Below are 57671 nucleotides of genomic sequence, written 5' to 3'. Positions count from 1 at the left end.
CCGACCTTTTGGGTGGCGTTATTGCTATTTCCGCGCAAGCACCAGACAATCTTGCTGACCGTATCAAGTACCTTCAAAATGCACTTGGATCAGTCATGTCTCCCATGGATTGTAATTTGCTTCACCGGTCTCTGAAGACGCTTGAAATCAGGAGCACCAGACAGGCAGAAACAGCCTTAAAGATCGCTCAAAACTTGGAAAGTCGGGCGAAAGAGTTAGGAATAGAAAGAGTTATCTATCCCGGCTTAAAAAGCCATCCACAACATGAACTTGCCGCAAGCCAAATGATTAATTTTGGTTGCGTGGTATCCATTGACGTTGAGGGCGATCTGAGAAGAGTGGAACGCATACTCAAGAGCACCAACTATTTTCATTTTGCAGTAAGTCTTGGAAGTGTGGAAAGCCTAATTCAGCATCCGTTTTCATTAACTCATGCCGTTGTGCCTGAAGATCACAAATCTGATCTCGGTATTGGACCTAACCTCATTCGAATTTCCGTGGGACTCGAGGATCCTGCCGATCTGGAAAATGATCTGATACAAGCCCTTGGTAAACAGCTCTAAATATCAAAAGCGCAGCTTATAAGCTGCGCTTTTTCAATTGAGATACTGGCCTTACGCGTATTCAATAAACCGATTGCGCCCTCATACTTGGATTTGAATAAACTATTCTAATCATTTGTAATTTCTGTCGGACGGACACGGTCTTTAAGCACCTGCTCCTTAATTGTAGCCATCCGATGGCCATATTGTAAATAATAGGAATTAATATTGTTGACAATTTTCCGGAAGTGACGTTCAATCACGCATGCTCTTCTCCATCAAACGAGAGAAGAGTTACTTAAACAAGGGGAATATCAATGTTTAACAGACGCGCAGTTATCAAAACTGCGGCGCTGGGCGCTGTTTCATTTTTTGCGCTCATGTCCGCCAATGCTTCTCAAGCCGCAGACAAAGAACTCAAAATTGGGTTTGTAGGCGTAACCAGTGGGCCAGCTGCAGCATGGGGAACGTCAAACGTGCGATCAATGCAAGTCCGTGCCGACTGGCTTAATGAACTTGGCGGCGTGAAGATCGGCGACGATACATACAAGATCAAGATTGTAACCTTTGACGATCAAAAAGATCCCAAACGCGCAATCGCGGGTATGGAAAAAATGGCACAGGAAGGCGTGCATTATGTCGTTGGCCCCAATGTCGATGACGGTGCAGCGGCTGTCCGGCCCGTCGCAGAATCCAAAGGCATCATCTATTTTCCTTATTCATTTCCCAAAGAGCTTTACACACCTCCAGCCTCCAATGCCGTTCTTGGCATGATTGCAAATTATCAGTCCGGCCCGGCAATCTATAAATATCTCAAAGAAAACAAAGGTGTGAAGCGGGTCGCATTCGTAGCAGCCAATGAGTCCGATCCATTAAGCCAACGCGACAGCGGCATTGAAGCAGCGAAAGCACTCGATCTTGAAGTCATTTCAACAAGCGATGCTTATCAGAACGACACGCGAGATTTCACGCCGGTACTGACACCCATTGTAATGCAGAAGCCTGACCTTCTTGTTCTTTCCGGTGTCGCTCCAGGTAACGCGCCCCTTCTGATCCGTGCGGCACGGGAACTGGGCTACGAGGGCTTTATTTCCACTGAAACTGCACAGGATGCCAAAGTTCTTAAAGAAGGTGCTGGCGAGTTAGCAAATGGATTCATCTCCGTCGGAGGTGCATCGACCCCAGAAATCGCCTCAGACACGATGAAAGAATTCGTTGACCGTTATACAAAAGCTTATGGCGAGTATAATGATGAATCCAATACAAAAGTCTATGCGCTCGACTACATCGTGGAAACGATGAAGGCAAATCCTGCGGCTGTCGATAACGTCGAAGAATTTAAAAAGACTATGGACACTTTTTCTGCGCCAAACCCTTTTGTTAAAGGTGACGATGCGAAGCTAACCTATGTCGGCACAGCGTCATTTGGTCAGAAGCGCCAAATCGGTATTCCTATGGTTGTCACCGAATACAAAGACGGCAAGTTCGAAACCCTATTCGTGGCTCAAGTCGATTAACAAATCGTCGTGACTGAATAGCCTGACGCAGCATCTCTAAATATGCGTCAGGCCTCCCAAACGTAAAAACAAAAGAGGAGGCTTCGGTATTGCCGGTCTCCACTGGGGGAGTCTGTCTTCATGGAACAGATTATAGCCAATGGGCTGTATCTCGGTGCTCAATACGCACTCATCGCGTTGGGTTTGACGCTTATCTTTGCACTAATGAACGTTCTTAACTTTGCGCACGGCCAAATGTATGTGCTCGGCGGTTTCGTCACGTACACTATTTATGGTCAGCTTGGTTTGCCGTTTGTAGTAGCTTTGCTGGCTTCGGCGGTCACTTTGATGATTGTAGGCGCTTTAATTGAAAAATTTTTGTTCAGACCCGTTATCAAGCGAAGTCTACGTGATGAAAGCACGATGTTGTTGGCGGCGGCAGTCGCATTCTTCCTCGATGCAATCATCTTGCTGCTGTTTGGAGAGAAACAGCGCGGCGTGCCAAAGATCGTTAACGGTGTCTATGTTTCTGATTGGCTTATCATGCCTTATGATCGCATGCTGATCGGTGCACTTGCGGTAATATTCATCGTTTCCTTTGTTCTTTTCATGCAATTCACGAAACCCGGTCGCGCCATGCGCGCGCTCGCCCAAGACCGTGTGGCGGCACAATTAATGGGCGTGAATGTCGACCGATATTCCATGATCGGCTTCGCAATGGGGGCTATGCTGGCAGGCCTGGTCGGCGGTCTGTTGGTCGCCATTACCGGTGTTAATTCAGGCATTGGTGGAGCAATCTCCATCAAAGCGTTCATGATGGTGATGATAGGCGGAGCTGGCGTCGTCAGCGGAGCTATTGCGGGCGGCTTTATACTCGGCATGCTTGAGTCTGTAGGCCTCACAGTGCTCCGCCCATATGGTGACATCACGTACTTGGTCATCTTCGCTGGCTTGATGATCTTCCTCAGCCTTCGCCCGAACGGGCTGATGGGCAAACCGTGGGGCTGATGGGGACCAACATGACAAAGACAACAAAAATACTTGGCGTGATTGCATTCCTTGCACTTGTATTGGTCGCCATTCCGTTGCTAATCGAAGTAACCGGCCGCAACGATCTTTATTACACGCTGACTTCAGTCGCCTTGCTTTCAATTGTCAGCGGTGGTGTCTGGCTTACCTTCTACATTGGCCGAATTAATATCGGCCAGGGTGCGTACGCTTTGATGGGTGGCTACGTATCCGCCATTTTGATGGTCAAATACGGGGTATCGTTCTGGCTCACTTTACCACTTGCAGGCCTGTTTTGTGCCTTCGCCAGTATCCTTATCGGCATTCCAATACTGCGACTTCGTGGCGTTTACTTTGCCATGGTTACTCTTGTTCTGACGGAAGTTGCACGATTACTGGCGATGGCTTTACCCATTACAAATGGTGCAAAAGGCATTGTCAGCATCCCTATGCCTGGCGGCATATCCATCTTCGGACTGACAATTTTGCCTGATTTTGCGACATTGCAAAATCCGCGTGCCGCTTTCTACTTCGTCTCAGTTGTATTGATGGTCGTGTGTTTTGCCGCGCTTTATCGACTGATACATTCGCGCATTGGCGGCCTGTGCCAGTCACTACAACAAAATGAAGAACTTGCGTCTTCTATTGGAGTAAACATTACGTATCTCAGAGTGCTGGCCTATGCGATTTCCTCTTTCCTAGGGGGACTGGGTGGCGCGATGTTCGTGGCGATTTCGCAGTCAATCTATCCATCCAGCTTTACAGTTACAGACTCTGTAAACTTCATGCTCAACTGTTTCCTTGGTGGCCTTGGTTATGTATTCGGTCCAATTATTGGAACTTTTGTTCTCTATTTCGGATGGGATTTCTTGTTCCAAACCGGAAAGTTCCAGCTCCTTATCTTTTCGAGCGTTTTGATCATTCTAATGCTGTTCCTGCCCAACGGGCTGCTCAGCCTTCGACTGACAGGCAAGAAAGGAACTAAATCATGAACGCAATTCTCGAAGTAAAGGGACTGACCAAACGTTTTGGTGGGCTCGTTGCCGTGAATGATGTTTCCTTCGCAGTCAAAGAAAAGGAAATCCTCTCGGTAATCGGACCCAATGGAGCAGGAAAATCCACGCTTTTTAAATTAATCGCATCCTTCCTCACACCAACAAGCGGTGAAGTTGTGTTTGATGGACAGCGGATATCGGGACTTGCTCCACATATTGTTGCTCGAAAAGGTGTCGTACGTACCTTTCAGGAAACCACAATCTTCAAAGGAATGACGGTACGCGACAATGTTATTGTCGCCCACCACCTGCGCGCAAAAGCTAGCCTTCTGGGTTGCTATATCGGCACAAGCATCGCCCGTCAGGATCAGGAAGAATTCGGTCGTTCAGCCGATGAGATACTCGATTTCCTCGGCTTGGGTCATCAACGCAACGAAGTTGCGCAAAACCTGCCGCACGGTCATTTGCGAGCACTCGGCATCGCGATTGGACTTGCAACCGAACCTAAAATTCTACTGCTGGATGAACCTTTCGCGGGCATGAACCACGATGAAACGGTGAAGGCCGTAGAAATGGTACGTGCTGTAAGAGATCGTGGAGTGACTGTGCTACTCGTCGAACATGATATGCCGGCTGTCATGAATATTTCCGACAGAATTGTCGTAATAAACTTCGGCCAGAAAATTGCTGAAGGCACACCTAAAGAAATTCAGGAGAACGAGAAAGTCATCGAAGCCTATCTCGGCGCAGAAGATGAAACGATTGGATACTGATCATGACAGAGCTTCTGAAAATCACTGATGCCGAACTCTATTATGATCATGTCTATGCCCTCAAAGGTGTATCACTTACGGTCAATGAAGGGGAAACTGTTGCATTGATCGGAGCAAATGGCGCGGGAAAATCCTCGATTTTGAGGGCGATTACCGGGTTGAACAAGCTTCGTAAGGGCGAAATCCATTTCGAAGGTCAACGGCTTGACGGCACGCGTTCCGATGCAATTGTCGAAATGGGCATCGCTATGGTTCCGGAAGGACGCCGCGTTTTCCCCTATATGAGTGTTAGGGACAACTTGTTGATGGGTGCGTTTACCCGTTCGAGTAAGGCGGAGATTTCGAATACGCTTGAAATGGTATTGGGGCGCTTTCCCCGTTTGAAAGAACGATACTCACAGGCGGCAGGGACAATGAGCGGTGGTGAACAACAGATGCTCGTCATCGGGCGCGCACTCATGGCTAAGCCCAAGCTCCTGCTTCTTGATGAACCATCGCTGGGGGTAGCACCAAAGCTCGTGCAGGATATCGCCCGTTCTATCGTTGCGATCAACCGTGACGAGAAAGTAAGTGTCCTGCTTGTCGAGCAAAACTCACGCATGGCACTTCGAATATCACAACGAGCCTATGCTCTCACGACAGGAAAAATCGTTCTCTCGGGTAATTCAGAAGAGCTCATTTCCGACGAACGCGTCAAAAAACTCTATCTGGGCGGTGAAATCTAAATAACCAACCAGATCAGCAGCCGTGTCGTGGGGGCAAGACATGGCTGCTGAACTTTAATTTCAGGCGCAATGATAGCTAGTATGGCGGACCCGAAATTTGCTTCACTGCAAAGCAATCAACTGAGCGAATTTCGGGTCTAAAGCCATACCAGCAAATTATTGGATCTAGTGTGGTTTACGGATTTAAAGTTCCTCGAGGTGAATGCAGCGCGAATGATACGAACTTTAAATCCACCACACTAGGCAATTGGACAGCCGAAGAAGCGACAGTGACTCACGCTGTTAACTTGAAGGGCGAAAAACATTCAGAACGAAGCGCGCTTCAGGTCACCAATAACGATAAAAAACATGGTTTGAGGAAATGGACATACTTGTCATCAACCCCAATACAACATCGTCAATGACGAAGAAAATTGGCGAGGCTGCACGAAGCGTTGCCCTGCCCTCCACGACAATTACTGCGGTTAACCCCAAAGACGGGCCACCCAGCATAGAAGGTTATTTTGATGAGGTTTTCGCCATTCCCGGTATGATCGGTGAGATGCAAAAACATTCAAAGGCTGATGCATGCATTATAGCGTGCTTCGATGATACCGGTCTTGATGCGGCGCGTTGTGCGGGTACTATGCCAGTCGTTGGCATTGGCGAGGCAGCCTTTCATATGGCGAGCTTGATCTCGGGAAAATTTAGTGTGGTAACAACCCTCTCCCGCTCTGTGCCAGCAATAGAACACAATCTGGTGCGATATGGTCTGGCAACGCGCTGCTCACGCGTCCGAGCAAGTGACGTTGCAGTACTCGAACTTGAAATACCGGGCTCTGATGCGCGCAAACGTATTTCTGAAGAAATAGCGCGTGCGATCCGCGAAGATCATGCGGAGGCTATTGTTCTTGGTTGTGCCGGCATGGCAGATCTTGCAGCGTCTCTTTCAAGCGAACACGAATTGCCGGTAATTGACGGAGTAACAGCGGCCGTCAAACTTTGCGAAGGCCTTGTAAGTTTGGGACTAAAGACATCCAAGCGCGGTGGTTATTTGCCGCCTAGGAGCAAAACGTTTCAAGGAATTTTTGAAAAATATTCACCCGATAGATAAACCTATGGGTCTTCAATCGAACTTAGCCAAAGTTTAAGCTCTATTTTACAAACCAAGTTCCGGCATTTGTTGACACGCGATAAACGGGATTAGATATGTAAGTAAGCAAGATCTGAAATTACTCTGATCGCGGTCACTCCTGACACCGCACAGTTTATATCCGGTAGCAAATGAACTTTCTTAATAATCAGCCTGCGGACAATATTGAGACCCAAAATAATAACGGAGCCACACGATGGTACCCGGTTTATCAGGGACTGCGCGATGCTGTTGTCAGCCACCAACTGCTGCCTGGAACCAAACTACCTGAGGATGAACTTGCAACAATTTATTCGGTGAGCCGATCTGTCGTCCGGTCGGCCTTGCAAGCCCTCGCCCATGATCGCCTTGTCAGATTGGAGCCCAATCGCGGCGCATTTGTTGCCGAACCCTCTCGTGAAGAAGCACGAGAAGTGTTTGAAGCGCGGACACTGATTGAGCCCGAAGTCGCAGCTATCGCAGCAAAGGTTTCGAAGGCGGAAGATATCGCGAAGCTTCGCAAACACCTGCAGGATGAACATGAAGCTCTTCATGCGGGTCGGGACAGTGATGCCATCAAACTGTCTGCCCGATTTCATCTTGATCTGGCCAGAATTGCTGGACATTCGATTTTAGCAGCTTTTGTTGCAGAGTTATTGCCCCGCTCATCGCTCATTATAGCCTTATACTGGCAACGCAGGGAAACAACATGCGAAAGCCACGCTCACAATGCGCTGATTGACTCAATAGAAAAACGCAGACCAAACGAAGCATCATTTCTAATGAAAGCCCACATTTTAGATCTTTTAGACGGTCTAAATCTTAACAGAACCGAAAAAGACCATAAACGGCTATCAGATATACTTAAATAAAAAAAATATTACCAAAATTCGAAAGAAAGAACTTAAATATATTTTAAAAAATGACAGCTCCTCGCGCATAAATTACACCGCGAGGAGCTATAAATTCAAACTTAATAATGAACCGACAAAGAATCGATAGGCGTTGTCTTTGGCGGCGCAAACTTTGTCAGATTGATACCTTCTACTGCCGAGCGATATTCTTCGATGCTTGGTGTACGGCCCAGGATGGCAGACAGAACCACCAACGGTGTGGATGCCAGCAAGGATTCCCCCTTCTTCTCTGCGGTATCTTCAACAACGCGGCCCTGGAAAAGACGGGTGGAGGTTGCAAGAACCGTATCGCCTTTTCCAGCTTTTTCCTGATTGCCCATGCAAAGATTGCAGCCCGGACGCTCCAGATAGAGAATATTCTCATATTCGGTGCGGTTGGCAGTCTTTGGCTTCGCATCATCGAATTCAAAGCCAGAATATTTCTGAAGAATTTCCCAGTCGCCTTCGGCTTTCAGCTCATCAATGATGTTGTAGGTTGGTGCTGCGACAACAAGTGGAGCGTTAAATTCAATCTTGCCTTGTTTCTTTTCAAGGTTCTTGAGCATCTGGGCTACGATTTTAATATCGCCCTTGTGAACCATACAAGAACCAACAAAACCTAAATCAACTTTCTTGTTGCCACCGTAATAGGAAACCGGGCGGATGGTGTCATGGGTATAACGACGCGAGACGTCGGCATTGTTGACGTCCGGATCCGCAATCATAGGCTCGTTGATTTCATCAAGATCAACAACAACTTCAGCAAAATACTTTGCATTATCGTCTGGTTTCAGCGCAGGCTTTTCGCCCGAACGGATTTCGAAAATACGTGCATCTGCCTTGTTGATCAGACCTTGTAATGTTTCAGCGGCATTATCCATGCCCTTGTCGATCATAATCTGAATACGTGATTTTGCTATTTCAAGCGATTCAATCAGTGTTTCATCTTCAGAAATACAAATCGAAGCTTTGGCCTTCATTTCCGCTGTCCAATCGGTGAAGGTAAATGCCTGATCCGCCAGCAATGTGCCGATATGGACTTCGATGACGCGACCCTGGAAGACGTTGTCACCATGCTGCTTGAGCATCTGCGCCTGTGTTGCATGTACAACGTCGCGGAAGTCCATATAAGGCTGCATCGTGCCTTTGAATGTTACTTTAACTGATTGCGGGATCGGCATGGTTGCTTCACCAGTTGCAAGTGCCAGTGCAACGGTGCCGGAGTCCGCACCAAAAGCCACGCCTTTGGACATGCGTGTATGGCTGTCTCCGCCAATGATAATATCCCAGTCATCGACAGTAATATCGTTCAGCACTTTATGAATAACGTCTGTCATTGAATGATAAACGCCGTTCGGATCACGTGCTGTAATCACGCCAAAATTATTCATGAAGCGCATTAGCTTCGGAATATTGACCTGAGCCTTTTTGTCCCACACTGATGCAGTATGGCAGCCAGACTGATAGGCGCCATCAACCAGCGGCGAAATGACAGTTGCAGCCATCGCTTCCAGTTCCTGCGCAGTCATCAGGCCGGTTGTGTCCTGCGAACCGACGATGTTCACTTTTACACGAACGTCTGAACCGGCATGAAGAATTTTGCCCGGAGTGACACCAACAGCGTTGCGATTGAAAATCTTCTCAACTGCGGTAAGGCCCTGATTTTCTATCGTAATTTCTTTGTTTGGTGCAAACACTGGTGTTGGTTCGATGCCCAGCGTCTGTGCAGCAAATGTCTGGAGCTTCTTTCCAAAGACGATAGCATAAGAGCTTCCGGCCTTCATGAACTCCATCTTCTGCAGTGTGAAGGAAGATGCGACATCAACCAACTCACTGCCGTTTTCATCACGAAGTTTTTTATTTTTAGTGTCGATATTTAAAATAGTGCCTGTTTCAACGGAGAACTTTTGTTCAAGAATCGGGTTTCCATCATTGTTGAGGATCGGCTTGCCATCTTCACCAGTCTTCTTAACCCAATTTTTCAGGTTGATGCCGATGCCGCCCGTCACGTCAACAGTCGTCGCAAAAATTGGCGAGATGCCGTTGGTGCCAGCGACAATCGGTGCGAAATTGACAAAGGGCACGTAAGGGCTGGATTGCTTTCCTGTCCACAATGCTACGTTATTGACGCCTGACATACGCGACGAGCCAACACCCATTGTACCCTTTTCAGCGATCATCATAACGCGTTTGTCAGGATGCTGCTTTTGCAACGCCACAATTTGCTGCTGCGCTTCCGGCGAAATCATGCACTGACCATGTAACTGACGGTCGGAGCGGGAATGCGCCTGATTTCCCGGCGACAGAAGGTCGGTTGAAATATCGCCTTCAGCGGCAATGAAAGTTACAACCTTGATTTCGTCATCGATGTCAGGGAGCTTGGTGAAGAACTCTGCCCTCGCATAGCTCTCAAGAATGTCTTTGGCGACCGGATTTTCTTTTGTATAGGCGTCACGCAGACGGAACATATCCGCGTCGTAGAGGAAAACCTGTGTTTTCAGAACATCGCCGGCTTTGGTCGCAATTGAAGCATCATCACCCAATGCGATATCCAAAAGCACTTCAACCGATGGCCCGCCCTTCATATGTGAAAGTAACTCGAGAGCGAAATCAGGCGTTATTTCCGGAACGACGGTTTCACCGAGAATAATTTTCTTCAGATATGCAGCTTTGACGCCTGCTGCACTGGTTGTACCCGGCAACGTGTTATAAATGAAAAAGTTCAACGCTTCTGCACGATGTTCATTCGCGCTGTCATCAATGAGGGCAGTGATTTCCGCTGTCAAGGCGCCATCATCAATCGGCTTCGGAGCGAGCCCTTGTGTTTCTCTGCTTTTAATTTCAGCGAGGTAATCCAGATACAGGGTCATCGTAATCCCAACGTCATTATGTTGCACGGCTTTGAAGGACAGCGCCGCCAAACGAGAATTTCAATCTGGCGGTTTATTATGGGTTTCGCGTACGCCAATCAAGGCCAGCTGACAAGATGCCGCATTTCAGCAAATAGTCGTAAACTTGCTAAAACGGGAATTTACAAGGAACATCGTATTCCACTTGTTCAAGTTACGCAGGCATAGGCCGCCCACTGAATAACTTCAAATTTTATCTGCCAAAGACTCATAAAAATGAAGCTATTTACGGGCAAAGCCGTTCAACCACGAATTCAGAAGTGAAGCGTTCAAAGTAACTATTCTACCATACACTGCACAGCGCTATTTCAGACGACCTTGGCAGCAACAAGCGCAAATCCCCTTTAGGACCTTTGTGATAAATTTCTCCGGCACCTCAGGTTACCGCGATAATTGACTTTATTTTTAAGACGCCAAAGGAAATGTACAATTCCGGCGAGCCCATCAATATCCGTGAAGCTACCCTGTCGACCCAAACGAACCGTTAAGCAAATTAAGTTGGCGTAGTTTTTGGATAAGATTTTATATTTTCCGCAGCGTATTTCACTGACTGGCTGGATATCTTACCCTGCTACGATTGATACCGTTCGACTATTCTTCATTTCATCGAGCGGCACCAACAACATTTATTACTCCATATTGCCATTCAAGCCGCGTCACAGTACTCAGCTATCTTAGAAAGAACACTATTTAATCCAATGTATACGGGATCGAAATGAGGCGCAAAGGGTGATTATTCACTTTAACGACGTAACTGTTCAATATGCTGAACATACAGCGCTTTATCCACTCACGATATCTATCTCCGAAAAGAGGATAGGTATTGTCGGCTTGAACGGATCAGGAAAATCAACCTTTGCACGGCTTATAGCGGGCCTTGAAACAGTATCCTCTGGAAAAATTACTAAAGAAAATGTGCGCCTTAACGGGCGCGTGAGCTATATTTTTCAAAATCCGGCCAACCAGATCATAATGCCTACCGTACAGGAAGACATTGAATTCGGTCTTAAAAACCTTGTGGCAGATAAGAAAATGCGTGCAGAAGTGTCTAAAAATATGCTTTTGCAATTAGACGCCGAGCATCTGGCATCTCGTCGTGTGCACGAACTTTCTGGTGGCGAGTTACAACTTGCGGCCTTAGCATCAGTGCTGGTCACCAAACCAGAACTTATTATATTTGATGAACCAACAAACCAGCTTGATTTTAGAAATCGTAGAACTGTTGATCGGACCATTCACGGACTACCGCAGCAAACAATTGTCATCACCCATGATTTACAGCTGGTTGAAAAATATGACCGCGTTCTTGTTTTTCATGAGGGAAGACTCGTCGAAGACAACTGCCCTTCAATTGCCATTGCCAGATATTTGGAAATAGCAAATTGATTCGCTCTCTTTATATAGATGGTGAGGGCTTACTTTATAAAACACCCATCAAACTGAAATTATTATTATTATTTTCGATAGGAATTATTTTATATGTTACAAATAATTTTCCGTTACTGATATCGATATGCATCTTTTGTGGAATTATCTATTTTTCAATTCGGCAATCGCTTGTACCGGCACTAAAGCGATTACTTCCGATCTTTATAACTATTTTGATAGTTTCCTTATTTAGCTTTTTTCTCAGAGACAAAGAAGAAGCAGTTTTTCAATTGCTGAGGCTGACAAGTTTAATGCTTTTTGCGGCAGCGATAACTGCAACCACGAAGATAGGCGAATTCATTCAAGCAATTACAGATTTTTCCAAACCACTTGAACGGATCGGCATTGCCAACGCTGAGGATATTGGTCTTGCAATTGGATTGATTTTGCGCTTTGTACCCGAAATCTTGACACGCTACGAAGCAATACGAGACGCACACAAAGTGCGCGGATTGAAACTACGCCTCTTAACGATACTGCCGTCACTTATTATACTCACACTGCAGCAAGCTGATCAGATTGCGCAAGCGATCGACGCAAGAAATTTGCGGTCACGCTGAGAAGTCATCGAAACGAAAAGTGAAATCATGCACACCAAAGATATCGTTTTTGTTTCGCTGTTTGCCGCAATCATCGTAGTTTTAGGCCTTATCCCTCCGATCACCCTCGGTTTTATTCCGGTGCCAATCACCGCTCAATCATTCGGCGTCATGCTCGCCGGCATGGTTCTTGGTGCTAAGCGGGGCGCGATTGCAGTCTTGTTGGTAATCACTCTTGTGACTATAGGGATGCCGGTTCTTTCAGGTGGACGGGGCGGACTAGCCGTCTATACAGGCCCAACTGTCGGCTTTTTTATCGGCTGGGTTCCTGCTGTGTTGACCACGGGCTTTATAGCACAAACCTTTATCAAACGGTCCCAAACTAATATTATACAGTTGGCAGGCTTTGCAATTGCGTCAATAGTCGGGTGCGTTATCGTGCTATACGCGGTGGGTATCATCGGGGTTATGTTGATAACGGGACTTTCATTCTATACAGCTCTGATAGGAGCTATGGCATTTATACCGGGAGACATTATCAAAGCGGTATTAGCTGCCATTGTTGCTCGTTCCGTTTTGATAAATTATCCTGTTTTACCTCAACAGCGATAAATCAATTATTTTCTGCGCATCATCAAAAGCCATTCAATTATACAATGTTTCGCTGATAGCTGATACTGATGTGGTCACCATTGGTGGATAACTGGCACATGTCTCGATCACATCCAGACTTATTAATGAACAGCGCCGTCATCTTAGGCGGTGCGCATGGTTCACTTGCTTTAGCACGAAGCTTGGCAAAACTAGATGTAAAAGTATTTTATATCACCAACGACAATCCCTTAACTCAATGGTCACGCCACATAAAAAAGACCATTTTTTGGTCCGGACCACAAACAGCTAATGCGGCGGAAGAAATCCTTCAAATCGCTAAATCATTTGATCTGAACGGTGCGTTACTGATCCCCGCAGGTGATCAAGATGTAAAATTTGTTTCTCAAAACACCAAAATTCTTTCATCGACATTTGCGCTTATAACGCCGGAATGGGAACAATTAAGGTGGCTCTGTGACAAGCCTAACCTATATAAACGCGCAGCAGAATTACAAATCGCCCATCCAACAACTTACAAGATCACCGCTTTAGGCGATATTCACGAACAGAGCTTTCGTTTTCCGGTTGTACTGAAACCCAATATGGGCGGAGGCAACAGTGCCCTAGCTAAAGCTAAGGTGATAAGGGTTGATGACAAACCCTCCCTCGTTAAAGTTTATGTTTCTGCGAGCCGTGAACTGGGAGCAGAGAATATAGTTATTCAACGCTTAATCCCTGGTGATGGAGATACACAGCTATCCTATGCGGCTTTCTGGCATAAAGGTGCGCCAATCGGGGAGTTCACCGCTCAGCGAAGTAGGCAGTATCCCGTTGACTTCGGATTCACGAGTACGTTCGTAGAGACCATCAATTCACCAGAAGCCATAGACGCAGCTCGCAAAATTCTGAGTTCCGTTCATTATAGCGGGTTGGTCGAAGTGGAATTTAAACGAGACCTCACCGATGGTAGCCTCAATATTCTGGATGTGAATCCCCGTCCCTGGTCATGGTTCGCTTTGAGCAGTGTCACTAGCTCAAACCTTACCACAATGCTGTGGGACGCCGTGAATAATCGCGCGCCACAACCTGAAGTGCTGATGCAGCGTAACGCAGCTTGGATATATTTATCTCGAGACATAATAGCTGCCACTATACTAATAAGCAGAAGAAAGCTAAAGCTCAGAACCTATCTAGCGTCATTGCTCAAAGTTAAAGCATGGGCAGCGTTTTCATGGAGCGATCTAAAGCCCGGCTTCGCTGATCTTCCTATAACCGTCTATCGGGTATTAAAACGACGTATTTTCAATTAATGAAATAGAGTTTTCAGAAGGATCGGTCCAATGTGGCCTTTACACGCCGCTAAAAACGCCCTGAAATATAGTCTAATCAAGGGTGGACTGGAACTGACGTCTAATCCTCTTATGCACCGTCTTTTTCCTGAGGCAGGTGGGCGGGGCTTGATATTTACTCTTCATCACGTTCGACCTCAACAAGACAAAATATTTGATCCCAACGATATACTTTCCATCACACCAGATTTTCTCGAAGTTTCTATTCGCGTAGCCTTAGAACAAGGCCTCACTCCAGTTCACCTACATGACCTGCCAGACTTACTTAACAATACTACAGACAAGAGAAATTTCGTCGCCTTCACACTTGACGATGGATATAAAAACAACGCAGAATTTGCGGTACCCATATTTCGTAAGTTCAATATCCCTTACACTATTTTTATAAGCCCAGGCTTTGTCGACCGCAGCCGGACAATCTGGTGGGAAACAGCAGCCGCACTGACACGTGAAGCGAGCTCTTTTCGTTTTGACTTTGGCGCTGGAACAGAAACAGTACAATGCCAAACTTATACTGAAAAATTTACGGCCTTTCAGCGGTTAGCTAATCTCGTTCAATCCATTAACGAAGATGTTGCTGTCCAAAGGATCGACAACGCCGCACGGGCAAATCAAATTTCCCCGATAAATATCGTAGACGAACTTATAATGAGCACCTCAGATATCCAGTCACTGGCGTCCGATCCATTTGCTCACTTTGGCGCGCATACCGTAAACCATATTAATCTAAAGCGGGCCACTTCCATCCGTTTAAAACAAGAAGTAGAGGATTCAATAAGTCTCCTAAACCAAATAACGGGCCAGACGCCGCGCTCATTTTCTTATCCTTATGGCTGGAAGACCGCAGTTAGTGAACGTGAATCAAATGCTATTGCCGATGTTGGCATTCGTGTAGCTGTCACAACACAACCGGGCATCCTGACCTCAGAAAGCCTGACGCAACTTACAACATTACCGCGCGTTTCACTAAACGGTCGCTTCCAGAAGCGCCGTTATGTAAAGGCACTGATTTCTGGAATACCATTCAAATTAATAAAATAGAGTTGATCACTCTTATAAAACTAAAATACAATATATTTTTTGAAAAAATAATACTCTTACAAATAATATATTAATATTACTCATAATTATTTATAAGAAACACAACAATTTTATAAAAGCCAACCATTTTATCTGTTTCATCACAGTTTTTGATGGTACGATACTTTCTAAGACTTGGAGTGATGCATTAAGGGGTAAGTTCCACACGGCAGTGCCACGATGACTGAGGCAATTCCGCGGCCAATACGAAATAGTAAACAGAGCCTAAGAGGGCTCTCGAAGCGTTGCGGCATCAATCAGAAGACAGTTACGAAGTGGCGTAAACGCAATTCCGTTGTCGATCTTCCTGCAGGACCAAGGGAACGGCGTTCAACGGTACTGTCGGTTGAAGAAGAGGCAGTTATTTTTGCCTTTCGCAAACACACACTTCTGCGACTTGATGATTTCTCTATGCTTTGCAGCCAATCATTCCGCACCTGACACGTTCATCGCTGCATCGTTGTCTCCAGCGCGATGGCGACATCTGGCTGATGAATAGGGCAAATGGAACGGCGTTTTCCGCCGATCTCGACACTGGGTTGAGACCGGCGTGTTCGAAGCAATGGTTCAAGTTCTGGCTGATCTGGCCGAGCAGGATCAAAACGCCGTCATGATCGACAGCACGATTGTCCGAGCGCATCATTGTACGGTCGGCATAAAACGGGACTCAGGAGATCAAGTCGTTTGGTCGATCATGCGGCGGCTTCACCACCAGGCCCCATGCTTGCTGCAATGCAAAGGGCGGCCGATCAGCTTCGTGCTGACGCCTAAGACGCATCCTGAAAAGTGTGAAACGGTTTTCGGAACAAGATGCGCGTAAAAACAAAGAGATAGAGCATTTCGAATGTTTCAATGAAAACTGGAAATGCTCTAGGCAAAGTCATGATACCCAAGGCTTTGCGCCCTTATTCGGGATGATCTCCGATCGGATTGAAGCTTTCCTCGCCGACAAGGATTACAATGCCGACGCCACTCGCGACGAATTTGCCAGCACTGACGTCGAGGCCGCCATCCCCTCAAAAAGAAACAGCCACGAGCCAATCACACACGACGAAGCCATGAAATCCTGTCTTGGCTTCGTCGTCATAGCCGCAGTCAAACTATGGGTACATTTTGTCCACGAGCGCTAAATTACTCTGCTTTATTACTCCTTACGGATAATTAAGAAGCTTCGCTACTTCAGTAGAGCATCAGTCACGTCGACATTGTCGAGTGCAGACAATTTATCCAGCGGTGCCAATTTCAGCTCATTCACGGCAAAGAGCCGTGGCAAATCGAACTTTATAAAGTTCAACCCGTCGTACGTGCGGATATAAAATTCGCTCTTGTTCAGGTCTGCGAGAACCGTCCATGACGTATATTCTGTCTCGTACTCCTGCCCGGGCTTCGACGGCACCGATTCAAAATCCAATCCACCCGATTGCGGACGATCAATCGTAATACCACGCGGACGGTCAAAATTATTCATTATATGACCGAGCGATTTAATCGCGTTTTCAGGCTCAGGTTTTTCCGCATAAGTGGCGTAGTAAGCGGCGCGCACGAAACGGCCTACCGATGTGTTGGACGCAGGCAATCCAGCGGTAGCAATACCAGGATCTGGCTGAGAAACCTTGAGATCACCAAACTGGCCAGTCGATTGATCAAGATTTGACAAAAACGTGTAGTTATTCAGGTTGGTCAAATGCCACGTAAATTCAGGACCATTGGTCATCACACCAACAGGATTGTCGTAGACATTTTGCTTTTCGCTTGAGAATTCAATCACAATCGATTTCCCACCACTGTCATGGACGACAAAGTGGAATGGCGTCTTAGCGCCATGCAAAGGCGCAAGCGATGTCAGAATAACCGTATTTTCGCTTAAGCTGGCCTTTACTTTTTCAGCGCTGTCAAACTGTCCGAGAACCCATGATCCGAGGTCAATTGCAGCAAGCATTGCCTTGGTCTTAGCAGCATTATCGGCAGGTCCAGAAGCACCAGCATAAGCCAGAACGCTAAACGTCAGCCCCTTTTCATTGATGCCTTCGACGATCTTCAGATCCTCAATCGTTTCATTTGGGACAACAATTGCAAAGATTGCATATTTCGATTCATAGTTGAGCGGATCATGCCCATCAACGGCAGACGTAAACTGATGACCACGAGGAATAGACGCGGCCAAGTATGGCAGCTCTAACGACAGCTCCATCGTACGACCTGCATAGGATCCTGCTTTTGCGTCTTTGAACAATAGCGCAGTACAGGCAAGCCATAAATCATGTGAAGTCTGAAAAGTAGGCAAGTCGGTAAAAAACGGCAAAACATTTGACAACAAAGACACTTTTCATCCCCTTTGAAATATCAGACCTTTTCGAGGCAGCAGCCCAAGCCCTTAAGAGCTACCAGCTGTGTATATTGCATTCAAGTGATAAGAGCCGCGTATTGAAGGAATATGGTTCTGACTGCCACTTAATAATAAATATCACAGCACCATCATTAAATATGCGCGTGCTATCACGCGAAAGAAGATCATACGGCTTGCAGTCGAGGCTGGCTTCCCGTAACTCTTTTGTGGGGTAGGAATCTGTCTCATATTGCACGCATATCTTACGGAGACCTATTGCGTTGTCTGGGCCATCATTCTCTTTGTTAGGGGCATATTTCCCATCGTGGATGCTTTGTCTTCTCGTCGCGATCGTTATCACAATATTGCTGCGCGTGGTGTTTATTCGTCTTGGCGTAGACGACATCCTGCCATTTCGCTTGACAGCTTATACTGCAATCGTCATCGCGATCGCCTGCGGCCTCGCGCTTTTTGTGTATGGGCGATAACATGACAAGCAACGCTTACAACAAAAGAGAATTCAGTATCGTTGGTGTCGTTCTGACGGGTATATTGATTATTGTCGCCGTCGTGATGGGGTGGCTTTATCTTCGAGAAGCACACAATAATCCATTGTCGGATGACGCCGTCATCGGCGCAAATATTGTCAATATTGCTGCGACGGTACCGGGCAGAATTATCGCTATTGATGTGCAGGAAAATCAGGCGGTCAAAAAGGGAGATAAGCTCTTTTCTATTGATCCCGTGCCGCTTCAGCTGCTTGTCGATCAAACAACGGCAGATCTCGCAATTGCCGAGGCAACACTTGATACGCAACGGCGAGCCGTAAAGGCGGAATCGCAAAACGCACTGATCGCTGATCAGCAGGTTGCGCGTGCGCGCACCAATCTCGATCTCGCAGAAGCCACGCTCAAGCGTCTCGAAGCATTAAGCCCAAAGGGCTACGTAACGAAACAACAAGTTGATGATGCCCGTACCCTGCGCAACGATGCGCAGATCAGTCTCAGCCAGGCCGTCAAACAAGCCGAGGCCGCCAATACTTTGGTTGGAACGCTTGACAGCTCTCAAGCTCTGGTACGCGCTCGACAGGCAGCACTCGCTCTTGCGCAGCATAATCTTGATAACAGCGTGGTTTACGCGCCGCATGATGGACGCGTCGTTGGTGTGCGTAATGGCACCGGGCAGATCATTGCACCGGGCCAATCTGTTTTCACATTGATTGATACCGCAAGCTGGTATGCTTCGGCAACTTTCCCGGAAACCGAACTTACTGGCATCAAAGTGGGCGATTGCGCGGAGGTCCGCATTATGGCTGACAGCTCAATTGTGGTTAAAGGTGTTGTCGAGGGTATTGGCTGGGGCGTATCCTCAGAAGACCTGATCAACATTCCGCGTAGTCTGCCTTATGTTCCAAAGAACCTGAATTGGGTTCGCATCGCGCAGCGCTTTCCGGTCCGTGTAAAACTGATTAATCCGCCCGCAGAGCTGACCCGTTCTGGTGCCTCGGCCGTTGTGACAGTGTTAAATGGCAAAAAGTGCTGACAACACACTGCGCGGAGCGGTTCGCGAAACCTTAGCGGACCTTGCGCCTTTTCCGGGTCGCATGGCAACTTCATGGCGCGTCGCAGCTGTTTGCGCGCTGGTCGCTGGCATAGCAATGATGTTCCACATCCCGGAATCTGCGATCAGTTGTTATCTCGTCATCTTTTTGATGAAGGCAGATGGTGCCGAAAACACCATCGTTGCGACAGCGGCGGTTATAGCAATTACATTGCTCGTCGCCATGATGATCCCCGTTCTGCAATGGACTATTGAGTCTGCTCTTTTGCGCATACTGGTGATGATTCTCGTCTCCTTTGTGTTTATTTTCATCGGTGCGGCCAGCAAACTTGGTGAAGGCGGTAGCATTGTTGCCTTGATCATCGCGTTCATTCTCAGCCTTGTGAATGAAGTTCCAATTAATGGCGTCATTTCTTTCGCACTGCGCTATGCGTGGGAAATGGCCATTCTACCGATGTTTGTCATCGCGGGTTTCTGCCTGTTTTTCGGACGCTGGAGCTTGACGTTGCTGCGCGAAGAAATGCGCGAGCGATTGCTGGTTGCAAAAGAAGCCTTGCTTCAGAAAACGTCAGCAACCACTGAAGCGCTAAAAGAAAAACTGGGCGCAGCCAATGATGATGAAAACAAGCGTTCGATGCTTGTTAAAATCCTCCATCAAACAACTACAGATAAAGCCGCTAAAATCCAATCGGATATTCCGGCTTCTTATCAGCTGTTGTTTGCAGTCTCCGCACTTCCGGCTGACACTTCTGATGAGAGCAAGAAAGAATATATCGAGCACATTGATCAGATGGTCACAGCTCTCGATAAGGGCGAGGCACTGCCTGCGCCTAAGATTGAGCTAAATACATCGAGTAGCAGACAAGAAGCAGGTCTCCTGCAAGCGCTTCGCAACATTGCGGGTAGCGAGAAGACTGCATATGGCAAAGGATCAGGCGATAGCTTTTTTGCCGCCGATGCTTTTACCAACCCTGTTTATCAGCGCTTTGCGCTCAAAACAACACTGGCTGCTATTCTGTGTTATATATTCTATGCCGCTATCAATTGGCAGGGCATCCATACGGCCATGGTCACATGCTATGTCGCCTCAATGGGAACTGCGGGCGACACCATCCACAAGTTGACTTTACGTATTACCGGTTGTCTCATCGGTGCCGTCATCGGAATTGGGTCGCTGATTTATTTGATGCCGCAGCTTGAAACTGTTGGTGGCCTGATGGTGCTGGTGTTCATCGTCGCGCTTTTGGCGGCATGGGTTACTGCTGGTAGCGAAAAAGTGTCTTATGGCGGCGTGCAAATCGGCCTGGCTTTTACACTGACGGTTTTGCAAGGCTTTGGCCCGACAACTGACATGGATACGGCACGTGATCGTATTATCGGCATTCTGGTCGGCAATTTTGCCGTCTATATTGTTTCGACGCTCATCTGGCCTGCGCCTGTGGCAGCAGTTATCCGCCAAAAGCTTTCCGATACAGCTCGAAAAATTGCACAGATTGCATCCGCGCAACCGGATGACCGCATGAAAATGATTGCAACGGCAGCCGAAGCTGAGCGTCTTTTAGACGAAGTGCGCTATTGTTTTTATCTATTGCCCTTTGAGCCATCTGGGCTGCGACCGTCATCAGAGCTCGAAAAAACATTTGATGTTGCTGTCACGCAGCTTGCCTCGTTGAACAGGGAAGTCTACTTCTCATCTGAGGCAATCCCGGATGCTGCTGAACGATTGAATATATTGTCTGCGCAACTCGGGTCTGTTGGTGTACAAGGAGATGGCTTATCTGCCGATCAGACTCCTCCCGTTGCTGGCGTTGAAGATATTGGGGCAAAACAGATCGATATGCATCTTACACATCTGGAAACAGCGTTGGCGGATGGTAAGGCATGAAAAAACTTGCACAGCTGCGATCACCAATACTTCCTTTGCTCCTAGCGTTGTCGCTTGGCGGTTGCGCTACGGATGCGCTTAAGCTCGCGCCCGAAGCGTCCGACAAGCCCTGGAAAGAAAATAAGAACGGTGGCGCGCCAGCCAGCACTCCCGACGGGGTGAAAGATTTTAGCGTTCCGGCCAATCCCGAACTGGCTTTGATTTCAAGCCCAGTCTCGGTGAACACACAGTCGGAATATAATCTTGCGCAATTAATCGATCTTGCGCAGCGCAGCAATCCTGCGACCAGAAGCGCATGGGAACGAGCACGACAAGCAGCTCTTGCTGTCGGCATGGTCGAAGCGACCATGTTGCCGATCATAACGGCCAACGTCATTGGTGGCGTTCAAAAGACGTCCACACCTGTCGATGTTCCGTTAATCGGCGAGCGCACGGTTAACACGACACTACGCGGCGTAACCCCCAATATTGCTCTGCAATGGCTCGTATTCGATTTTGGACAGCGCGCGGCTTTGGCCGAAGCTGCTAAGCAAGTTTCATTTGCGGCCAATGTGACTTTCAATGCTTTGCATCAGAAGGTCATCTTTGATGTAACCCGGACGTACTACGAATATAGCGCGGCTGTTGACGGCTATCGCATCGCTCAACAGACATTGCGCAACAGCAAAGCCGTTCTCGCCGCTGTTCAGGCTAAACTGAATGAAGGTCGTGCAACAACAGTTGAACTCGCACTTGCACGTCAACAGGTCGCGCAATCCGAACTGCGCATTGTACGTGCAGAAGGCCAACAGCAAGTCACCTATCAGGCACTTCTTGCAGCGATGGGCGTCAATGCAATGGTAAAGATCAAGGTCGACGGCTCTGCGAACCATAAGCTGCCGGCGAGTTTTGATGGTGTTACCCAATCGGTTCTCGAAACCGCTTTGTCACGGCGCCCTGATCTGATAGCAAGCTATGCTGCCCTCCAGGCGAGTAAGTCAGGCGTCAAGGTGGCTCAGGCTGAGTTCATGCCGAAAGTCTTTGTAGCGGGCGCACTCTCGTCAAGTTCAAACAGTTTCAATGCCGGCAGCCTGCCATCCATCGGCAACCAAACGTCAGCGCTGGCATTCTTGTTGGAGCCACAGTGCCGCTCTTCGACGGTGGGTTTAGAGCCGCGCAGTTGAAGAATGCGCAGTCAACACAAAGTGCAGCAACTGAGACATTCCGCAGAGTGCAGCTTGATGCCGTTGCAGAAATAGTCTTGGCTTCCAATGCGCTGAGAACCGCGCTTGCGGCCAATAAAGCGGCGGGTGTTCTTGTTCAAACCTCGGCAGTTGCTTTTGATGCAGCACTTGAGGCCTATAAAAATGGCCTAGGGACAATCACGATTGTGAATGAAACCAACAATGCGCTTTTGGATGCAAAGCTTGCGCAGACGGACGCACAGGCCGCGTCGCGCATTGCAGCGGCTAATCTCGCGTTTTTCACCGGCGCACTGACATCCAGCAAAAGCCTTGCCGGTGTTTCGAATGATTTATAAGTTTAGTGAGCCCGACATGGATTGCCAGAAGTCTTAATGTAAGGCCATCAAGCACTTTCAGCTCAACTGTTCTGACTGCGGGGATTGAATGTCGAAATACTGGATAGCCGCTGCAATCGCTGTTCTTTTTGCCATTACGGCATTTACCGCGTGGTTTCTGATGCGCCACAGGCGCGGCTGGTCACGCAGCATATCCGTTCATGTCGTTTTTGTTGGGATGATGTTTGGCGCGATCCTCACCATCCGTCAAATCGCCTTCATGCTGCTTGAGGATTATCATATCACGGATATTACGCCCGATATGATCAAGACAGCATCAGTGTTTGCGATGGCGCTGCTGACGATGCAGCAGCTTTTCCAGCTCATCAACCGCCTTACGCATAGCCAGATTGCACGTGGCAATGACGTCACATCGGCGCGGATGGTTGCGCGTATTCTGAAATTAGCAATCTTTGTGGTCATCATGCTGATTTTCGGCGAGCATTTTGGGATTGGACTATCCGGATTGCTTGCATTTGGTGGCATCGGCGGTATCGCGATTGGCGTCGCTGGCAAGGACATGCTGAGCAATCTCTTTTCCGGCGTTATGCTCTATTTTGACCGCCCGTTTAGCATCGGCGATTGGATCAGTTCTCCTGACCGCGACATCGAAGGCACAGTCGTTGAAATTGGCTGGCGTATCACCAAAATCACGACATTTGAAAACCGCCCGCTTTATGTACCAAATGCTGCGTTCTCAACAATCAGCGTCGTTAATCCGGGTCGCATGACAAACCGGCGCATCACCACGACTGTTGGCTTGCGTTACGAAGATGCTGATAAACTCGCGGCTGTCGTCGAAGACATCCGCAACATGTTGAAAAACAATCAAGATATTGATCAAACGCAGTCTTTGCTTGTTTATTTTGATGCTTTTGCCGATTCATCGCTCAACATTATGGTCTATTGCTTCACCAAAACGACAATCTGGGCCGACTGGTTGGCGGCACAGCAAGAAGTTTACCTGAAGATCATTGAAATCGTTCATGCGCGCGGTGCCGATTTCGCATTCGCTAGCGAAACGCTTTATATGCAGCCATCAGACGATAAAAAAGACACGAAAGAACCCGATACCCTGCACTCTTTACCAAAGCAAGTAAGACAAGATAAAGCTGATTGAATAAATACGGTATCCGCACGTGTAACGGCTGAATTGTGATACTGATTTCTGGTGTTGTGGTTTTGTTGGGATGAGTTTGCCTTTCGGGTCTTTTGTCATCTATCAGAAACGCGCATAGCCCGGCAGCATTTGCATCGGGCTTTCTGATTTTATTTCGGATTTTTGGTTGCGCGGCTCGCAACCACCGATACCAACATTCGTTGAAAGTATTAATCTAGGGGCTAGTTAAAACAGCCTCGTTCCATTCGTCGGCTCACATAACTGCTAAATGCATAATTCCCGAATAAAAGACCAACCCTGTCTTTGCGGATAACATTGTGCAAATGACCGGTTGGAAAAATCCGACAATTCATGACTGCCACACCTCATGAAGATGGAGCTAAACAGCCGTTATCGTCGCCCAAATTTAACATGTATCTGAACCCCATACGAATAGGGCTACTATGCTCCTGACGCATGAGTGTCTTGTCCGATACCTAGCCGTCTGTTCCATGCCTCATACACCATAGTTAAGTACAACGCCTTCTTCAGGCGACTGCGATTACTTTATGAAGGATCACTTTTCAAGGGCAGACCAACGGCACCCTCTCATCTCGTTGCTTGAAAGATCAAAAGCAGGCAAACACATAGTCAATTCACATCACAATAGACAGGAATTTAGCCCTGACAACCTTACCACCTCAAGCCAATATCTAACACCGAATGGGATCGCCTCATCACTGAAATCATATTCTGAACTATGGAGCGATGCGCTGTCTCCATTTCCAATAAACATGAACGCCCCCGGAACTTCCCGCAATATGAAGCCAAAGTCTTCAGCAGCCATTGTGGGTTCGAGATCGACCGTCACATACGTTTTAGGCGATGCCATCTCAGCAGCTTTGATGGCAATTGCTGTTTCTATTGGATGATTGATCGTCGGGGGATAAGGAATACATCCTTCTGGACGCAACGCTTCAATCCGCAGATCGAAACTGTTGGCGACTTGAAGACAAATGCGGTTGATTTCACGATGAATCACTTCAGCCACAGCATCAGAAAACGTTCGGATATTGCAGCGCATCTCAACAGTGTCAGGAATAATGTTCCACGCCTCGCCGCCATTTATGGAAGTGATAGAAATAACCGCAGGTGTAAGCGGATCGAGCTTTCGGGAAACAATGGTCTGCAATAACGTTATCAGGTAAGCGGCCGCTGTAATCGGATCCCGCCCACGGTGGGGTTGCGCTGCATGGGCGGCTTTGCCTTCAATTGTTATGAAAAGCGCGTCAGCCCCCGCCATCATTGCTCGCGGCGTGATACCGAACGACCCAATAGGCATTCCAGGCCAGTTATGCAAACCGAATGCTGATTTAACCGGATACCTTTCCAACAAGCCTGCGTCGATCATGGCTTTGGCGCCAGCCCCGCCCTCCTCGGCCGGCTGAAAACAGAATATGATTGTTCCGTCAAAATCACGTTTTTCCGCGAGCAATTTTGCAGCTCCCAGAAGCATGACGGTATGGCCATCGTGCCCACAGGCGTGCATCTTGCCCGTCGTTTGAGAACGGTGCTCTGCATTCGTCTTTTCCAGAAGAGGAAGGGCGTCCATATCAGCGCGAAGCAAAATCGACTTATCTTTACAGGTTGCCGGGCCCTTGTGACCGTGCAAAACACCAACTACTCCGCTCGGTGCGAGATCCCTCTCGATCTCGTCAAAGCCAAAGCGATGTAACTTTTCCTCAACGAACCCAGCGGTTAAAGGCAGATCGTACATGAGTTCTGGATTGCGGTGCAGATGATGGCGCCATTGAGTCAACTCCTCCACCAAATCAGGATGATCCGCTATCACATTTATAGACATGAATAGATACTCCCGGTATCAACCACCATATTGCTGTACCTGCGTATGTCTGGAGTTTCGTCCAGATCGGGAAACCCCACCGACACCGCTATGCGGCGTTTCAATCAGCAATCTATGACAACATCGACAAGCGGTGTTGCTTGGCAGAGCATGACGCGTCCACGCGCGAGGATCGGTTCCTCACCAATCAAATAATCAACCTTGCCTTCAACGATACGCTGCACACAGGATTGGCATTCCCCAGTGCGACATGAGAACGGCACATCAATTTCATGCGCGAGAGCGAGGTCGAGCAGAGTTCCGCTTTCCGGTTTCCACGTGAGCGTCTGGCCCGAAAGGGCAAATGTGACTGAACAAGGAGCGCGTGTGGCGACAGTTTGCGACGCAAAAAATGTGGGGCCACCGCTTTTTTGCTCAAACGCTTCTTTTTTGATGCTGCCAGGTAATGCGCCTAAAGCATTCAAACCTTCACATAATTCAGACATGAAACTATTAGGACCGCAAATATAAAAATCGGCTTTTGCGATAGGCGTCAATTGCTCAATGATACTGGCATTGAGCCGACCTTTATGATGACAATCATCGCTTATGCCCGGCCTTGAATAAGCTGTGAACAGACGAAGCGATGGATTAGCGTCTACCAGACGCTCTATATCCTCTTTGAAGGAATGGTGTTTCCCGCTCCGCGCCGCATGTACAAACCATATCTCGCGACCCGACTGCTCCCTTGCAAGTTTTTCGGCCATTGGCAAAAGCGGCGTTATCCCAACCCCTGCACTAATCAAGACAACCGGACGAAAAGGCTCGCTCTCCAAAACGAAATGTCCAGCCGGCGGCCCCAGCAACAATTCGTCGCCAATGTCTATCTCATCGTGAAGCATATCCGAAACACCGTTATTTCCGATCCGGCGCACCGTAATACGCAGTGAGTGAGTTTCCGGCGTACCCGAAATAGAATAGCAACGCTGACGAGCGGTCCTGTGACCGTCGTTCTTGGGGAGCGCGACGGTTACATACTGGCCTGGCGTCACGTGGCCAATTGGAGCGCTATCGCGTGGTTTCAAAACAAAAGACACCACATCAGCGCTTTCACGCTTGCGTTCGGCACACCAGAACTTGCGCTTGCCCGTCCATGCGGTGGGACGGGTATCCGCCCATATCCGAGATCTGGTAAAAGCAGCGGAACAATGAAAATAGATTTCCTCGGCAGATATGCTCAGCGCTCGTTTCTCACCCATATCATTGTTTGTTTCGCGATAGGCGCCATTCAACCTTACATTCTCGCATCTCCCCGGCTCCGCGGCCAGAACAGCACACTTGCCTGAATGGGGTATTGCTCTTCCTTGTGTACCATGACGGCCAGTCATATCGAGAAGGAAAGATTGTCGATTGGTGGTGTAGTCGGAATGCAGAGGCGCACCACCGACCAGTTCGATTACGATCTCACCGCTTTCGGTCTCATAAGCAAAGACGATGAAGGCCGCCTGGTCGATAAAGGACATAAAGCCGGGGCCTGCTATATTATAGGCCTTGGTCTGCACAATTGGGCTCGGTATCCCATAAAACTCTCGTAACCCAGCTTGAGCAAGACGATGCTCGGATTCGGTGTCTCGAACAATGGGTCCGCTCCCGTTCTCTATCTGCCATTTACGGTCACGCGCATATATATCCAACACATCGAGTGGCGGCTTCCGTTCGGTTGGATTGATCCAGAATCCACTCTTGCGAAATGCATCGCTCTGAATGAACTCCATTCTGGACGGCTTCAGCACCATGATACTCAAAGGACGATTGTCGTCGGCAGGAAACGCTGCGATATCGTCCTCACTTTGCGAGAAAGTGGCGTGGGCGATGACGTGCAGGTAAACATCCGTTTGCTTATTGAGCAGCACGAGCGCCACATTGGGATCGCTCAGTATGTTGCCGATAGTATCAAGTCGTTTATTCCCGACGTAATCAGGAAGCAGAAGGCTTCCATCCGCACGTATCCTGACAACACAAGGCTGACCGCCACGGGGAGAGACGTCCATCGCCCCCTCAGCACTGCGGGAAGCGATGAAAAGCAAAGTGGCTTTCTCAATAAAGGAGCGCTCAGTGTCGTTCATATTTGTGTTCTCCTTTTTCGGCTTCGATCGGCCTGTTCCCGACCGCGAGTAGCCAGCGCTCGTGTCAATCAGGCTACAGAGCTGCTTCGCCCACGCTGCGACGGTCGAAAAAATCTCGTCCGGGAACCGCATCCAGCAGACGCCGCGTATAATCGGCGCGCGGTCTTTCGAAGAGGTCCAATGCTTTAGCCTCTTCGACTACACTCCCTTTTTGCATGACCACGATGCGGTCAGCGATTTCCCTAGCGACCCTCAGATCATGCGTAATGAACAGCATAGTCAGCCCCATTTCCGCCTTCAGCTCGGACAAAAGCTTGAGGACTTGAGCCTGAACGGAAACGTCGAGCGCGGAGACGGCCTCGTCTGCAATCAAACAGACAGGCTCAAGCGCCAACGCGCGTGCAATACAGATTCTCTGCCGTTGCCCACCGGAGAACTCATGGGGATACCGATCCAGCGCATGCACTCCCAATCCCACTTTTTCCAGCCAATGCGTCGCGACAGACAGCGCCTTTGAACGAGGGGATCCGAACGCCATCGGGCCGCGTATAATGCTTTCGCCGACCTTCAATCTGGGGTCCAGTGAAGCATATGGATCCTGAAACACGATCTGTACCTTGCGCCTGAACTGGCGCAGATCTTCTCCACGCATTCTCTGCACGGGTGCACCGTCGAAAATAATCGAGCCATCATCCGGCTCGATCAAACGCAAGACCATTCGTGCGAGCGTGGACTTGCCTGAACCGCTTTCACCCACGACCGCCAATGTATCACCTTTGTTCAAAACCAAATTGAGATTATCTGCAGCGACAACGCGTCGAGGTGGTGCAAACATATCCTGTTTGGTCACGAATACCTTTTGCAGGCCATTGACCTGCAAAAGCGGCTGGCTTTTGCTCTCTACCGAACGCACCGATCCACGCCCCGGAACAGCGTCCAGCAAATCTCTTGTATATGAGTCATTAGGCGCATTCAGAATCGTGGCTGCCGGTCCCTGCTCAACGACTTTGCCATGACGAAGCACGACAACACGACTGGCTATATCGGCGACCACACCAATATCGTGCGTTATAAACAACACTCCCAAGTCGCGCTTTTTCTGCAGGTCGACGATCAAATCCAGTATCTGTCGCTGCGTCGTCACATCCAATGCGGTTGTCGGTTCATCCGCAATCAGCAGCTTCGGGTCATTGGCGAGCGCCATAGCAATCATCACGCGTTGACGCTGTCCGCCGGATAACTGGAATGGGTAAGCGGATAGAATCTGTTGGGGATCGGGCAAGCCAACCTGCCCAAACAGCTCCACAACCCGCGTACGGGCTTTATTCGAGGGCATCGACGTATGAACACAAACAGCTTCCGCGACCTGCGCCCCAACGCGCTGTAGAGGATTGAGTGCGGTCAGCGGTTCCTGAAACACCATTGCGATCCGGTTGCCTCGCAAGGTCCGCATATCCTTCGGCCCAAGGTCAAGCAGATCGCGGCCCTCAAACCTGATCTCGCCTTGCAGAGCCTTTACCTTGGTCGGAAGCAGGCCCAAGATCGCGTGGGCGGTCATCGATTTACCGGAGCCGCTCTCACCGACAAGACATACGATTTCGTTTTTGTTGAGGTTGAAACTAACGCCATCGACAGCATGGCTGCGATCAGCGCCCGTAGGCAGGCCGAGCACAAGGTTATGAATGGATAGCAACGGTTCGCTCATGCTCTGGATATCCTGGGATTGAGTGTATCGTTCAGCGCTTCCCCGACGAGATTGATTGCAACCACGGTTAAAAGGATTGCAACACCGGGAAAGACGCTCATCCACCACGCCTGTCGAATGACAGTTCGACCGGCTCCAATCATATAGCCCCAGCTCATCAGATTGGGATCGCCTAACCCCATGAAGGATAAGGCAGCCTCGATCAGGATCGCCGCCGCCACCGTTAGCGACGCGGCGACTATGATAGGCGAAACGGCATTTGGAAGAATATGCCGGACGACGACAGACAGCATAGACTGTCCCTGGCACCGGGCGGCTTGAACGAATTCACGTTGTGAGATCGTTTTCACCTGCGCTCTCGTCAGTCGCGCCAAAGGTGGCCAGCTAACCAAGCCAATCGCAAAGATGATTGTGGAGATCGAAGGAGTTAGAATAGCGACAAACAAGATTGCAAGCACGAAGCTCGGTATGGTCTGAAATATCTCCGTGAACCGCACAATAGCGGTATCGAGCATACCGCCACCATAACCGGCGACACAACCGAGTATTACTCCAATACCAAGTGCGGTTAGAGTGGAGGCCAATCCTATCAGAATGGAAACGCGTGCCCCATGTACGATGCCTGCTGCTACATCCCGCCCCAACGTGTCGGAGCCGAGGAGCATGCCGTTCTCTCCGGGCGCGCTGAAAGGCACACCAGCCATATCCCATGGCGAAGCCGGATAAAACCACGGTCCAACGACGGCGACCAGACAGATAAAGCCTAGGAGTATGAGGCCAACGAGGCCCGCTGGCCTACTCATGAATGTTCGTATGAAATCCCTCATAGCTTTTCTCCTATCGGCCGTTCACACGAGGATCGATAATCCGATGCAGAAAATCGGTCAGTAGATTGGTCGCGATAACCAGCATCGACATGATCAGAAACAAGCCTAGCAAAACGGGATAATCGCGCGCGGTCACCGCATCGTAGGTCAATCGCCCAAGACCTGGCCAAGAGAATACTGTTTCCACAACCACGGACCCACCGATCAGCGCGCCCGCTTGCAATCCCGCGAAAGTCACGACGGGAACGGCGGCGTTGCGCAACATATGGCGAGACAGGACTTGCGCCTCATTCAGACCTTTAGCACGTGCGGTTCGCACATGATCTTCGTGTGAAACTTCGATCAACGAGGAACGCATCAGTCGGATGTAGACGGCCATATAGATTGCGGCCAAGGTAACCACGGGAAGAATGGCGTGGCGCGCCACGTCAAACACATATTGACCCGTGGTGAAACTCGAAGCGCGAATATCCGCATAGCCAAATGCCGGTAGCCATTCGAGTTGAATCGAAAAGACCAGTACCAGCATCAGCCCGAGCCAAAAGACCGGCGTCGCATAAAGAAGCAATGAAACCAGCAAGATCGCAAGATCACCCCACGAACCATTCCGCTTTCCGGCGATTGCACCGAACAAGACGCCGCCAATCAACGAAAGGAAGAAAGCGGAAAGTGTAAGGAGCAAGGTTGGTCCCAACCGCTCGGCAATCAACTGACTGACGGCTGCCCGCTGCCGATAGGAGTAACCGAGATCGAATTGCAGAACCTTACCGACATAGGTAACAAGCTGGTTAAAAAACGGCTGATCGAGACCATAATCAGCTCGAATCTGCGCGATGAATTTAGCGTCCGCAGCGCCAGATTGACCGGCGATCACCGATGCGGGATCTCCCGGCGCTGAATGAATGACGGCGAAGTTTATTATCGCGATAACGAGGATCGTAACACGATCCCCGCCAGTTTCGCCAATAATCGGGAAAGAACGAACATTAGCTTGTCTTTAGAGTTTCTGTTGGCTTTTGGTGCGTGGAACCAAGCAATTGGTCGAGAACACCGAGAAATATTCCCGCTCCCTGGGGGATCAATTCATCTGGAAAATCATAATCCGGATTGTGGACCATGGGATGATCCATTCCCGAGCCTATAAACAGCAACGCCGATTTTGAACAAGAGCCGAACAATCCGAAGTCTTCCGCGCCCCTGATAGGCAGGTAATCCGTCACCCGGGACAATCCCATGCGTTCGACCGCATTGTCGAAAATCGCTGCGGCGTCCTGATCATTCACACAGGCTCTAAAGAAATTGTGTGTCGAATAATCCAGCGTCAGTCGTTCCTCGGCGGCAATCTTGCGCGCCATGTCGAGCGTTTCTTCCAGAAGCCCCATGACGGCGTCGCTTTCAGGCGTGCGAAGGGTCATGCGTATCTCTGCATTGCCCGGCGTGATGCCGAAAACGCGTTTACCCATTTCTACGCCAGTCACCGTCAGGCGCCTAAAGCCCGGTTCGACAGTCTCCCCGGCTTGAAGTCGTTGAAGGGCCGCGATGATACGCGACACCGCCATTGCTGGCGAAATGCCTGCTTCGGGCACGGAGGCGTGAGAAACCTTGCCCGTCAGCTTGATACACAGCCCCATCGACGCACAGGTGATTTGCCCCGGCGCTACTGCGATATGCCCCAGCGGCAAACCCGGCATGTTATGGATAGCGAAAGCATAGTCCGGCTTGATTGACGCAAACTTGGGATCGGCAATGACCGCCTCCGCACCATGTGCGGTTTCCTCTGCCGGCTGGAACAACAAAATGGCCCGACCGTGTAATGGCCACTTCCGGTGCAACTGACGGGCAACAGCTGCCATAATTGTCATGTGGCCATCGTGCCCGCACATATGCGCTTTTCCATCGTTGCGGGATTTGTAGGGAAGATCAGAGATTTCCTGGATCTGCAATGCATCAAGCTCGCAACGCAGTAACACCGCCGGCCCGCTTTGCTCACCTTCATAAACCAACGCCACACCGTGACCGCCCAATTCAGTTATCACCTGATCCGGTTTGGTGTCGGACAGAAAAGATACCACTTCTCGCGCTGTTTCGACTTCCTCACCCGACACTTCCGGAAACTGATGCAGCTTATGGCGCCAGTCACGCAAAACAGCGATTTCTTTATCGTCAATAGGGGATAACATTGACAACAGCCTTTCATCTGGTGGCCGCTTGCGACCACCCTCAATCTGGAATCATGTCGAGAACAACACTGCTGCGGTGTGTTCCGCTCTGGCTCTCAACGGGCGAGTGTAACGGTTAGCTCGAGGCGAAACTGACCGTACCGAAATTGGAATTGACGCCAGTGGCTGAGACCGCCACTTCCTTCAACCGATTATCATAAATCGTCGGGTATTTTTGTTCAGCCAGCCACAGGACGGGCATTTCTTCTACAAGAAGTTGTTGAACCTCGGTGTAATAGGCTTGGCGCTTTTCCGAATCCAGTTCCCCTGCCGCGGCCTCGAACAATTCGTCAACCTTCGGGTTAGAGTACCCAGAAGTATTGGAGAACATGACACCCTTGCGGATATTTGACGAGATATAGGTGCGGGCTACTCCGAGGGCGGGGTCGCCGTTTTGATAAAGCTGGTTGCCGCTGATATCGAAATCACCATTGCTGACGCTCTCAACCCAACCCGCCAGATCGTTGCTCTGCAACTCGACCTTGATACCTGCCTTGGCGAAAGACTGTCGCACATATTCCGCGATGCGGGTCCACGTCTCACCAGCGGGCACCATTGTGAACTTGAGCGAAACTCTCACGCCGTCCGAACCTGCCTTCAGACCCATTTCATCCAGCAGTTGCGTCGCCTTCGCGACCGATGGTTCGTAGGTCGGCACATCGGCGCTATAAAACCGCATCGAAGATGAAATTGGCCCCGTGGCCGCTTTCGCAAGCCCAAACAGGATGCGGTCGCGCACGAACTCCCGGTCGATCAGATGCATCAGCGCTTGCCTGAAACGCTTGTCGTTCATAGGTGGACGGCGACAGTTCAGTTCGATCCACAACATCGGCGAGAAATACTCGTAGCCGTCAGTCGTCATCTCAAGATGCGGCAGCGCGGCCAGACGCGCCACATCGAAGGGTTCAATGTCCTGCCACTGCGCCAACTGAGCATCACCCTGCTCCAATGAGACGCCACGCGACGCGGCATCGGGGATCACACGGTAATAGATTTCGCGCAGTTTCGGTTCGCCTTGACGATAATAGTCGTCCACCGCAGTCAAATGGATGTGTGAACCCCGCACCCATTCCGAGAAACGGAAAGGACCTGTGCCGATAGGAGATTGTTCTGCGCCAACCTTGCGATAATCCATTCCCTCAAGCTGATGACGCGGCAGCATTGGCGCTGAAGCTGTCTCGAATGCCATCAGAAACGCGGGAAAAGCCTTCTTGAGTGTGAAAATCACCGTGTAGTCGTCGGGCGCTTCAATGCTTGCGCAGCGGCCGAACACATCGCGCGCACGTGGATGAACCTCCGGCAGAAACGTCTTGCAGGAAAAGACAACGTCTGCAGATGTGAACGGCTGACCGTCGTGCCATTTCGCATTTTTTACGAGATGAAAGGTGTAGGTTAGACCATCCGGCGAAACATCCCATGAATCTGCCAGCAAAGGCTGTGGTGTCAAATCCCTCGAATAAGAAAGCAGGCCTTCATAGAGTTTTCCAGCTACCACGCCGGTGGGGGTCTGCTGGTTCAATCCAAGGTTCAAAATAGGCGGCTCGGGATAAACAATGGAAGTAAGCGTTTCGCCGTGCGCCTGGGCATAGGCATTGCCACCCGTCGCTGCACAGGCGATCGTTGCAGCCAAAAACAGATTAAACTCTCGCCGGTTCATGTTCCCTGTCATTTTATTTCTCCTATTGAACGGCTATTGAGACGTTGCGCCAAATCAAATGTCGGACGTGTTCTGCGCAACAGGTCTTATTTCGTCACCAACGGGCATTGCGAGTTGCCCAAGGGCTGGAATGCCTTGTCAGCAGAAACCGTCGCAAGCAACTTGTAGTAGTCCCAAGGCTCTTTGGATTCGTCCGGCTTTTTGACCTCAAACAGATACATATCGTGCATCATGCGACCGTCCGCACGGATGGAACCATTGTGGTAGAAAACGTCCTCGACCGGCAGTTCCCTCATCTTGGCAACCACCTGTTTGGTATCATCCGTACCGGCTTCCTTGACTGCCTTGAGATAGTGGAGCACGGATGAATAAACACCCGTCTGCAGCATGTTCGGCATTGCCTTTCTTTCCTCGAAAAAGCGCTGCGACCATGCACGTGTTTGTTCGTTCAAGTCCCAGTAGCTGGCCTCGACAATCGTCAAACCTTGTGCTTCTTCAAGACCCATTCCATGAATATCGTTGATGAACCCACCAAGCGTGGCGATCTTCTGGCCCGATTGGGTCAGCCCGAACTGCGCGGCCTGCTTAACAGAGTTGATCGTATCCGCACCGGCATTCGCCAGGGCTACCACGTTGGCGCCTGACCCCTGCGCCGTAAGAAGAGCTGACGCAAAATCCGCGGTCCCGATAGGCAGACGGATACTACCCACAACTTCACCGCCTCTCGCCTTGACGAGATCGCCTGTCTCCTTTTCCAGGCCGTGACCGAAGGCGTAATCGGCAGTGATAAAATACCAATTCTTCAGCCCCTGATCGACGAGAGCCTGACCTGTCGTATGCGCAACCGCATAAGTATCGTATGCCCAATGGACAACGTAAGGACCGCATGCATCATTCGTGATACGCAACGAACCGGGAGAACTCAGGACAATAAGCTTTTCCTTCTGCTTCGCGACTTCCAAAGCCGCAAGCGCCGGTGACGATGACGCGACATCGAGAATTGCATCAACCCCATCTTCGTCGAACCACTTTCGTGCGATCGCACCACCGATGTCAGCCTTGTTCTGGTGATCTGCTGAAACAATCTCGATTGGCATTCCCAAGACGGAACCACCAAACTCCGCAACAGCCATTTTCGCAGCGGTGACAGCACCCATGCCAGTAATGTCGGCATAGACACCACTCATATCCTCAATGAGCCCGATACGCACGACCTGATCGCTGATCCCATCTTTAGCGAAGACATTGGATGCCGCGAGTATTCCCGTCAGGAAGACCGCACCATTTGCCAGCTTCTTAAATCCATCAACGCGCATACTGTTCCTCCCATATTATTCTATTTATTAATCGGAAACACATATCGAAGTTGTTCGGATTTTCGTCGCAAGCTGCTCCGCCCGCTCCAAGGCCGCAATGTCAAGGCCCGTCGAATAGCCCTTATTCTCCAGATGATTGACCAGCAGCAATGTGCTCAGATTTCCAGCTGCTCCCGGTACGTATGGACATCCCCCAAGACCGCCAATAGCGCTGTCGAAAACACGAATACCGTGTTCCAGCGCAACATCGATGTTCTCAAGTGCTTGACCATACGTATCGTGAAAGTGGCAAGCGAGTTGTTGCGGTTGAAGTTTCTGGCCGACAACCGATAGCATCTTATGAACGCTATCTGGCGAAGCTCGCCCAATCGTATCCGCGAGAGAGATTTCGGTGCAGCCCAAATCCGCAAGTTTGCCCGCGATATCCGCGACCGCGTGCGGCTCAACAGCGCCTTCAAAGGGGCATTCAACGGCGCAGGACACGTATCCACGCAATCTCACGCCTCTGTTGCGCGCCAGATCAGCAACCGGCTGAAACCTCTTGATACTCTCATCTATTGAGCAGTTTATGTTCTTTCTGGCAAAGCTCCCCGAGGCGCTCGTAAATACCGCAAGTTCCTCGACACCTATCTCCAATGCGGCATGGGCGCCACGCTCATTTGGTGCCAACACCGACCGAACCAATCCTTCCGCCGGAGGCGTTTCAACCAATACAGCTTCATGATCCGCCATCTGCGGCACCCATTTCGGGGAAACGAAAGCCGTAACTTCCAGCCGCGTCAACCCCGTCGCACGCAGACAGGAAATAAGCTCCAGTTTCTCCTTCGTCGACACGATACGCTTTTCATTTTGCAAGCCATCGCGGGGGCCGACCTCAACTATCGTGACGTCAGCCATCAACTATCCTTTCCTCGCGCGGCAAAAGCCGCCAAGCTCTTCTTGGCTTCGTCACTGGTAAAGGTACGCTGCCCAATTCTGGCTTCCTCGCGGAAAGCATCGACGATAGGAAGATCCGGCAATGTTAGTGCCGCTTCCTTTATGGCCTGCACCGCAGTCGGATTGAAGCCGGCCAGACGTCGAGCCATATCAATAGCGGTTGCCTCAACCCTATCGGAAGGCTCGATACGATTGACGATCCCCCGTTCACGCATATCCGATGCAGAAAAGCGTTCCGCAGTGAGCATTATCTCCATCGCATGCGCATATCCGATCTGACGCACCAGACGGACCAGTGTGCCACCTGCCGGAACGAACCCGTGCCGGACCTCAGGAAGCTGAAACACGGCGTCCTGCGAAGCTATCCGTATGTCCGTAGCCAGCATGAGTTCAAAACCCGCGCCCATGCAAACACCTTGGACCGCGCTTACTATCGGCTTATTAAACCCCGCATATTTGATATGTGCCGGGTCCCAGGCCGAAATATCGAACCGATCAGATGCAAGAGCGGGAATCGATTCCTTGAGGTCCGCGCCTGCACAAAAGGCGCGCGTTCCCTCGCCACACAGAACTACCGAATGAATTTCCGTATCTGTATTGGCGCGCTGAAAAGCGGCGCCGAGATCGTCATACATCGACAGCGTCAATGAGTTGAGTTTTTCGGGCCGGTTAATCCGGATGATCGCAACGTGATCGTCCTTCGTGAAGTCGATCGTTCCCATCAGATTGCACCTTGATCTTTCAATCGGGCCACCTCTTCGGGCGAAACGCCTAGAAGTTCTGTCAGAATACGGGCGCTGTGTTCTCCGGGAGACGGAGCCTTCTCATACCGGATATTATCCATGCCGGAGAGCTTGATTGGCAGCCCAAACATTTTGACCAGCTGGTCCCCCATGGGAACGTCAACAATCATCTCACGCGCTGCAATATGAGGATCTTCGACAACCTCTGCGATGGTCTTGATTGCACTTAGGGGAACCCGGTCTCCCGCCATCTCCTCAAGTTGGGCTTTTGTGTATCGACTAAACCATTCATTGAGGAGCGGCTTGACGACTGCCTCCGAAATCTTTGGATCGAACCGCTTCTCCATTGTGTCGATTTGCGGGTCCCTGGCCTTTTCAGGCTGGCCGAACAGCTCACACGTGATGGACCAGAATTTATCTGTATAACCTCCAAAGAACACGTAACCGTCCTTGCAGGGAAACTGACCATAAGGGCTAACGAATGGATGATCATTACCCAGAGGCTCGGCCACTTCTTTTTGAGTCGTGTAGCGAACCACTGCATTTTCAGTCAGAGTCAGGATAGAATCTTGTTGCGATACGTCCACGACCTGACCCTTGCCGGTTTTTTCAGCTTCTCGCAGAGCTGCTACTGTCCCGATAGCGGCGTAAAGCGATGCAGCCAGATCGCCGATGATCGTGCCAACTCGTACGGGTGGCCGACCAGGATAACCATTCATAGACCACAAGCCACCCGCCGCCTGCCCTGTATTATCATATGCAGGCTTCGATGAGTTGGGACCCGACCGGCCGAAGCCGCTAATGGCGGTATAAACGAGCTTGGGGTTGATGGTGCCAAGCGTGTCGTACCCTAACCCCAACCTGTCCATGGTGCCGGGACGGAAGTTTTCGATCAATATGTCCGCCTGCTCAACCAATTGTTTGAGCAGGCGTTTTCCGTCTTCGGATTTCAAGTTGATCGACAAACCGAGTTTGTTGCGATTGTACTGTGAGAAGAAAGCGCTTAACTGCGCCTCCCCAGAAGAGACAAATGGTGGGAACGTCCGCGCATAATCCGGTTCGCTGGGATGCTCTATCTTGATAACTGTCGCGCCCATGTCCGCTAGGAGCATTGCACAAAACGGCCCCGCGACGACCCGTGTCACATCGAGAACGATTACCCCCGACAAAGGACCAGTCCTCTTAGCAAGAACAGGGCTGCTTTCTCGATCAGTATTCATTGGGGCCTCCATATCTGCCAGGCGCGTATCAAATTGGTCCCTGGCTCGTTGCACTTCGCATCATTTGCATGGATTCGTCTGCCCACGTCATCATGCGTTGCGCATGCTTTCGAGCAATTCTTTAGCACGATCGACACGAACATCATGGTCAGCGGCGAGAGCGGTCGCAACCTTGTCAACTTCCTCGCCAATCGCTCCGGCAACAATTGCAATATTGCGGGCATGCAATGCCATATGCCCCTTCTGGATGCCTTCCGTGGCCAGAGCCCGAAGCGCGGCCATATTTTGTGCTAACCCGACTGCCACCGTGACTTCGGCAAGTTCCTGAGCGGTCTGCACGCCGAGAATTTTTAGCGCCGCGCGAGCGGCGGGATGCGTTTTGGTGGCGCCCCCTACCAAGCCCAACGCCATAGGCATTTCAAGTGTGCCTATAAGGTTCCCTGTCGCATCAATTTCCCAGTGAGTGAGCGAAGTGTACCGGCCCGAGCGGGATGCCCATACATGAGCCCCGGCTTCAATCGCACGCCAATCGTTTCCGGTGGCGACAACGATTGGATCGATACCGTTCATTATCCCCTTATTATGGGTGGCGGCGCGGTAGGGATCGACAACTGCAAAGGCGCAAGCCTCAACAACACCTCGGGCGATTCTCTCCCCACCATATTCATTGGTTTTCAATGCTTCCGGCGTCAGGGACACCATTGCACGCGCCAGTCGCAGATCAGCGTAATTGGAAAGAATCCGGAGCCGGACCTCACCGCCGGTTATTTTTTCGATCAGCGGCGCCACGGTTTCGGCCATTGTATTGACCGTGTTCGCACCCATTGCGTCGCGAACATCCACAATCAGATGAACGGCAATCATAGGACCGACTTGCGTGTCCTCAAAGATATGAACTTCAATATCTTTGCAGCCACCGCCGAGCGAAATCAACACCTTGTCCTTGGCGTTGGCAGCAGTAATGATCGCCTCACGCTCCTGCAATACCCGGATTCGCGCGCTATACGGATCGCTCAGCTTCAGTACCTGCACTTGCGCTCGCATGAGTGGGCCAGTACTCGAGGTCTGGAACCCACCGCATTTGCGTGCTATCCGCGCCATATAGGACGCAGCCGCGACAACGGATGGTTCTTCTACTGCCATTGGGATAAGGTAATCCCGCCCATTTATGGTAAAATTTGTAGCTATACCTATCGGCAGTTCAAATACACCGATGACATTCTCAATCATCCCATTGGCGAGATCGACCGGCAAGCCGGCATATGAGAAGACGTTCGCCTCTTCAGTGGAAAGCGACACCACATCCGCGACTTTGGCCAATCGTGCGTGGGGAGAGAGATTCCGCATATTCTCCAAACGAGAGTTAATGCCCTGTCGCGATGCTTTCGCGTTTAAATCAGCCAATGCTGCCTCCCGGAAGAAGTTCCTCTTGAAAGTTTTATGGGCAATTTGTTACCCTTATGAAAAGGTACAGTTTTTAGTTATTGTCACCAACTGTACCCACATGGAGATAGCATGCCCTCTACGAATGGCTTATGCACCTCAGCGGTTACTCTTGTGGAAACAATCACTGCCCGTTTGAAAAAACAGATATTTTCCGGAGCTTTGCCTTATGGTTGCAGGCTGCTTTCTATTCGCAAGGCGGCAGATGAATTCAATGTGTCGAAAAACACGATTGTGGAGGCTTACGACCGCCTCGTCGCAGGAGGGTTCATCGCCGCCCGTAAGGGATCTGGATTTACAGTTGTTTTCGAACCCGAGATTGGAACTAACCACCGTCCAAAACATGTGGCGGAAGCGGTGGACATTGCCTCTCTTCTCAGTGCTCAGCTTGATCAAAGCTTTGAAGTGCGGGTGGGAGACGGACGACCGCCGCCCGCATGGACGGAACAATCGGAGATCAAACGTCATCTCACAATCCATGACCGGACGTTGACCACTGATTCTGACGCCTACGGATCGGCACTGGGTTTCCCACTGTTAAGGCAAAAGATCGCGCATCGACTGAAAAACCAGCAAATTGGCGCGGGTGAGGAAAATGTATTGTTGAGTTTTGGCGCCAATCATGCGCTGGACCTTATCATTCGTGGACTTCTCTCAGCCGGCGATACAGTCCTTGTCGATGAACCAGGTTATTACCCGCTGTTTGCTAAACTTGCATTGGCACAGATACGCGTGGTGGGTGTACGCCGTACACCCGAAGGACCGGACGTCAATGACTTTAATGAGAAGCTCCAATCAGAGCGACCAAAGATGTTCTTCACCCAATCGCTAGGGCATAACCCAATGGGCGGTTCGATTAACTTACCGATCGCCCATGCGGTACTTGCCGCGGCGAGTGCTCATGATATCCTAATAGTCGAAGACGATCCATTTTCTGACTTGCCCCTACCAGCACATCGCCTGGCCACACTTGATCAAGTCAATCGTGTTATTTCAGTCGGGACATTTTCGAAGACATTGTCAGCAAGTTTGCGTTCAGGTTTTATCGTTGCGCGGGAGGATATCATCGCGGCGCTGACCGAATTGAAGATGCTGACCACAGTCAACAGTTCGGGCCATATCGAGCGATTGCTTCACCGATTGATTGCGGACGGCCATTACGACCGGCATTTGAAACGCCTATTGCAGAGGATTGAGACGGCTTCACACGCATTCCAGCATAGAATCGACCAGGCCGGCTGGCAATGTTTTGCAGATAGCGTTGGGGGGTATTACAGGTATCTACTTTTACCGGCAGGCGTCAGCGATATCGAATTGGCCCGAGCGGGCGCTAAGGAAAGCATTTTCATAGCGCCCGGCAGCGTGTTTTGTATCGACAAACAAAACCCCCTAGGCAGAGGCATCCGCATTAATGTGTCCAGAGCACAGGACATGAGGTTTTACGATTTCCTTTTGCGAATGCTTTGATTCAAAGGGAAACAAGACAGGCTAATTTGGATAACCAGAAAAATCTGTTTATTTTCAAATTAGCATTGCAGTTGCATTCTTCGAAATGCCGGGCTGCAGAGAGCGCCTAATCTGCGTTCAGGTACTTAAGTACCTTCTGCTCTGGTACTCGAAATCACTCTTTTCGCCACGGCCTGACGAATTTACAACTGTAATGTTAGCTGTCTGACGACGAATTGTTCTGCGAGTAACTACTGCTCCAGTCGCATCAACACTAAATACGCTGCAAGACGTCTTGCCCAGATCCACGCCAAGGATCACAATAGTCATTGGCTCTTTCCTTGCTTTTCCTCACACAGCATCCTGACAGACGATGTGGAAAGGGGCAGTCCATTCCACAAGGCCTAGGCTCAGGACTCATTGGTTTCCGAGCCAGAATATAACGGCTGCTGCGAGATCTATTGCTGCTCGGAACACAATCGGGCAGCGATCATAACGGGTGGCAATTCTGCGCCAGTCTTTCAGTCTTTCAAACATAATTTCGATACGATTACGCCGCTTGTATCGACGTTTGTCATATTTGATAGCCTTCTAACGGTTTTTGCGACCCAGGATGCAAGGCCTTATCTCTTGGTCTTTTAACCGTTTTCTGAACCAGTCTGCATCATAGCCTCTGTCAGCAAGAAGCCAGTCGACCTTCGGTAACATCTCGATTAAGACTGCAGTTCCGGTATAGTCGCTGATTTGTCCGGCCGTAACGTGTAACCTGATGGGACGCCCCTGTGTGTCGGTGACGGAGTGCAATTTGGTATTCATGCCACCTTTCATCCGACCGATCAGGCGTCCATCGCCCCCTTTTTTAACCGTAGGCTTGAGGCCGTGCGGTGCGCTTTCAAGTAGGTCGCATCTATCATGACAGTTTTTCCGACCGACGACTTAGAAAACAAACCTTCCAGTATTTGAGCAAATATCCCCTTGTGACACCTACGGTTCCAACGATTATAGAGCGTTTTAGAGGGCCCGTATTCCCGACGGGCACCACACCACCGTAACCCATTGCGAAGAATAAATATAATTCCACTCAAGACACGCCTGTCATCAAAGCGCGGACGTCCATGACTCTTAGGGAAAAAGGGGCGAAGGCGTGACATTTGTCCTTCGCTCAGCCAGTAAAGATTACTCACCAATCAGTCTCCTCAAGCGAAACTGAAACAGCTCATCATTCTGAAATCAATGGGTCCTGGGCCTAAACCACAGTTGTCGGCGTGTCTTGGATGGCATAACTCGTGTGCTCATAAGAGCCGGTTTGCTTTAGAAAATCCTTGGCCAGCATCAACGCCCGGCTGTGGCCATCAGACCGAACATGCACTAACATTCCAAACGGATCACCACACGGGGGCAAGTCAGGAGGCGGCAGGAATGCACATCGGTGTTCCAGCGACGGGATCTGCAATAATGATAGCGGCAACCCCGAAAACATGCTGTACGATCTCAGCCGTCATCACAACGCTGGGGCGACCGGTAGCCACGATCTTACCTTTCCTAAGCATGACCATGTGGTCCGCGTAGCGCGCAGCCTGGTTGAGATCGTGCAGCACGGCAACGACTGTCTTGCCGCGCTCAGCAACCAGGCGGCTCACCAACTCCATCACCTCGATCTGATGAGCGAGATCGAGAAACGTTGTGGGCTCGTCGAGCAGTAAGATGGGGGTCTCCTGCGCAAGCGCCATCGCGATCCACGCTCGTTGGCGCTGGCCGCCGGACAGGCTGTCGAGCGGTCGCCCAGCTAGGTCTTGCATCCCGGTCAGCAGCAGGGCCTCCTCGCAAACCGCATCGTCCCGTTCGGACCTGCGACCGAACAGGGAAAGGTGCGGATACGGGCCCTGCCGGACCAAATCCAGCACCGACAACCCTTCCGGCGCGACCGGCCCTTGCGCCAGCACGCCTATGCGTCGTGCGATTTCCCTTGTCGAAAATTCGGCTATGGGCCGCCTGTCCACCCGAACTGTGCCAGCCATGGGCGCAAGCAGGCCGCCAAGCGCGCGCAGGATGGTCGACTTGCCGCTACCGTTCGGCCCGATCAACGCGGTGAAGGCGCCGCGAGGAATGATAAGGTCGAGATCTTTTACGACCACTGCGCGGCCATAGGCGACCGTAACGCCTTCGGCAGCGAGGTCTATGTTTCCGTTTACGTCAGGCCGGGACATGACGACGCCCCCATAGCAGATATGCGAAAAAAGGTGCGCCGATCAGCGCGGTTACGATCCCGGCTGGAAGCTGGGCCGGGGCGATGATCGAGCGACCTGCAAGATCCGCCGCCACGACCAGCGTTGCGCCGATCAAAGCCGACACGGGGATCAGCCTTGCATGGGCCGGACCGACAATTCGGCGGGCCATATGCGGCGCGACCAACCCGACGAAGCTGATCAGCCCGGCGGCGGCGACGGCCGCGCCGGACAGAAGCGCACAAAGCAGGATCATCAGTCCTCGAACGAGGTTGACGCGCTGTCCAAGACTGCGCGCGGCATTGTCGCCGAAACGGATCAGGTCGAGTTGCCGACTCGAAATCATCGTCACCGCCAAGGGTGTGACAAGCCAGAGTGTGAGGACATACACTCCCATCCAATCTGCGTGATAGACGTTGCCAGCGAGCCAGATCATGGCGCGCTGCACGTCTCCAACCTCACCGAAGGCGGTGAGAAAGGTCGTGGCCGCGCCCGCTAGTGCGGAAAGCCCGATGCCTATCAGGATAATGCGCAGCGACGAGGTGCCGCCATTGCGCCATGACAGCATGTAGATTGCAGCTGCCATCCCGCCTGCGCCAGCAAAGCCAGCCCAGGGCAAAAGCTGGATCGGTGCATTGTCGAGCGCCACGATGACGATCATGGCTGCAAGAGCCGCGCCGGCATTGATGCCGAGGATGCCGGGTTCAGCGAGCGGGTTGCGCATCACAGCCTGTGCTATTGCCCCGGCCACGGCAAGAGCTGCACCGACCAGTGCGGCGAGCAATGCGCGTGGCATGCGCAGGTCGAGCACGATCATCTCGACCTGTGGATTGATGCCCGCTGGCTGTGTCAGAACTGAGCACAGATCGCTAAACGATACGGCATGATCGCCATAAGCAAGAGAAGCGGAAATACAGGCCAAAAGCAGCAACGAGAGAGAGACAATGCGGATCATGAGGCACCATCCACGCGGCGGCGGGCGATCCATATGAAAAACGGTGCGCCGACAAGCGCCATCGTCACCCCAACCGGAAAGCTCTGGCTGGCAAAAAACGTCCGGCCCACCGTGTCCGCTACCAAGATCAGTAGCGCACCGCCAGCCGCGCTGAACGGGATGATCCAGCGGTAGTCGACACTGACCGTCATGCGTGCAATGTGCGGGACGACCAGCCCGACGAAACCGATGGGACCGGCGAGCGATACTGCACCGCCAGCAAGCAAAATGACTATAACAACGGCGAGACCACGCCACAGGACTTGGTTCTGCCCGACAGATTGGGCAAGCGTTGTTCCCAGGCTTAATGTCATGAGATGGCGGCGAAAGATCAGGGCTGCGGTCAGGCCCACGAGAATATAGGGTGCTACGGCGCTCACCTGAGCCATAGTGCGGCCGGCAAGCGAACCGGCCGTCCACAGCCTCACGGCGTCGAGCGTGGTCTGGTCGAAAATGAGGATCGCAGTGGCCAGCGAGGTGAGGAAGGTGGCCAGCACAGCTCCGGCCAGCACCAGCTTGAGCGGCGTTGCACCGGCAACTCCGGCCGAGGCCAGCGCATAGACCACAACGGCCGCCAAGCCCCCGCCGCCAAAGGCGAACCAGATATGGGCGTTGCTCGATCCTGCCCCGAGCACGGATATCGCCACGACCACTGCGAAGGACGCCCCGGCATTAATGCCAAGCAGGCCGGGCGAAGCGAGCGGGTTGTTCGTCACAGCCTGCATGACCGCGCCCGCCACCGCCAGCGCGGAGCCGGCCAGAAGCCCGGCCAGCACGCGTGGCAGGCGCAGCGTCGTCACCACCAGATGCTCGCGCGAGCCATCGAACGCAAAGAGCGCCGCAAGCACATCCACAACCGCAATGCGCGACGTGCCGAGCGTCACGGACCAGACCGCCAGGCTCGCCGCGACAACACACAGCGTCGCGAGCGATGAGGCCCGCATTGCATCCGCGCGGCTATCGTGAGAGCCGGTCACCGTGGTTCCTGTCATCCGTCCCCCGCTCACGGCCTCGTCAGAACATAGCGTTCGATGTCGTCGAGAACCCGATGGGCAGAGGCGATGCTGTTGAAACCAAACCATGCTCCCTTCTCGACACGATACGCATGTCCCGCCTGCACCGCCGGAAGCATCTGCCAAAACGGATTGCCAATGGTTAGCGCATTCAGGGCCTCGTCCTGGCCGGGCGCATTTCCAGCGGCAACCACGTAGAGTAGAATATCGCCGTTCAAGGCGTCCAGTTCCTCCCAATCCGGGCGCTTCAGCACCGCGTCATCGTCAGTCGTTTCATAGACGGTGCGTCTTATACCCGCCTCCCGGAGGACGGCGTAGGGCGCATAGGCCGACGGACTGTCAAGATAGACATGAAAGCCATGCGGTGCGACTCTGATTGCTGAGACTTCGACGTCAGCAGGCACGCGAGTGCGGATAGCGGACGCACGCGCCTCGTAAGCTTTCAGAAGCTTGGCACCCTCATCTGAACGATCAGCAACATCGGCTAGCAGGAGGAAGTGTTCCTTCCAATTTGCTGCGTCGATCAGAGCTGTCGGTGCGATCGGGGCAAGTTTATCGTAGAATTGGCCATGGAATTGCGCCTCACCGACAATGAGATCCGGCTTGAGGCTGATTATCAACTCTAAATTGGGCTGACGCGCGTTGCCGATGTCCTTAATAAAGGCGTCTGTCGCGCGCTCGCGCAATTCTGCGTCCGGCGCCGCCATCAGCGGCGCGCCAACGACCGGAATATCCAGTTCTAAAGCCATTCCCAGATTATAGAAATGGTCGAGGACAACCACGCGCTGAGGCTTTTTGGGCACACAAACCGGGGCTTCATAGACGTTCTTGGCTATGGTTCTCCCATCGCACGATGCCCACGCTGGAATAGCCGCCAACAACATGACCAAACTCATAAGAAGCGGCCGAAAAATTTCCATTTTAACTCTCATCATCTTGGCTGTGGGAGATGCCGTCATGCTGAACAGCATCACGATGTCGTCAGAATTTCGCCTTAACATTCAAGCCGAAACTACGCCTTTGGCCCAGGGTCGCCATCCTGTCTGCTTCGAGATAAGTCAGGTATTCTTCGTCAAGAAGGTTTTCGGCAAATGCATTGATCTCCCAACCGTCCAGCCGATAGCCAGCCTGCGCGTTTACGATCGTTCTGGAACCGACGAAACTGTTGGGCGTATTTGCCGAGAACCGAGCCATGTACGAAGAGGTGTATTTTGCGTCTCCACCGACATAGAAGCCGTTCTCAAACTCGTAGCGACCACCCAGGCCAATGGACCACTCCGGGGCTTCCGGGAACGGGAAGCCGGGTAGATCGATCGTGTCGGCCTCACTTTCCCGGTCAAACTTCGTATTGAGATAGCCGAGTGCAAGGAATGTGGAGAGCTGATCCGTAACCTGCCAGGTTGGCTCGATTTCGAAGCCATAGGCGCGCGAGCCTGCGGCATTCGCGATCCTGTTGGTGAGGTTCGCGAAGTCTTCAATGTCCACCTGCTGGTCTCTGTACTGGGTATAGAAGAAATTGGCGTTCAACCTGAGACGATCGTCCAGCCAGCTTCCCTTGTAGAAGATTTCATAGCTATGCGAGCTTTCCGGGTCATAGTTATACATGACCCGGTTGACCGTATCGTAAGCAATGCCGCCATTGCGAAAGCCCTGCGAATAGGAAAAACCAACCGTATGATCGTCGCCGAAATCCTTCGATATTCCAATCTTCGGAACAAAATTCGTTTCCTCACCGCTTCCTGAATAATCCGTTATACGGGGATTATTCGGAGAGCGTGAATCGCGCATTCGATAGAAATAGTCCGTCGACTGCTTCGTGTAATCGATACGGCCTCCGGCGGTGAGGTGCCAACTCGGCAAAAATTCATATGTAGCCTCACCGAACGCGGCAAGATTTGTAATTTTCCTGTGATCGTCCTGAAACTGGTTATAGAAGCCAAGTGTTCCATCATAGCTGTTGCTATAATTCTGATGGCTTCCAAAGACGCCGCCGACCCATTTCCATCTTTCGCCCTGATAGTTCAGGCGAGCTTCCTGGGTAAACAACGTATTCTTTCGATCTCCTCTGAGTGTATTGACCTCGCCTGGCGTACCCTCATTGATAGAAGGGCGCTGATGAATGTCATGCGTTACGCCGGTTTGAGAGGTGAACTGCAACGCATCGGAAAAGTCATGCGTGATTTCCAGACCCACATTGTGGACTTTGGTGGAGCGAACTTCTGTGTAGATCGGCAGATAGTAGTCCGCCCTTTTATCCTCCCATCGGAAGCCCTGGCCCGGCCCGCCAATATTTCGTTCGGTGGGCGCGTCATGTGCGAAGGAGTAGCTGAGCAGGGCTTTTGTGTCGGGGAGTTCAGCGGGCGTGAACAACATCTTGCCACGAATGTTGTAGGTAAGGTTCGTCATGAAATCATCGTAGCGATCGAAGCCCGTAAAGGATGGGGCGTTGAGATCACTCTTGCTGCGCTCCAACGAACCGGCGATGCGCATGGCGATCTGGTCTTCAAGAAGCGGCGTGTTTACCATGAAGGCGGTACCAGCCAGATGATCGTTTCCGACGGTTGCAGAAACTTCTGCCTCCTTTTCGAAGGTCGGGTCCTTTGTCTTGATATAAATTGCACCCGCCATCGCAGCGCGACCGCTCAGTGTCGATTGAGGTCCTCGATAGACCTCCACCTGCTCGACATCCCATAGACCGCGCGCACCGCGTCTGGTTCCTTCGGTCGGCTGCAATACTCCGTCGACGTAAAGTGACCCGATAGGATTTGCGCCGGTATTAAAACCCTCCGAGTTCACGCCGCGAATGACGAAACCGCCGTTAATCCAATCAGCATCCATGACATTCGCCATGCGACGGAAGGAATCGCGGAAGTTGCGGATCTGGCTGTCCTGGATCTCTTCAGCCGTAACGATCCCTACGCTTGCGGAGGTGTCGTTCAAGCTCGTCGCATCTCTCGCACCATAGATGGTGATGGGGTCGAGCATCGTAGCGCCGTCAGCCGATAAAGGCGCAGAGTTTTCGACCGCCACCTCGAAGACTTGTACCGTCGTCGGGTTGCTGAAACTGTAGCCAAGGCCGGTTTCGGCGAGCATGGTTGCCAGTGCCTGCTCGGCGCTCATCCTACCACGAACCGGATTGCCGGTAGCCGATATTGGCCGGTTTTCGCGGAACACGACGGAAAGTCCGGCAATGCGACCAATATCGTTAACGGCCTGCGGTACGGGCTTGGCCTTGATGTCGAAGGTGAATTGACCCTGCACGACCTGCTGCGCTTGTGCTGCCGCGATTGAAGCGCTGCTCGCCGCCGTCATCAGCGCCGCCGCCAGCGCGAATGTTACCCCTCGTACCCCTTGAGCCGTCATATCTGCCTGTCCCTGTTGCTCTCGAACGTTGGAGAGCACGGGCGGCTATTTGCCACTCTTCATCATGCTCCTAGTGCGTTCACGCTCGGCACGGGCAATCGGGGAACCTCCGAACGCATTTTTTTTGCGCGAAGGTTTGAACCACGCCGGGATTCCAACCGGAAGTGGCGCTACGGTCCAATGACCGTGAGGCGTCCGGCAACCGTCGTCATGCGGAAGCCGAGACTGGCCTGGAGCGAGGCAAGCGCGACGTCGGTGTCGGCAAGCGAGATGCTACCGGTCACACGCTCTTCCGCCAGTCGCGACGTCGCGATAACGATCCGCCCGCGGCGATAGCGCTGGATTTCACTCACTACATCTGCCAGACTTGCGCGATAGAAGACGAAGCGGCCGTCGCGCCACGCAAGCTCGTCATCGACGTTCACGTCCTCGACGGAAGCGACGCCAGCGGCACCGAAATGGGCCTGCTGACCCGGCGCGAGCCTCGTGGCTTCAGGATGTTCGTTGGTCGTCACCTCGACGACACCACGCTCCAACGTCACAACGCCGCCATTCTCCAGCAAGTGAATACCGAAGGCGGTGCCGTGAACGCGCACCTCACCGTTTCCCGCCTGGACGACAAAGGGAACGTCTGAACGCGCAATATCGAAGAACGCACCGCCGCGCAGAAGACGAACACGCCGCTCCATGCCCGTAAAGTCCTCGTCAAAGGCGCTGTCGGCGTCGAGTAATACGGACGAACCATCCGAAAGCGTGATGCTGCGGCGCTCTCCACGTGCAGAGTTATAGTCGGTGCGCATGTCCTCAAAGATATTCGGACGCTCCAGCCATATGCCGCCGGCGAGTATGGCGACGAGGATGACGCTTAAAGCCGAGAGCCTACGAAAAGTCTTCTTATGTGCCTTGGCCTTATCGATCGCCTCCAGATAGATGGCGAGTTGGTCGGCCTCCCGCTCCGCGAGCCGCTGACCGGGGTCTTCCGCTGCTTGCCAGGCGGCCTCGATGGCGCGATAGGCGTCATAGTGGGCAGAATCCGCCCGAACCCACTTCTCGAACGCAGCCCGCTTTGCGGTGGTTGGCTGCTCCAGCAGCGAGACAAACCAATGTCGGGCTTCTTCGCGAAGCTCGGCTTCGGATCGGTTCTGCGGTGGCTGGTTGGCTATACGCATATATCTTCCGGGGTCGCTATCAGCATGCCGCGCACTTGGGCGGGCCTCGCATGTTGCCTACTATCCGTATCTGACACACAAAGCAAAGCCTGAGGACAATCTATTTGATCTCTTCACAAACAGCGACAGCGCGTGCCATGTGCTTGGTAACGGCGCGCCGGGATATTCCAAGCACTTCAGCGATTTCGGAAAAGCTTCTGCCATGGACGCGGTTAAGAAGAAAAATGTGCCTCGTGCGTGTCGGCAATGCGGCCAAGGCGTCATCAATGCTGCGCAGCTCCTGTCGCGCGGAAACGACATCATCGGGGGACGCGGATGGTGCGGCATATTGTTCCGGCACAAAGCCGCCGAAGAACTCACTGCGCCTTCGCTCCGCCCTGATGTGATCTATCGTGGCGTTGCGCGCGCTGCGCGTCAGGTAGGCAGCCGGTTCAGCGAGACGCCCGGCAGTTCGCTCCCAAAGGCGGAGGAAGATGTCGTGAACAAGATCGCTTGCAGTGCTGGAGCAACCCAGACGGCTACCTATCTGCCGCTTCAGGCGTTCGTGTTCGGCGATATAGAGTGCCGCTATTTCGTCTGTCTTTCCGTTCATCGGACCAGCAATGTTCGACTTTGCCGTGCGTCCATGTGGCGGTATGACGGCTTGTCAGATCCATACAAAGGCAAAAATTCTCTTGCAAGTGCAGATACTTAGATTGCTTTCAGTAAAACGATGCGATGCGGCGCACAAAGTTGCGTAGAAAACTCATGTTTACTCTTGATTTTGTTACTTGTTTCACTTCTGTATCAGCGGAAGATGGAGCTACGTGGTGAACGCGCGCAACAGGAAGAATCTGCAACGATAGTTGCATTAACGCAACAATTCAGCCAGCCGACTCGCTTCCTGTATCACGGCCGTGCGCCTCGCCGGAGATGGACGCGTACCTGAGACGCATGACGCGCAGCAACTCGGCATTCCGGTCCGCCGGCTTCTTCAGCACGCATGTCTCGCAAAGCGTTCCATCTTCCACCGTGTAGTAACGGCAGCACCCGCCGCGCGCACGAAAAGTCCAGGTCAGCAACTCACGCTGCCGTTCGTCGCGCAAGGTCAGGTCGAAAAAATGAAGCTGACGGTTATAAAGCGGCGACCCTGGATACTTGAGAACAGTCATTGCCGTCGCTTTGGCTTCTTCAAGGCACCCGAAGCGCCGTCCTGCGTCAAGGAAGCAGGCAGCGATGGCGTCCGCAACCAAGCGCCAGAGCGCATTGCTCGACAGGCCGGACCTGCTGGCAAGCTTTTCCACTAGCGACCGTAGATGATCCTCGACGGAGCGGCGGTAGAAATCGCACAGACCGTCATGATGCATCAGCTGCCACGCATCAACCGCACTCTCTTCCCTATCTGTCCAGAAGGCTGGCGATAGAAAGCGGACATGAGCGCGGCGCACCTCGAAGGTTCGGCCGTCGTGCTCCAGTGGAGCAGTGTAGAATTGCATCGCGTATTGCCGCGGCGACATATCTGGCACGATGCCGAAGCCGGCGAAGAGCGGAACTGTCGCCAAGGCGAAGACGTAGCAATAATCAACCATCATGGCAGCCGCGCAGGTCTTGCGGTCGGTGTCCTGATGAAACGAGCCTTCATAATGGAGATATTCGTCGATTGCCGCGTCGTCCGCGAAAAACGCATGGGCCGTAATCCATCCCGGTTCAGGATCGCCCAAGTTCGTCCGCACTTCTGGCCACATGGCCGACCGGGCGGCGAGCGCGTGCAACTGAGCATTAGTAGACAAACCATTTTTCACCTGCATTTACTTTTATCCTCGCACCGTTTTGCTTGCATCGTCAAACTGGTACAGAATCCCGTTGATCGCAGCGGCAGGGAGCGCTAGCCAATCCTACACTACTCCTCTTATACTGACGAACGAGGATCAAAGTTAGGGAACCATTTTCCTAAAGCACTGTGAAAGATAATGACGCGACGCGTCTCAGATGTCGACTCGAGTGGGCAACAGACAGCACATGTTTCCTGATTGATAGACGATTTCAATGTCTCTCTCGAATTTTTGAGCGTTCCCCAGAATTTCAGATAAGACGAAAAGTAAAGCGGCCCGACCATAGTCATAGGCGTCTTGGTCAGGTTTTAATGCTGATTGACAGCAAGCTCGTGGAACGCCTGAAACGAACGTGTTGCAAAAATCCGTTCGGTACGGAGCAAGCCTTTGCCTTGGACCCACCTGTGTGGCGATGGCTTCTAATTGCTGTTTAAGAGAGAACGCTTTTGTTAATGCGAAGATACCTTACTGCTTGCACATCATATGAACTAGGTCGCAGCCTCATAGGCTCGCAGCCATAGCCGTATTGAGGCGAGCTGAACCATCGCAAGGAAGTTGGCTGCAAGCTTGTCGTAGCGAGTAGCGACGCGGCGGAAGTGTTTCAGCTTAGAGAAGAACCGTTCGATCAGGTTGCGCTCGCGGTAGAGAAGTTTGCTGAAGCACGGCTTCCGGCGCCGGTTGCGCTTCGGCGGGATGTTGGGGGTAGCGCCTTGGTCCAGGATCAGCTCCCGTATGCGCTCGGCATCGTAAGCCTTGTCGCCCAGCACGATGGTGTGCGGACTGAGATGGTCGAGGAGCACGTCGGCGATCTGGACTTCCCCCTTCAAAAGTGGAGGGCTTTTGTTAGATACAACTGACAGGAGACCTAGAATTGAAGCAGCGAGAATTTACAGAAGAGTTTAAACGCGAAGCCGTTCGGATTTTAACGACGAGCGGTCGAAGCATTTCATCGGTTGCCGATGACCTAGGAATTGGCAAGTCAACACTTGACCGCTGGCGTCGCAATTTTGCTGAGAAGGATCTGCTTTCTGGTCCGCATGAGGACATGAGCGAGGAACTTGCCCGGCTTCGTAAGGAAAATGAACTCCTGCGACAGGAACGTGACCTACTAAAAAAAGCGACGGCCTTCTTCGCTCGGGAGACAAGTCGATGAAGTTTGCGTTCATCGACACGGAGAAGGCTCATATGTCTCTGTCACGGCTGTGCGCTTTCGCAGGCGTCAGTATCAGCGGTTATTATGCATGGAAGCATCGTTTGCCCAGTCGTCAGCTCGACGATATGATCATCCTGGCGCATATTCGCAATCAGTTTGAACTGTCACGTGAAACTTATGGCAGCCCTCGAATGCATGTCGAACTGAACGAAGAAGGTATTCGAGCAGGACGTCACCGCACGGCGCGACTGATGCGTGAAAACGGCCTTAAAGCCCGGCAGAAAACGCGGTTCAAACGCACGACCGACAGCAATCATGGTGAGCCCGTCGCTCCCAATCTTCTGGATCAGGACTTTACCTGTGATGGACCGGATCAGAAATGGGGTGTCGATATCAGTTACATATGGACGGCAGAAGGCTGGCTATATCTGGCAATTGTTGTCGATCTTTATTCGCGTCGCATCATCGGGTGGGAAGCGCGCGATCGGATGAAGAAGGATCTGGCGATCAGTGCTTTGAAGAAAGCCATTGCAATCCGTCAACCAAAGCCCGGGCTGATCCAGCATTCAGACAGAGGAAGCCAATATGCCAGCTATGACTACCGTAGGCTTCTCAAGGCGCATGATATCCTTCCATCCATGAGCGGAAAAGGAAACTGCTATGACAATGCAATGGTGGAAACCGTCTTCAAAACGATCAAATCGGAATTGATCTGGAGAACCGTGTTCCAGACTAGAAATGACGCAATCAAAGCCATTGGAGAATATATTGATGGCTTCTACAATCCTGTGCGCAGACATTCTGCACTCGGGTATAAATCGCCGATCCAGTTCGAGATGATAAACCGTAAATTAGTGACAGAACCTCTCCACTAAATAAGGGCAAGTCCAAGATCGTCGGAACCTACAATGACGCAGGCATCTCTGGTGCAAGCATGATCCTGCGACCGGGCATTCAGGCGCTCCTTCAGGATGCACAGGCAGGCCAGTTCGACATCGTATTAGCGGAGGCGCTGGATCGCATCAGTCGCGACCAGGCGGACGTCGCCACCTTCTACAAGCATCTCAAGTTCGCCGGTGTTCCGATTGTCACGCTGTCCGAGGGCGAGATCAGCGAGTTGCATGTCGGCCTCAAGGGGACGATGAACGCACTGTTCCTCAAAGACCTCGCGGCCAGGACGCATCGTGGCATCCGTGGCCGCGTCGAGGACGGCAAATCAGGCGGCGGGCTCTGCTTCGGCTACAACGTCATCAAGCAACTCGACGCGCGGGGTGATCCCATTCGCGGCGACCGGGAAATCAACGAAGCCGAGGCAAATGTTGTCCGGCGCATCTTCCGAGAGTTCGCCGCAGGCATCGGCCCGCGCACGATAGCGCGCACATTGAACGAGAAAGGCGTACCCGGTTCGGCTGGCAAGCTCTGGAACGACACCACCATCCGAGGCCATATGAAGCGCGGCACTGGACTGGTAAATAATGAACTCTATATCGGTCGTCTGGTCTGGAACCGGCTTCGCTACATCAAAGATCCATCGACCGGAAAGCGCGTCTCACGCCTGAACCCGGAACCGGAATGGATTATCAAGGATGTGCCTGAGCTGCGTATTGTTGATGACGAACTCTGGCATTCGGTCCGTGTCCGGCAGGGCGAGATCGCCGAAAAGTTTGCCAACGTCACCGAAGCCGTGCGCAAGCGCCACAAAAAAGAACCGCCTGAACGGCACACGTCGGCCGAAGTCCCTTCTGTCCGGCCTCGTGTTCTGTGGCTGCTGCGGAGGCCCTACTCGCTTCGCGGCGCTGATCGGTTCGCCTGCTCGAACCATATCAGCAAGGGCGCCTGCTCAAACAGCCGCACGATCCCGCGTGAGGATCTGGAAGCTCGTGTGCTCTCCGGCCTCAAGGACCGCATGATGGCGCCTGAGATCGTCGAGGAGGCGATGCGCGCCTATGCGGAGGAGATGAGCCGCCTCAACCGCGAGCGCCGCTCCAGCGGCGATACCTGGAAAGCAGAACTGGTAAAGATTGAGAAGCAGATCCGCGGCATCATCGAGGCGATCAAGGCTGGCATGTTTCACGAGAGCATGAAGGCAGAGATGGACACGCTGGAAGCGCGCAAAACCGAACTGAACAGCCTGCTGGCCGACGCGCCAGAGGACACACCGGACATTCTGCCGAACGCCTCGGCGATTTATGCGAAGAAGGTTTCTGCCCTCACCAAAGCGCTCAATCGCAAGGAAGAGCGGCAGGAAGCGGCGGAGACATTGCGTGGCCTGATCGAAAAGATTTTGCTGACGCCGGGGCCGGAACGTGGCGAGATTTACGCAACGCTGCACGGTGAACTGGGCACAGTTCTCAATTGGACGGAGCGTCAAGCCATTGGAAAGTCTGCTAAAACAACAAAACCCGCAGCGGATGCTACGGGTTTGTCGTTATCAGTGGTTGCGGGGGCAGGATTTGAACCTGCGGCCTTCAGGTTATGAGCCTGACGAGCTACCGGGCTGCTCCACCCCGCGTTATGAGTTACGAACCATTGCGGCCCGGGAGCGAAGTCAGGCGCCTTTTTTCAAGGCATGGGCCTGATGAGGTGAGGTCGTTTAAAAATCGATTGATTATCGATTTTAGACCGAACGGGCTGCTCCGAGCCACTCTCACGCAGTCATATATTCGGTATTTTTCGCGCTTATTGCGTTGAATGTCTGTTTTGTATTGTTTTGAGAAGATGGGATTATTTGTGTGCTTAGCAGACCTGGCAGCGACCTACTCTCCCGTGTCTTAAGACAAAGTACCATTGGCGCTGGAGCGTTTCACGGCCGAGTTCGGAATGGGATCGGGTGCAGCCGCTCCGCCATAACCACCAGGTCGGCGAAGAACACAAATATGAGAAGCTGTTGTCTTTCGTGCTGATATTGAGTTGTTTTCAGGCGCTGATAAACAATAAGCACACGACTGTGTGCCGCCGGTTGCCCGGCGCCCTCCCGGAGCCATTCACGAAGTGAATAAGGCGTGAGGGGCAAAGTTTTCATCGAACTTTGTTCGATGGATATTGTAAATGAGAATGATCAAGTCGATCGAGCTATTAGTACCGGTAAGCTACATGCGTTGCCGCACTTCCACACCCGGCCTATCAACGTGGTAGTCTTCCACGGCTCTGATAGGGAATACTCGTTTTTAGGTTAGTTTCCCGCTTAGATGCCTTCAGCGGTTATCTAGTCCGTATATAGCTACCCTGCTATGCCGTTGGCACGACAACAGGTCCACCAGAGATACGTCCATCCCGGTCCTCTCGTACTAGGGACAGATCCTATCAATATTCCTACACCCACGGCAGATAGGGACCGAACTGTCTCACGACGTTCTGAACCCAACTCACGTACCGCTTTAAATGGCGAACAGCCATACCCTTGGGACCTGCTCCAGCCCCAGGATGCGATGAGTCGACATCGAGGTGCCAAACAACCCCGTCGATATGGACTCTTGGGGGTCATCAGCCTGTTATCCCCGGCGTACCTTTTATCCGTTGAGCGATGGCCCTTCCACGCGGGACCACCGGATCACTATGACCGACTTTCGTCTCTGCTCGACTTGTCAGTCTTGCAGTCAGGCAGGCTTATGCCATTGCACTCGACGAACGATTTCCGACCGTTCTGAGCCTACCATCGCGCGCCTCCGTTACTCTTTAGGAGGCGACCGCCCCAGTCAAACTACCCACCATACACGGTCCTGGACCCGGATAACGGGCCGCAGTTAGACATCCATATAGATAAGGGTGGTATTTCAAGGATGACTCCACCATGGCTGGCGCCACGGCTTCAAAGTCTACCACCTATCCTACACATGTCGACACGAATGCCAGTGTAAAGCTATAGTAAAGGTGCACGGGGTCTTTCCGTCTAACCGCAGGAACCCCGCATCTTCACGGGGAATTCAATTTCACTGAGTCTGCGTTGGAGACAGCGGGGAAGTCGTTACGCCATTCGTGCAGGTCGGAACTTACCCGACAAGGAATTTCGCTACCTTAGGACCGTTATAGTTACGGCCGCCGTTTACTGGGGCTTCAATTCAATGCTTGCACATCTCCTCTTAACCTTCCAGCACCGGGCAGGCGTCAGACCCTATACGTCGTCTTGCGACTTCGCAGAGCCCTGTGTTTTTGGTAAACAGTCGCTACCCCCTGGTCTGTGCCACCCTCCAATAGTTGCCTAAAGAAGGGTCACGCTTCTTCCGAAGTTACGCGTGCATTTTGCCGAGTTCCTTCAACGCAGTTCTCTCAAGCGCCTTGGTATTCTCTACCAGTCCACCAGTGTCGGTTTAGGGTACGGTCTATATGCAGGAGCTATTTCCTGGAACCGCTTCGCTGCCAGATCAATCCAATAAGACCTGACAACACACGCAATCCGTCACTACCTGCAGGCCCACGAATATTAACGTGGTTCCCATCGACTACGCCTTTCGGCCTCGCCTTAGGGGCCGGCTAACCCTGCTCAGATTAACTTTAAGCAGGAACCCTTGGACTTTCGGCGAGGGAGTCTCTCACTCCCTTTATCGTTACTCATGTCAGCATTCTCACTTCCGATACCTCCAGGATGTCTCACG

At 51.6% G+C, this 57671-nt stretch carries 46 protein-coding genes, 1 tRNA gene, 2 rRNA genes and 5 pseudogenes (2 of these 54 running past the window's edge); 25 read left to right on the top strand and 29 right to left on the bottom strand.

Translation table 11 applies throughout. The features are described from left to right. The 8 genes from RI570_RS14480 to RI570_RS14445 form a co-directional block, all read left to right on the top strand. Window positions 1-563: the 3' end of a PLP-dependent aspartate aminotransferase family protein gene (locus tag RI570_RS14480; RefSeq protein ID WP_313829257.1), read on the top strand. It extends 643 nt beyond the left edge of the window; only the last 563 of its 1206 coding nucleotides appear in the window; its start codon lies off the left edge, out of view; the stop codon is at window positions 561-563. 296 nt (window positions 564-859) lie between these two features. Beyond that, window positions 860-2059, top strand: coding sequence for an ABC transporter substrate-binding protein (locus RI570_RS14475; protein WP_313829256.1), 1200 nt, complete (start codon window positions 860-862; stop codon window positions 2057-2059). Between the two features lie 120 nt (window positions 2060-2179). Then, window positions 2180-3046: a branched-chain amino acid ABC transporter permease gene (locus RI570_RS14470; RefSeq protein WP_313829254.1), complete on the top strand. Its 867-nt coding sequence runs from the start codon at window positions 2180-2182 to the stop codon at window positions 3044-3046. Between the two features lie 11 nt (window positions 3047-3057). After that, complete coding sequence (locus RI570_RS14465; RefSeq protein WP_313829253.1) at window positions 3058-4038, top strand: branched-chain amino acid ABC transporter permease; 981 nt, start codon at window positions 3058-3060, stop codon at window positions 4036-4038. After that, window positions 4035-4814, top strand: a complete 780-nt coding sequence (locus tag RI570_RS14460) for an ABC transporter ATP-binding protein (RefSeq protein WP_313829251.1) — start codon at window positions 4035-4037, stop codon at window positions 4812-4814. Before RI570_RS14465 ends, RI570_RS14460 begins: the two co-directional genes overlap by 4 nt. 2 nt (window positions 4815-4816) lie before the next feature. Then, a complete protein-coding gene (locus RI570_RS14455) occupies window positions 4817-5539 on the top strand; it encodes an ABC transporter ATP-binding protein (protein WP_313829250.1) in 723 nt (240 codons plus the stop codon). Between the two features lie 361 nt (window positions 5540-5900). After that, window positions 5901-6632 carry an aspartate/glutamate racemase family protein gene (locus RI570_RS14450; RefSeq protein WP_313829249.1) on the top strand — a complete coding sequence of 244 codons (732 nt, stop codon included), beginning with the start codon at window positions 5901-5903 and terminating at the stop codon, window positions 6630-6632. Between the two features lie 170 nt (window positions 6633-6802). Further along, a complete protein-coding gene (locus tag RI570_RS14445) occupies window positions 6803-7522 on the top strand; it encodes a GntR family transcriptional regulator (protein WP_313829247.1) in 720 nt (239 codons plus the stop codon). A gap of 101 nt (window positions 7523-7623) precedes the next feature. Here RI570_RS14445 and RI570_RS14440 read toward each other — a convergent pair whose 3' ends face one another. After that, entirely contained in the window at window positions 7624-10413 is a 2790-nt protein-coding gene (locus RI570_RS14440; protein ID WP_313829245.1) for a bifunctional aconitate hydratase 2/2-methylisocitrate dehydratase, read from the bottom strand. 768 nt (window positions 10414-11181) lie between these two features. Here RI570_RS14440 and RI570_RS14435 point away from each other — a divergent pair. The 7 genes and pseudogenes from RI570_RS14435 to RI570_RS14405 all read left to right on the top strand — a co-directional run bounded on the left by RI570_RS14435 (window position 11182) and on the right by RI570_RS14405 (window position 16572). Beyond that, window positions 11182-11838 carry an ABC transporter ATP-binding protein gene (locus RI570_RS14435; protein ID WP_313829244.1) on the top strand — a complete coding sequence of 219 codons (657 nt, stop codon included), beginning with the start codon at window positions 11182-11184 and terminating at the stop codon, window positions 11836-11838. After that, window positions 11835-12440 carry an energy-coupling factor transporter transmembrane component T gene (locus RI570_RS14430; RefSeq protein ID WP_313829243.1) on the top strand — a complete coding sequence of 202 codons (606 nt, stop codon included), beginning with the start codon at window positions 11835-11837 and terminating at the stop codon, window positions 12438-12440. The genes RI570_RS14435 and RI570_RS14430 overlap by 4 nt, the downstream gene beginning before the upstream one ends. A 27-nt stretch (window positions 12441-12467) precedes the next feature. Beyond that, window positions 12468-13031, top strand: coding sequence for a biotin transporter BioY (locus RI570_RS14425; RefSeq protein WP_313829242.1), 564 nt, complete (start codon window positions 12468-12470; stop codon window positions 13029-13031). Window positions 13032-13129: 98 nt separating this feature from the next. Continuing rightward, window positions 13130-14323: an ATP-grasp domain-containing protein gene (locus RI570_RS14420; RefSeq protein ID WP_313829241.1), complete on the top strand. Its 1194-nt coding sequence runs from the start codon at window positions 13130-13132 to the stop codon at window positions 14321-14323. A gap of 30 nt (window positions 14324-14353) precedes the next feature. Next, complete coding sequence (locus tag RI570_RS14415) at window positions 14354-15403, top strand: polysaccharide deacetylase family protein (RefSeq protein ID WP_313829240.1); 1050 nt, start codon at window positions 14354-14356, stop codon at window positions 15401-15403. A 219-nt stretch (window positions 15404-15622) separates the two neighbouring features. Then, a pseudogene (locus RI570_RS14410) lies at window positions 15623-15921 on the top strand (IS481 family transposase); the annotation flags it as partial. Between the two features lie 309 nt (window positions 15922-16230). After that, window positions 16231-16572 carry a hypothetical protein gene (locus RI570_RS14405; protein ID WP_313829239.1) on the top strand — a complete coding sequence of 114 codons (342 nt, stop codon included), beginning with the start codon at window positions 16231-16233 and terminating at the stop codon, window positions 16570-16572. Window positions 16573-16616: 44 nt separating this feature from the next. Here the strand turns inward: RI570_RS14405 and RI570_RS14400 are convergent, their stop codons facing one another. Then, entirely contained in the window at window positions 16617-17765 is a 1149-nt protein-coding gene (locus RI570_RS14400; RefSeq protein ID WP_313829237.1) for a linear amide C-N hydrolase, read from the bottom strand. Window positions 17766-18049: 284 nt separating this feature from the next. Here RI570_RS14400 and RI570_RS14395 point away from each other — a divergent pair, with 284 nt between their 5' ends. From RI570_RS14395 to RI570_RS14370, 6 genes are all read left to right on the top strand, one after another. Then, window positions 18050-18256, top strand: a complete 207-nt coding sequence (locus tag RI570_RS14395; RefSeq protein WP_313829235.1) for a YtcA family lipoprotein — start codon at window positions 18050-18052, stop codon at window positions 18254-18256. Window position 18257: 1 nt separating this feature from the next. Beyond that, window positions 18258-19310 carry a multidrug transporter subunit MdtN gene (mdtN, locus tag RI570_RS14390; protein ID WP_313829234.1) on the top strand — a complete coding sequence of 351 codons (1053 nt, stop codon included), beginning with the start codon at window positions 18258-18260 and terminating at the stop codon, window positions 19308-19310. Beyond that, window positions 19294-21213 (top strand): FUSC family protein, encoded by a 1920-nt coding sequence (locus RI570_RS14385; protein ID WP_313829232.1) that lies wholly within the window; start codon window positions 19294-19296, stop codon window positions 21211-21213. Before mdtN ends, RI570_RS14385 begins: the two co-directional genes overlap by 17 nt. Further along, a complete protein-coding gene (locus RI570_RS14380; protein WP_313829231.1) occupies window positions 21210-22376 on the top strand; it encodes a TolC family protein in 1167 nt (388 codons plus the stop codon). Before RI570_RS14385 ends, RI570_RS14380 begins: the two co-directional genes overlap by 4 nt. Next, window positions 22337-22732: a TolC family protein gene (locus tag RI570_RS14375; protein WP_313829229.1), complete on the top strand. Its 396-nt coding sequence runs from the start codon at window positions 22337-22339 to the stop codon at window positions 22730-22732. The genes RI570_RS14380 and RI570_RS14375 overlap by 40 nt, the downstream gene beginning before the upstream one ends. A gap of 88 nt (window positions 22733-22820) precedes the next feature. Then, a complete protein-coding gene (locus RI570_RS14370) occupies window positions 22821-23891 on the top strand; it encodes a mechanosensitive ion channel family protein (protein WP_313829228.1) in 1071 nt (356 codons plus the stop codon). Window positions 23892-24531: 640 nt separating this feature from the next. Here RI570_RS14370 and RI570_RS14365 read toward each other — a convergent pair. From RI570_RS14365 to RI570_RS14310, 12 genes are all read right to left on the bottom strand, one after another. Beyond that, window positions 24532-25734 (bottom strand): amidohydrolase, encoded by a 1203-nt coding sequence (locus RI570_RS14365; RefSeq protein ID WP_313829227.1) that lies wholly within the window; start codon window positions 25732-25734, stop codon window positions 24532-24534. Between the two features lie 104 nt (window positions 25735-25838). Then, the gene (locus RI570_RS14360) at window positions 25839-27839 is read right to left on the bottom strand and encodes a pyridoxamine 5'-phosphate oxidase family protein (protein ID WP_313829226.1); all 2001 of its coding nucleotides are present in this window, start codon (window positions 27837-27839) and stop codon (window positions 25839-25841) included. Between the two features lie 73 nt (window positions 27840-27912). Further along, window positions 27913-29544: an ABC transporter ATP-binding protein gene (locus RI570_RS14355; RefSeq protein WP_313829225.1), complete on the bottom strand. Its 1632-nt coding sequence runs from the start codon at window positions 29542-29544 to the stop codon at window positions 27913-27915. Further along, a complete protein-coding gene (locus RI570_RS14350; RefSeq protein WP_313829224.1) occupies window positions 29541-30371 on the bottom strand; it encodes an ABC transporter permease in 831 nt (276 codons plus the stop codon). The genes RI570_RS14355 and RI570_RS14350 overlap by 4 nt, the downstream gene beginning before the upstream one ends. A gap of 10 nt (window positions 30372-30381) precedes the next feature. After that, complete coding sequence (locus RI570_RS14345; RefSeq protein ID WP_313830053.1) at window positions 30382-31293, bottom strand: ABC transporter permease; 912 nt, start codon at window positions 31291-31293, stop codon at window positions 30382-30384. Between the two features lie 64 nt (window positions 31294-31357). Beyond that, window positions 31358-32551 (bottom strand): amidohydrolase, encoded by a 1194-nt coding sequence (locus tag RI570_RS14340; protein ID WP_313829222.1) that lies wholly within the window; start codon window positions 32549-32551, stop codon window positions 31358-31360. Between the two features lie 115 nt (window positions 32552-32666). After that, window positions 32667-34259: an ABC transporter substrate-binding protein gene (locus RI570_RS14335; RefSeq protein WP_313829221.1), complete on the bottom strand. Its 1593-nt coding sequence runs from the start codon at window positions 34257-34259 to the stop codon at window positions 32667-32669. A gap of 74 nt (window positions 34260-34333) precedes the next feature. Further along, window positions 34334-35563 carry an ABC transporter substrate-binding protein gene (locus RI570_RS14330; RefSeq protein WP_313829220.1) on the bottom strand — a complete coding sequence of 410 codons (1230 nt, stop codon included), beginning with the start codon at window positions 35561-35563 and terminating at the stop codon, window positions 34334-34336. A gap of 27 nt (window positions 35564-35590) precedes the next feature. Then, window positions 35591-36460 (bottom strand): hydroxymethylglutaryl-CoA lyase, encoded by an 870-nt coding sequence (locus tag RI570_RS14325; protein ID WP_313829218.1) that lies wholly within the window; start codon window positions 36458-36460, stop codon window positions 35591-35593. Continuing rightward, window positions 36460-37221 carry an enoyl-CoA hydratase/isomerase family protein gene (locus RI570_RS14320; RefSeq protein WP_313829217.1) on the bottom strand — a complete coding sequence of 254 codons (762 nt, stop codon included), beginning with the start codon at window positions 37219-37221 and terminating at the stop codon, window positions 36460-36462. The genes RI570_RS14325 and RI570_RS14320 overlap by 1 nt, the downstream gene beginning before the upstream one ends. Beyond that, entirely contained in the window at window positions 37221-38462 is a 1242-nt protein-coding gene (locus RI570_RS14315) for a CaiB/BaiF CoA-transferase family protein (RefSeq protein ID WP_313829216.1), read from the bottom strand. Before RI570_RS14315 ends, RI570_RS14320 begins: the two co-directional genes overlap by 1 nt. A gap of 90 nt (window positions 38463-38552) precedes the next feature. Then, window positions 38553-39866 carry a hydroxymethylglutaryl-CoA reductase, degradative gene (locus RI570_RS14310; protein ID WP_313829215.1) on the bottom strand — a complete coding sequence of 438 codons (1314 nt, stop codon included), beginning with the start codon at window positions 39864-39866 and terminating at the stop codon, window positions 38553-38555. A 111-nt stretch (window positions 39867-39977) separates the two neighbouring features. On the opposite strand from RI570_RS14310, the gene RI570_RS14305 reads away from it, so the two are divergent. Continuing rightward, complete coding sequence (locus tag RI570_RS14305) at window positions 39978-41372, top strand: PLP-dependent aminotransferase family protein (RefSeq protein WP_313829214.1); 1395 nt, start codon at window positions 39978-39980, stop codon at window positions 41370-41372. 396 nt (window positions 41373-41768) lie between these two features. Here RI570_RS14305 and RI570_RS14295 read toward each other — a convergent pair. The 10 genes and pseudogenes from RI570_RS14295 to RI570_RS14250 all read right to left on the bottom strand — a co-directional run. Continuing rightward, window positions 41769-42535 (bottom strand): annotated as a pseudogene (locus RI570_RS14295) (IS5 family transposase). A 219-nt stretch (window positions 42536-42754) separates the two neighbouring features. Next, a complete protein-coding gene (locus tag RI570_RS14290; RefSeq protein ID WP_313829212.1) occupies window positions 42755-43558 on the bottom strand; it encodes an ABC transporter ATP-binding protein in 804 nt (267 codons plus the stop codon). After that, window positions 43545-44531: an iron ABC transporter permease gene (locus RI570_RS14285; RefSeq protein ID WP_313829211.1), complete on the bottom strand. Its 987-nt coding sequence runs from the start codon at window positions 44529-44531 to the stop codon at window positions 43545-43547. The genes RI570_RS14290 and RI570_RS14285 overlap by 14 nt, the downstream gene beginning before the upstream one ends. Next, window positions 44528-45562, bottom strand: a complete 1035-nt coding sequence (locus tag RI570_RS14280) for an iron ABC transporter permease (RefSeq protein ID WP_313829210.1) — start codon at window positions 45560-45562, stop codon at window positions 44528-44530. Before RI570_RS14280 ends, RI570_RS14285 begins: the two co-directional genes overlap by 4 nt. An 11-nt stretch (window positions 45563-45573) precedes the next feature. Next, on the bottom strand, window positions 45574-46503 hold the full coding sequence (locus RI570_RS14275; RefSeq protein WP_313829209.1) for an iron-siderophore ABC transporter substrate-binding protein: 930 nt from the start codon (window positions 46501-46503) through the stop codon (window positions 45574-45576). Window positions 46504-46564: 61 nt separating this feature from the next. Next, window positions 46565-48946 carry a TonB-dependent receptor gene (locus tag RI570_RS14270; protein ID WP_313829208.1) on the bottom strand — a complete coding sequence of 794 codons (2382 nt, stop codon included), beginning with the start codon at window positions 48944-48946 and terminating at the stop codon, window positions 46565-46567. A 170-nt stretch (window positions 48947-49116) separates the two neighbouring features. Beyond that, window positions 49117-50115, bottom strand: coding sequence for a FecR family protein (locus RI570_RS14265; protein ID WP_313829207.1), 999 nt, complete (start codon window positions 50113-50115; stop codon window positions 49117-49119). A 100-nt stretch (window positions 50116-50215) separates the two neighbouring features. Further along, window positions 50216-50707, bottom strand: a complete 492-nt coding sequence (locus tag RI570_RS14260) for an RNA polymerase sigma factor (RefSeq protein WP_187548006.1) — start codon at window positions 50705-50707, stop codon at window positions 50216-50218. A 271-nt stretch (window positions 50708-50978) separates the two neighbouring features. Further along, on the bottom strand, window positions 50979-51902 hold the full coding sequence (locus tag RI570_RS14255) for a (2Fe-2S)-binding protein (protein WP_313829206.1): 924 nt from the start codon (window positions 51900-51902) through the stop codon (window positions 50979-50981). 512 nt (window positions 51903-52414) lie between these two features. Next, a pseudogene (locus tag RI570_RS14250) lies at window positions 52415-52738 on the bottom strand (transposase); the annotation flags it as partial. Window positions 52739-52797: 59 nt separating this feature from the next. On the opposite strand from RI570_RS14250, the gene RI570_RS14245 reads away from it, so the two are divergent. Both RI570_RS14245 and RI570_RS14240 read left to right on the top strand, forming a co-directional pair. Then, window positions 52798-53954 (top strand): IS3 family transposase gene (locus tag RI570_RS14245; RefSeq protein WP_409558675.1). Its coding sequence is split into 2 segments (ribosomal slippage): window positions 52798-53059 and window positions 53059-53954, totalling 1158 coding nucleotides; the frame shifts between segments, so codons are not numbered across the junction. Then, window positions 53930-54283 (top strand): annotated as a pseudogene (locus RI570_RS14240) (recombinase family protein); the annotation flags it as partial. The gene RI570_RS14245 and the pseudogene RI570_RS14240, both read left to right, overlap by 25 nt. Window positions 54284-54295: 12 nt before the next feature. Here RI570_RS14240 and RI570_RS14235 read toward each other — a convergent pair. Then, the gene (locus tag RI570_RS14235; protein ID WP_313829205.1) at window positions 54296-54526 is read right to left on the bottom strand and encodes a hypothetical protein; all 231 of its coding nucleotides are present in this window, start codon (window positions 54524-54526) and stop codon (window positions 54296-54298) included. Between RI570_RS14235 and RI570_RS14230 the strand changes: the two are divergent. Beyond that, window positions 54434-54655 (top strand): annotated as a pseudogene (locus RI570_RS14230) (recombinase family protein); the annotation flags it as partial. The gene RI570_RS14235 and the pseudogene RI570_RS14230 sit on opposite strands and share 93 nt — an antisense overlap. Before the next feature lie 264 nt (window positions 54656-54919). Here the strand turns inward: RI570_RS14230 and RI570_RS14225 are convergent. From RI570_RS14225 to RI570_RS14210, 4 genes are all read right to left on the bottom strand, one after another. Continuing rightward, window positions 54920-55450, bottom strand: coding sequence for a hypothetical protein (locus RI570_RS14225; protein ID WP_313829204.1), 531 nt, complete (start codon window positions 55448-55450; stop codon window positions 54920-54922). A 64-nt stretch (window positions 55451-55514) separates the two neighbouring features. Next, window positions 55515-55591, bottom strand: a tRNA-Met gene (locus RI570_RS14220). Between the two features lie 231 nt (window positions 55592-55822). Then, a 5S ribosomal RNA gene (rrf, locus tag RI570_RS14215) occupies window positions 55823-55937 on the bottom strand. Window positions 55938-56133: 196 nt separating this feature from the next. Beyond that, window positions 56134-57671 (bottom strand): 23S ribosomal RNA (locus RI570_RS14210) (it continues 1274 nt past the right edge of the window).

Origin of the sequence: Brucella pseudogrignonensis (assembly GCF_032190615.1) — a bacterium.
GTDB classification, from domain to species: Bacteria; Pseudomonadota; Alphaproteobacteria; order Rhizobiales; family Rhizobiaceae; genus Brucella; species Brucella pseudogrignonensis_B.
This window is presented reverse-complemented; position numbering and strand designations above follow the sequence as displayed.

What these genes read in the sequence shown, in the direction of transcription:
- RI570_RS14330 (WP_313829220.1), bottom strand. Translation starts at nt 35,563, where the DNA reads ATGCGCGTTGATGGATTTAAGAAGCTGGCAAATGGTGCGGTCTTCCTG.
- RI570_RS14340 (WP_313829222.1), bottom strand. Translation starts at nt 32,551, where the DNA reads ATGTTATCCCCTATTGACGATAAAGAAATCGCTGTTTTGCGTGACTGG.
- RI570_RS14290 (WP_313829212.1), bottom strand. Translation starts at nt 43,558, where the DNA reads ATGTCCCGGCCTGACGTAAACGGAAACATAGACCTCGCTGCCGAAGGC.
- RI570_RS14380 (WP_313829231.1), top strand. Translation starts at nt 21,210, where the DNA reads ATGAAAAAACTTGCACAGCTGCGATCACCAATACTTCCTTTGCTCCTA.
- RI570_RS14370 (WP_313829228.1), top strand. Translation starts at nt 22,821, where the DNA reads ATGTCGAAATACTGGATAGCCGCTGCAATCGCTGTTCTTTTTGCCATT.
- RI570_RS14475 (WP_313829256.1), top strand. Translation starts at nt 860, where the DNA reads ATGTTTAACAGACGCGCAGTTATCAAAACTGCGGCGCTGGGCGCTGTT.
- RI570_RS14455 (WP_313829250.1), top strand. Translation starts at nt 4,817, where the DNA reads ATGACAGAGCTTCTGAAAATCACTGATGCCGAACTCTATTATGATCAT.
- RI570_RS14270 (WP_313829208.1), bottom strand. Translation starts at nt 48,946, where the DNA reads ATGACGGCTCAAGGGGTACGAGGGGTAACATTCGCGCTGGCGGCGGCG.
- RI570_RS14280 (WP_313829210.1), bottom strand. Translation starts at nt 45,562, where the DNA reads ATGACAGGAACCACGGTGACCGGCTCTCACGATAGCCGCGCGGATGCA.
- RI570_RS14470 (WP_313829254.1), top strand. Translation starts at nt 2,180, where the DNA reads ATGGAACAGATTATAGCCAATGGGCTGTATCTCGGTGCTCAATACGCA.
- RI570_RS14425 (WP_313829242.1), top strand. Translation starts at nt 12,468, where the DNA reads ATGCACACCAAAGATATCGTTTTTGTTTCGCTGTTTGCCGCAATCATC.
- RI570_RS14465 (WP_313829253.1), top strand. Translation starts at nt 3,058, where the DNA reads ATGACAAAGACAACAAAAATACTTGGCGTGATTGCATTCCTTGCACTT.
- RI570_RS14445 (WP_313829247.1), top strand. Translation starts at nt 6,803, where the DNA reads ATGAACTTTCTTAATAATCAGCCTGCGGACAATATTGAGACCCAAAAT.
- RI570_RS14420 (WP_313829241.1), top strand. Translation starts at nt 13,130, where the DNA reads ATGTCTCGATCACATCCAGACTTATTAATGAACAGCGCCGTCATCTTA.
- RI570_RS14450 (WP_313829249.1), top strand. Translation starts at nt 5,901, where the DNA reads ATGGACATACTTGTCATCAACCCCAATACAACATCGTCAATGACGAAG.
- RI570_RS14460 (WP_313829251.1), top strand. Translation starts at nt 4,035, where the DNA reads ATGAACGCAATTCTCGAAGTAAAGGGACTGACCAAACGTTTTGGTGGG.
- mdtN (WP_313829234.1), top strand. Translation starts at nt 18,258, where the DNA reads ATGACAAGCAACGCTTACAACAAAAGAGAATTCAGTATCGTTGGTGTC.
- RI570_RS14265 (WP_313829207.1), bottom strand. Translation starts at nt 50,115, where the DNA reads ATGCGTATAGCCAACCAGCCACCGCAGAACCGATCCGAAGCCGAGCTT.
- RI570_RS14355 (WP_313829225.1), bottom strand. Translation starts at nt 29,544, where the DNA reads ATGAGCGAACCGTTGCTATCCATTCATAACCTTGTGCTCGGCCTGCCT.
- RI570_RS14415 (WP_313829240.1), top strand. Translation starts at nt 14,354, where the DNA reads ATGTGGCCTTTACACGCCGCTAAAAACGCCCTGAAATATAGTCTAATC.
- RI570_RS14365 (WP_313829227.1), bottom strand. Translation starts at nt 25,734, where the DNA reads ATGTCTATAAATGTGATAGCGGATCATCCTGATTTGGTGGAGGAGTTG.
- RI570_RS14325 (WP_313829218.1), bottom strand. Translation starts at nt 36,460, where the DNA reads ATGGCTGACGTCACGATAGTTGAGGTCGGCCCCCGCGATGGCTTGCAA.
- RI570_RS14235 (WP_313829205.1), bottom strand. Translation starts at nt 54,526, where the DNA reads ATGGCCTCGGATGGTGGTGTCGTTCCAGAGCTTGCCAGCCGAACCGGG.
- RI570_RS14315 (WP_313829216.1), bottom strand. Translation starts at nt 38,462, where the DNA reads ATGAATACTGATCGAGAAAGCAGCCCTGTTCTTGCTAAGAGGACTGGT.
- RI570_RS14440 (WP_313829245.1), bottom strand. Translation starts at nt 10,413, where the DNA reads ATGACCCTGTATCTGGATTACCTCGCTGAAATTAAAAGCAGAGAAACA.
- RI570_RS14305 (WP_313829214.1), top strand. Translation starts at nt 39,978, where the DNA reads ATGCCCTCTACGAATGGCTTATGCACCTCAGCGGTTACTCTTGTGGAA.
- RI570_RS14385 (WP_313829232.1), top strand. Translation starts at nt 19,294, where the DNA reads ATGGCAAAAAGTGCTGACAACACACTGCGCGGAGCGGTTCGCGAAACC.
- RI570_RS14285 (WP_313829211.1), bottom strand. Translation starts at nt 44,531, where the DNA reads ATGATCCGCATTGTCTCTCTCTCGTTGCTGCTTTTGGCCTGTATTTCC.
- RI570_RS14255 (WP_313829206.1), bottom strand. Translation starts at nt 51,902, where the DNA reads ATGCAGGTGAAAAATGGTTTGTCTACTAATGCTCAGTTGCACGCGCTC.
- RI570_RS14360 (WP_313829226.1), bottom strand. Translation starts at nt 27,839, where the DNA reads ATGAACGACACTGAGCGCTCCTTTATTGAGAAAGCCACTTTGCTTTTC.
- RI570_RS14350 (WP_313829224.1), bottom strand. Translation starts at nt 30,371, where the DNA reads ATGAGGGATTTCATACGAACATTCATGAGTAGGCCAGCGGGCCTCGTT.
- RI570_RS14275 (WP_313829209.1), bottom strand. Translation starts at nt 46,503, where the DNA reads ATGGAAATTTTTCGGCCGCTTCTTATGAGTTTGGTCATGTTGTTGGCG.
- RI570_RS14260 (WP_187548006.1), bottom strand. Translation starts at nt 50,707, where the DNA reads ATGAACGGAAAGACAGACGAAATAGCGGCACTCTATATCGCCGAACAC.
- RI570_RS14335 (WP_313829221.1), bottom strand. Translation starts at nt 34,259, where the DNA reads ATGACAGGGAACATGAACCGGCGAGAGTTTAATCTGTTTTTGGCTGCA.
- RI570_RS14320 (WP_313829217.1), bottom strand. Translation starts at nt 37,221, where the DNA reads ATGGGAACGATCGACTTCACGAAGGACGATCACGTTGCGATCATCCGG.